This window comes from Saccharopolyspora shandongensis (assembly GCF_900106995.1).
GTDB classification, from domain to species: domain Bacteria; phylum Actinomycetota; class Actinomycetes; order Mycobacteriales; family Pseudonocardiaceae; genus Saccharopolyspora; species Saccharopolyspora shandongensis.
Map to the genome: position 1 here is coordinate 1 of NZ_FNOK01000053.1, position 56341 is coordinate 56341.

Consider the following 56341-nt stretch of genomic DNA (forward strand, 5'->3'; position numbering starts at 1 on the left):
GCTGGCGACTCTGGACGAGGGCCAGGCACCGTTGGTGCACTCCGACCAGGGATTTCAGTATCAGCATCGTTCCTGGCGGCACCTGCTGGCCGGAGTGGGCGCGACCCAGTCGATGTCCCGCACAGGCAACTGCCACGACAACGCCGTCATCGAGAGCTTCTTCGGCCACCTCAAAGAAGAAGTGTTCCACCACACCCGCTATCTCAGCGTTGAGGCGTTCACGACCGCGCTGGATGACTACATCACGTGGTTCAACACCGACCGGGGCCACACACACTGCAAGGGCCTGAGCCCGGTGCAATACCGAGCCCAGACCCTCGCTGCCTAGACTCTTACTTAACGAGTCCAACTCCCGGGGACCAGTTCAAACCAGGCGGCACCCCTCCATCGCTTCGTCCGCGTCAGGCCTGGACGTCGACCGTCTCGAACTTGACTTCCTTATTCGGGTGGCCGCCGCCCGGCGACGGCTCGAACGCTCCGTCGTGGCCCGCGCGGGCGATGCCGTCGATGACCTTCAGGCCGTCCTCCGAGATGGTGCCGAACACGGTGTAGTCCGGCGACAGCGGAGCCTCGCCGAAGACCATGAAGAACTGGCTCCCGTTGGTGTTCGGGCCGGCGTTGGCCATCGCGAGGTAGCCGCGCCCGTACTGCAGCTCCGGGAACGTCTCGTCGTCGAAGGTGTAGCCCGGGCCGCCGGAGCCCTTGCCGGTCGGGTCACCGCACTGCAGCATCTGCAGGCCCTCGGTGCCGATCCGGTGGCACGCGGTCCCGTTGTAGTAGCCCTGCTTGGACAGGTTGATGAAGCTGTTCACGGTGCACGGCGCCAGCGCGCGGTCGAGCGTCAGCGGGATCGCGCCCTGGCTGGTGTTGATGGTGGCCTGCACGGTGCCCTTGGAGGACACCTCGCCGTTGGCCGGCGGCTGCACCGCCTTGCTCGGGCCCTTGCTGTCCGGCCGGTACTGGCAGGACACCGGGTCCGCCAGCGGCGTCGGCCGGGCCGGCGGCGGCGCTAGCTCGGTCGGGATCTGGATCTCCGGCTGCGCCTGCTCCGGCTGCTGCTGGGCGGTGTCGTCGCCGCTGCGGGTGAAGTAGAAGACGCCCACCACGACCGCGATGACCACGACGATCGTCGCGCCGATGGTGATCATCCGGCGTCGCTTGGCCTGCTCCGCCCGGCGCTGCAGTTGGCGTTCGAGCTTCCGCTTGGCCGCCTGGCGACGTTGCTCGTTGCTGGGCACCTGCTCCCTCCCCGGATTCGGTGAACCTGATGTCGTTCCGGGGAGTTTATGGGGTCGGTCGCGGACCGTTCCTGAGAGCCTGCGCATCGTGCCTGCCGCGCGCGAAGGCGCACGTGGGCGGGACGATAACCTTGGGGGACCGACCCGCCCCATCGGGTGTCGCCGCAACGAAAGGTCGCGCTTCGTGCTTGTCCTCGGGTTCCCGGTAGGACCGCTGCAGGCGAACTGCTACGTGCTCGCGCGCGGGGAAGGCGAGCCCTGCGTCGTCGTGGATCCCGGCCAGGACGCCGTGGCGCCGCTGGACGAACAACTGCGCAAGCATCGCCTCGCGCCCGCCGCGGTGCTGCTCACCCACGGGCACTTCGACCACGTCCTCTCCGCCGGTGAGGTCTGCGCCGCGCACGACGTGCCCGCCTACGTCCACCCGGCCGACCGCTTCATGCTCGACGACCCGGGCGCCGCGCTCGGCCCGGCCGGGCGGCAGCTCTTCGGCGACGGCCCGGTGATGGACGCGCCCGCCGACGTCCGCGACCTCGCCGACGGCGACGTGCTGGAGCTCGCCGGGCTGCGCTTCGACGTCACGCACACCCCGGGCCATACCGGCGGATCGGTGCTGTTCGGCGTCGGGACCGACGAGGGCGGGCAGCTGCTGCTGTCCGGCGACACCCTCTTCGCCGGCGCCATCGGGCGCACCGATCTGCCCGGCGGCGACCACGGCCAGATGCTCGAGTCGCTGAGCACCAAGGTGCTGCCGCTGGACGACGAGATCGTCGTGCTGCCGGGCCACGGACCGACCACCACCATCGGGCGCGAGCGCGCGGGCAACCCGTTCCTGCAGGGCCTGCCGGCTTCCGACGCCATTTCCTGACGAGGACTGAACCACCACTCATGAGCACGTTCACCGCACCCAAGGGCATCCCCGAGTACTACCCGCCGGAGTCGGCGGGCTTCCTGGCGGTCCGCGACACCCTGTCCGACGCCGCGCGCCGCGCCGGCTACGGCTACATCGAGCTGCCGGTGTTCGAGGACACCACGCTGTTCGCCCGCGGCGTCGGGGAGTCCACCGACGTCGTCAGCAAGGAGATGTACACCTTCGCCGACCGCGGCGGCCGGTCCGTGACGCTGCGCCCGGAGGGCACGGCGGGCGTGATGCGCTCGGTCATCGAGCACGGCCTGGACCGCGGCCAGCTGCCGGTGAAGCTCTACTACAGCGGCGCGTTCTTCCGCTACGAGCGGCCGCAGGCCGGGCGGTACCGGCAGCTGCAGCAGGTCGGCGTGGAGGCGATCGGGGTCGACGACCCGGCGCTGGACGCCGAGGTCATCGCGATCGCCGACGAGGGCTACCGGCGGCTGGGGCTCAGCGGGCACCGCATCGAGATCACCTCCCTCGGCGACAACACCTGCCGCCCCGTCTACCGGGCGAAGCTGCAGGAGTTCCTGCGCGGGCTGCCGCTGGACGAGGAGACCCGGCGCCGCGCCGAGCTCAACCCGCTGCGGGTGCTCGACGACAAGCGGCCGGAGGTGCGGGAACTCGTCGCCGACGCCCCGCTGATGGTCGACCACCTCTCGGCGGAGTCGAAGGAGCACTACGAGCAGGTCAAGGCGCACCTGCTCGACCTCGGCGTGGCGTTCGTGGAGAACCCCCGCCTGGTGCGCGGCCTCGACTACTACACCAAGACCACCTTCGAGTTCGTCCACGATGGACTCGGCGCGCAGTCCGGCATCGGCGGCGGCGGCCGCTACGACGGCCTGATGGCCGAGCTCGGCGGCCAGGAGTACTCCGGCGTCGGCTTCGGGCTCGGTGTCGACCGCACCCTGCTGGCCTGCCAGGCCGAGGGGCTACAGGTCGGCGACCAGGCGCGCTGCGACGTGTACTGCGTGCCGATGGGCGAGACCGCCAAGCGCCGCCTGGTGGCGGCCGCGGGCGGACTGCGGGCGGCCGGGATCCGCGTCGACGTGGCCTACGGCGGCAAGGGCCTCAAGGGCGCCATGAAGGCCGCCGACCGCTCGGGCGCGCGGTTCGCGCTGGTCCTCGGCGAGCGGGACCTCGAAGCCGGCACCGCGCAGCTGAAGGAGCTGGCCAGCGGTGAGCAGCGCGCGGTGTCGCTGGAGTCGCTGGAAGCCGAGGTCCGGGACGCGGTCGCGGTGCCGAGATGACCGAAGCCGAGGCGGTTCCGCTGGATCTGCTGGATCGCAAGACGATCCGGACACGGGCTCGCAACGTCGCGATCGCCGCGCTGATCGTCGCCGCCGCGATGGGCGGCATCGTGAGCCTGTTCGCGGGGCCCACGGGCTTCGGGGTCACCGCGGCGATCGTGGGGATCCCGTTGCTGCTGCTGGCTTTCGCGGAGTCCCGCAAGACCATCGAGCTGCGCGGCGGCGAGCTGGTGGCCCGCGCGATGGGCACCCGCGTGGTCGAGGTGAAGAACGCGGAGCGGTTCGACCTGTTCGTCACCGACCTGCGCGGCGCCCGGACGGTCAACCTGCTGGTCGGCGGCCCGCCCAAGGGCAAGGCGATCAGCGTGTCGCTGGCGCTCTACGCGGGCACCGGCGGCCGGGAGCTCGGGATCTACGCGCTGCGCAGGCTGGCGGACACGCTGGCCGCCTCGGCCGACACCCGGGCGCTGGTGTTGTCGCAGCTGATCGTGGCCCAGCTGCGGGCGGAGGCGCGCGGCGACGCGGCCCCGGACCGCCCGCTGTACCGGCTGGCATCGGTCGCGCCGCCGGGCCGCATGGCGCAGCGGCTGCATCCCGACGCGGTCGCCAGGTTCGTCGCCGCACTGGGCTAGGAGCGCGGCCGACCATCGGGTCCGAAGGCCGACGGCTCAGCGGCCGGGCCTGAGGTGCGGCGGCCGTCGGCGCACCGTCGGGGTTTCCGCGCTGGTGGCGGCCGCCCGCCCCACGCGGTCCGCGACCGAGCCGCCGCTGCGGCCCGCGCTCTTCGCCGGTTCCCGGACCGCCACCGCGGCGGCGATCGCCGTGGTGATCGGCACCGCGGCGACCAGGCCGATGCTGCCGACCAGCGTCCGCACGACCTCCTGGGCCACCGCCTGCGAACTCACCACCTCGCCGAAGGTCCGGCCGGAGAGCGTGTACGCCAGCAGCAGCGGCAGGGCCGCACCCGCATAGGCCAGGACCAGCGTGTTCACCGCCGACGACACGTGGTCGCGGCCGATCCGCTGACCCGCCTTGTAGAGCTGGCGCCAGGACAACGACGGGTTGGCCTTGCGCAGCTCCCACACCGCGCTGGTCTGGGTGACGGTCACGTCGTCGAGCACGCCGAGCGCGCCGATCACGATTCCGGCCAGCAGCAGGCCGCGCGCGTCGATCGGCGTGCCGAGCACTCCCATCAGGCTCGACGTGTCCTCGTCCAGCCCGGTCAGGCTGGTGGCCGCCGAGAAGACCATGCTGAGCAGGCCGATCAGGGCGAGGCTCAACAGCGTGCCGAGCACCGCGGTCGAGGTCCGCGCGGAGAAGCCGTGCGTCAGGTAGAGCACCACGAACATGATCAGCCCGGCCCCGACGACGGCCACCAGCAGCGGGTCCTCGCCGGCGAGGATGGCGGGCAGCACGAAGCCGATCAGCACGACGAAGCTCAGCCCGAGCGCGACCAGCGCGGCGACGCCCTGCCAGCGGCCGAGCACGATCACCGCGGCGGCGAACACGAGGGCCAGGACCAGCAGCGGCATGCCGCGCTGGAAGTCGACGACCTGGTAGGACGTCGGATCGTCGGGGTTGGCCCCGGCGTAGCTGAGCACCACGTGGTCGCCGACGGCGAATCGCGGCGTGCCGGGGTCCGTCGGCACGGTCTGCTCGATCGTCTGGTCGGGACGCGGCCCGTCCTGCATCCGGATTCCGAGCACCACGCAGCCGCCCTCGTCGGGCGAGCCCTGGGTGCACGAGCCCGCGGCGGCGGAGACGACGACGGCGTTGACCGGGTACTGGCCGAAGCCGAGGTCGGCGCCGGTGCGCTGCTGGTGGTCGAACGGGTAGAGCAGCAGGAAACCGACGACGGCGGCCAGCGCGAAGGGCGCCAGCGCGATCGCGAGCACCCGCTTGACCTGCTTGGACGCCGGGTCGGTGGGGCCGTGACCGTGCCCATGGCCGTGACCGTGCCCATGGCCGTGACCGTGCCCATGGCCGTGACCGTGCCCGGTGGCAGGGCTGTCGTCCGGTCGAGGGCCGGGGTTGGCGCGGCGACCGCGCTGCGGCCGGTCCGCGGCCGGTTGGGCGGGCGGTGGCTGGACCTGATCGGTGGAGCGGCGGTGGCGAGCACGATGGCCGCCTCCGGGCTGGGGAGGCTCTCCGGCGGGGCGGCGGTCGGTCACCGGGCAATTATGCGGACCGCCTGCCGCGGCCCGAAGCGGGGCGTTTGGCCGGGCTCGCGCGCCTCCGCCACTCGAGAGTTCGAATCGAGCGATGGGAACCGCAGCGGGTCAAGCCGCCGGTGCCCGTTGTTGCCGTCGTTGCAGGGTTGGGGCTCATCGCATGGGCCGTGTCCCACTGGCAAGTTTGAGAGCTCAATGCGTGTTGGGGCGAGGCTCAGGATTGCGCGGTCCCTCGGGCCCGTCGGGTGTCGTGACTCGGTGGGGTGAACCGAGTCGACAAGGAATCGAAACTGTGTTCGAATTGGGTCATGCGTTGGGAAGAGCAGCGGGTTGGCGTTGGCCGGGTCGCCGAGTTGCCGCTTGGTCTGCCGGAGCCCGTTGAACGCGGGAGTGGTCGGGCGGGTCTGCGCCTGCCGGAGCCGGTGCCGATCGAGGCGGGCACCGAGGAGGCCTACGCGATCGAGATCCATGCGAAGTCGGTGCTGAATCGGGTGCCGGGTGAGTCGCAGGTGCCGTTTCGCTGGACGGTGAATCCTTACAGAGGTTGCACCCATGCCTGCATTTATTGTTTCGCGAGGCGCACGCACACGTACTTGGACCTGGACGCGGGGCACGACTTCGACAGCAAGGTCGTCGTCAAGGTCAACGCCGGCACCTTGCTGCGCAAGGAGCTGGCCAGCCCGCGCTGGACCGGCGAGCCGATTGCAATGGGCACGAACACGGATCCCTACCAGCGCGCCGAGGGACGCTACCGGCTGATGAGAGAGATCCTTGCGGCGCTACGGGATCACGCGAATCCGTTCTCGATCCTCACCAAGGGCACGCTGATCCTCCGAGACCTGGATCTGATTACGGAGGCTGCGCAGCGGACCAGGGTCTCGGTGGCGGTGTCGGTGGGGTCGGTCGACGAGGCTTTGTGGCGGGCAGTGGAACCGGGGACGCCATCGCCGCTGCGGCGTCTCGACGTTGTGCGCCGGTTTACCGAGGCGGGCATCGGGTGCTCGGTCTTGATGGCGCCGATCCTGCCCGGACTCAGCGACTCGCCGGCCGAGATCGATCGTACGGTGGCCGCGATCGCCGAGGCGGGTGCGACGAGCCTGACGCCGTTGATACTTCATCTGCGTCCGGGTGCACGCGAGTGGTACCACGAGTGGCTGCGCGGTCAGCGGCCCGAACTGCTCCCGTTGTACGAGCGGCTGTACCGCAACGGCGCGTACGCCCCGAAGTCGTATCAGCGTGAAGTCATGCATCTGGTGGAGCAGGCCAAGCGTCGTCACGGGTTGGCGCACCCGCAGCGACCGGAGAACTTCCGGACGCAGCAGCATGATCCCCCGCAGTCCGATGCAGACCGGGATCGGGCGCGTCAGCTCGCCCTGTTGTGACGCGGCGCAGAACGTGGCCTGTTGTGAGCCCGGTCGGCGACGATCGGGGAGTGAATCCCGGGAATGCACATCATTTTCGATTGGGATAGCACAATGTTAAGGAAAACGATTTCTGGCAAGTCCGGAAACTACGTCGTTCGTTTCGGGGTGGTAAAGATGTCGATGATGTTGATGATTCGGTCGCGCATCGGCGCGTCACCGATTCATGGTTACCTACCGTGCTGGAAGGCGATCGGCGCGTCCCTGGAACGGGTCAACGTGTCGTGGTGCGCGAAGAGGTGCTGGAGCCCAGCTGCTCCTCGGGCTGCCATCGGACGCCGAAGACGCCCATGCCGAAGTCCAGCGCCACCGCGTGCGTGCGGCCGAACCGGTCGACCGTCAGTGGCTTCGGGGGCTCGACCTCCTGCGTGGTGGAGTCGCCGACGTAGCTCTCGCACCGCGTCGGCGGGTGCGCCGGATCGAACTGCAGCTCCACCACGTACTGGCGCACGGGCAGCCGGAACAGCCGGCAGAAGCTGTGCTCGGCCTCGTTCGGGCCGGTCGGCGGGTCGATGATCTCGTACTCCAGCAGCAGCGTCTCGCCGCGCGCCAGGGCTCGGTCGAACAGCAGCTCCGCCACCACCAGGTCACGGGCGTGGTCGGTGAGGACCTGCCCCAGCCGGCAGGACCGGATCGGCCGGATGATCGGGGGCGTTTCGCCGGAGGAGGCGCCGTCGAACATGATCACCCAGCGGTCGACGCCGTTGGTCTCGGCCCGGACCAGCTTGCGGGTGCGGATCTTGCGCAGCTCGCCGCGCTGGTCGACGTGCACGACGTCGTGGTGGCTCAGCCGGGCGAGCTTGCTGTCGTGGCTGGTGTCGATCTTGGTGAGGAGCTCGGCGGCGGACTCGTTCTCCGACCAGAGCGCGCTCAGCGGCGGCGCCTCGGCGGGCGCCTGCCGGGTGCGGCCGCGCGGGCGCGGCGGGCCGAGCAGGGCCGACAGCGAGCTCTCCGGCACGCCGAGCACCTGCTCCAGCTGCTGCAGGGCGAGCAGCGAGTCGGGGCGCTCGGGGCGCCGGCGGCCGGACTGCCAGTAACTCAGCGCGGTGATGCTGACCGGGGTGCCGCGGGCGCGCAGCCGGTGCTGGATGCGTTCCAGGCTCAGCCGGCTGGCCCGGATCGCGGTGCGGAGGGCGGCCTCGAACGGACCGGTTCGGAGCAGTTCGGAGAGTTCGGCAGACAAAGCGTTCACTCCTTGCTGCGTGCCGCGGACGGCCGGGTAGGTGGCCGGGCGAGCCTCGGTTTTCGGGCCGGTCATCGTTACTCCTCGTGTCCGCCGAATTCCGAACTTACGCTAATCAGTGAGGTCTGCGTTGCGCAACGACCGAGTTCCGGTAGGCGCCTACGACTAAAGGAGGAACTCGGGTGCACTTAAGGCGGGAATCAACTCCTTCATCGCTTCGCGGACGCCTGGCAATGCCGCTGTGTGATCGTCGGGTGTGCCTCGAATCAGTTGAATTGTGGACCAGCTGTGGCAAAATTGGTATCGACCATTTGGCGCCGCTCGGGCGAACGGGGGAACCAAGGGGCGCGAGCAGGCGGCCGGGTGGGGGAGGCCGCGGCCGGGAGGTGTGGTCGTGCTCCGCGGGGGCGGCGGGACGCGCGGCACCTGCGCGCTGCGCTTCGAGGTTCGTTGGCTAGCCTTAATGCCTTGCGTCCCAGCTGCTGAACACCGTGATCGACAGATGTCCTGCCGATCGGGAGCGGCGAGGATCGCCGACAGCTACACCGTCCATGCCGTCAAGCGCTGAACAGCGGAAGAAGGAGCTCAGTACCCGTGATGCGCACGCACGAGGCCGGATCGCTTCGCTCCGGTCATGCCGGGCAGACCGTCACCCTCGCCGGGTGGGTGGCGCGCCGTCGCGATCACGGCGGGGTCATCTTCATCGATCTGCGCGACGCCTCGGGCGTCGCACAGGTCGTCTTCCGCGAAGGCGAGATGGCCGAGCGCGCCCACCGGCTGCGCGCCGAGTTCTGCGTCCGGGTCACCGGCGAGGTGACCCGCCGCCCGGCGGGCAACGAGAACGCGGAGATCGCGACCGGCGAGATCGAGGTGACCGCCACCGAGCTGGAGGTCCTGTCCGAGGCCGCGCCGCTGCCGTTCCCGCTGGACGAGCACCTGGAGGTCGGCGAGGAGGTCCGGCTCAAGCACCGCTACCTGGACCTGCGGCGCGCCGAGCCCGCCCGGATCATGCGGATGCGCAGCGAGCTCAACCGCATCGCCCGGGACGTGCTGCACGGCCGCAACTTCGTCGAGGTCGAGACGCCGACGATGACCCGCTCGACGCCGGAGGGTGCCCGGGACTTCCTCATCCCGGCCCGCCTGCAGCCCGGCAACTGGTACGCGCTGCCGCAGTCGCCGCAGCTGTTCAAGCAGCTGCTGATGGTCGGCGGCCTGGAGCGGTACTTCCAGATCGCGCGCTGCTACCGCGACGAGGACTTCCGCGCCGACCGGCAGCCGGAGTTCACGCAGCTCGACATCGAGATGAGCTTCGTCGAGCAGGACGACGTGATCGAGCTCGGCGAGGCGATCCTGACCGCGCTGTGGGGCAAGCTGGCGGGCCACGAGATTCCGCGCCCGATCCCGCGGATGACGTACGCCGACGCGATGGCCAAGTACGGCACGGACAAGCCGGACCTGCGCTTCGGCCTCGAACTCACCGAGATGACCGAGTACTTCAAGGACACCACGTTCCGGGTGTTCCAGGCGCCCTACGTCGGGGCGGTCGTGATGCCCGGCGGCGCCGACCAGCCGCGGCGGCAGCTCGACGCCTGGCAGGAGTGGGCCAAGCAGCGCGGGCACAAGGGCCTCGCGTACGTGCTCATCGGGTCCGACGGCACGCTGTCCGGCCCGGTTGCGAAGAACCTGTCCGACGCCGAGCGCGAAGGGCTCGCCAAGACGGTCGGGGCCTCCCCGGGCGACTGCGTGTTCTTCGCGGCCGGTCCGCGCTCCGCGGCACGCGGCCTGCTGGGCGCGGCGCGGCTGGAGATCGGTGAGCGCTGCGGCCTGATCGACCACGACGCCTGGTCGTTCGTCTGGGTCGTCGACGCCCCGATGTTCGAGCCGGTGGACGAGACCGACGACGTCGCGGTCGGCACCGGTCGGTGGACGGCGGTGCACCACCCGTTCACCTCGCCGAACGCCGACTGGATCGACAGCTTCGACCAGAATCCGGAGAACGCGCTGGCCTGGGCGTACGACATCGTCTGCAACGGCAACGAGATCGGCGGCGGCTCGATCCGTATCCACCGCTCCGAGATCCAGGAGCGGGTGTTCGAGCTGCTCGGCATCTCGCAGGACCAGGCGGAGGACAAGTTCGGCTTCCTGCTCGACGCGTTCAAGTTCGGCCCGCCGCCGCACGGCGGCATCGCCTTCGGCTGGGACCGGATCTGCATGCTGCTCGCCGGCGCCGACTCGCTGCGCGATGTCATCGCCTTCCCGAAGAGCGGTGGCGGGTTCGACCCGCTGACCGGCGCGCCGTCGCCGATCACCATCGAGCAGCGCAAGGAAGCCGGGATCGACGCCAAGCCTGCGGCGCAGGTCGGTGACCAGAGCATCTCGGTGTTCCCGCCCGGCGTGGTGGAGAAGCAGGGCTGACCGGAGCGCGGCGGGCACGAGGTGCTGCACCTGCGGATCATCTGTCCGGCCGAGCACACCGATCGGGTGCTCGCCGATGCCCGGTCGCACCCGGGCACGGCGCACCTGGTCGTCGTGCGTGGCGGCGCGCTCGATCCGGCGGGTGATCTCGTCGAGTTCGACGTGGCCCGCGAGGCCGCCGACGACGTGCTCGCCGCGATCGGCTCTTCCGAGCTGGCCGCGGTCGGCGCGGTGACCATCACCGAGGCGGGCACCACGCTGTCGCAGCGCGCCGAGCGGGCCGAGGAGGCGGCTCCCGGCGACGGCGACGACGCGGTGGTCTGGGACGAGCTGATCGCCCGCACCGGCGAGGAATGCCGGCTGAACGCCACGTTCCTGACGTTCCTGTCCATCGCGTGCGTGCTGGCGGCGGTCGGCGTGGTCACCGACTCGCCGGTGACGATCGTCGGCGCGATGGTGGTCGGCCCCGAGTTCGGGCCGCTGGCCGCCATCGCCGTCGGGCTGGTGTCCCGTCGCTGGCTGCTGGTGCGCCGCGCGTCGGTGGCGCTCGCGGTGGGCTTCCCGGCGGCCATGGTGGTGACCGCGGTGGCCGCGCTGCTCGGCGAGTGGACGGGCCTGATCGACCGGCTCAGCCTGCCCGCCGTCAGCCAGGTGGCGTTCGTGTACCAGGTCGGCTGGTCGTCGCTCATCGTGTCGTTGCTGGCCGGTGCGGCCGGGATGCTGTCGCTGACCTCGGCCAAGTCGGCGGTGCTGGTCGGCGTGTTCATCTCGGTCACGACGGTGCCCGCCGCCGGCTACGCGGTGGTGGCGGCGACGCTCGGCGACTGGGCGCAATGCTTCGGCTCGGTCGCGCAGCTCGTGGTCAACCTGGTGGGCATCGTCGTTTCGGCGGCCGCGGTGCTCGTGTTGCGGCGCAGGCGGGCCGGCCTGGCCGACCGGGTGCCGACGCGGGAGATGCGGTGAGGAAGCCCAATCTTCGCCGCCGTGCAACGCCGCCGCAGCTTCGTTCCGTCAGCGTCTAGGAGGCGACTGACGTTCGGCGGATCGTCGAGGGTGGGAGCGTGTTGAGCCCAGGTGAACACGCTGCGATTACGGGTGTTGACCGGTTGTGTGTCACTTGACCGGTAATGCCCTTTCAGGTTCATGTTGTGGGGGTAGTGTCTGGAGACGATGAGCGTGGAGATCACCACCGGTCCCCCAGAGGTTCGCGTCCCGGTCAGCGCCGAGGCGACCGATACCGTAGGGACCGCGGAAGCCGTGCTGAGCAAGCGGACTGGAGCAACCGTCCGGCTTGCTGATGCGGAGGATCTCGGTGGCAGCGACCGCTCCGTCGTGATGCGGGTCCGGATCGCCGAATCGCCGTTCGAGCTGCCTCGCACCGTCGTGGTCAAGCACTACGGCGAGTGTCCGGCGGAAGCCCGGTCTGACCCGTTCGCGCACGAGGCGGCGAGCTGCCAGCTCACCACCGCGCTGCCGCCCGAGGCCCGGATCGGCCCCGAACTCATCGCGCACGACGCCGCCGAACGTCTGCTGGTGCTGGAGGACCTGGGCCGCGGCTCCACCCTGGCCGACGTGCTGTTCGCCGACGATCCGCGGATGGCGGAGCGGGCGCTGCTGGCGTGGGCGAGGGCGCTGGGCCGCCTGCACAGCACCACGGCGGGGTGCGAGGCGGACTTCGACGCGCTGATGCGCCGGCTGGGCGCCAGGTCGTGGACGGATCCGGTCGCCGACGACATCACGCGATCGGTGGGCGAGCTGCCGGAGCTGCTGTCGCAGACCCTCGGCGTGGACACCCCGCCGCGCATGGTCGAGCGGCTGACCGGCGCCACCGAACTGCTGGAGTCGAGCCGGTACCGGTCGTTCAGCCCGTCGGACATCTGCCCGGACAACAGCCTCGTGACGGGCAGCGGCGTGCGGTTCATGGACTTCGAGTGGGGCTGCGTGCGTGACGTCGCGATGGATGCCGCCTACCTGCAGTACCCGTTCCCGTCGTCGTGGTGCTCGTACGCGCTGCCGGACAACCTGGCGGAGAGCATGTTGTCGACGTGGCGTTCGGAGATCGTCGAGGTCTGGCCGGAGCTGGACGACGACGAGGTGCTTATGCCCCGGCTGTTCAACGCCCAGCTGCTGTGGGTGTGGGTGTCGACCTGGTGGTTCCTGCCGCGGACCGGCGAGACCGACCGGCCGATCGACCTGCACATGCCTTCGCCGCGCCGCAGCACGGCGCTGGTGGACCGCTGGCGGCACCTGCGTTCGGACGCGGAGAAGGCCGACATGGCCGACGTCGCGGAGTTCGCGGACCGGGTGGTCGACGCGCTGGTGGACCGCTTCGGCGCCGGCGCGCTGCACCTGCAGCCGTACCCGGCGTTCCGCACCACGTAGACACACCCGCCCAAATCCGTTGATGGCCCGCCCCTCCCGTGGTTGTATGCATATACGAGTTGTTGCATGGTATGCATCGGGAGGTGCGGGTTGAGTTCCGTTGAGGCGGAGATCGAGCGGGCCGCCGTCGCCACCTGGCCCGCTTCGACGGTCGAGCACGCCGACGGCTGGGTGCTGCGGCACTGCGGGCTGCTGAACCGCAAACGCTCGAACTCGGCGCTGCCGCCGGCGGCCGTGCCCGATCCCGATGCCGCGGTCGAGCTCGTGGAGAAGTTCTACGCGGCGCGGGAGGCGGCGCCGATCGTGCAGGTCAGCCCGCTGGACCGGCACGCCGAGCTGGACGCGTTCCTGGCCGGCCGGGGCTATCGCGTGGTCGGCCGCACGTCGGCGATGTTCGCCGACTGCGATCGGGTGCTCGGCGCGCCGGAGGACTTCGAGGTGCGACTGGAGCCCGGCCCGCAGCCGTCCTGGCTCGTCGCCGCCGAGGCGGTCGGCCGCCAGCCGGAGCCGAGCCTGGATCGCATCCCGCAGCCGGTGCGGTTCGCCATCGCGCTGCGCGGCGGGGTCCCGGTCGGCGTCGGGACGTTCGTCGTCTCGTCGGGTTGGTGCGGGATCTACGGCATGGCCACGAGCCCCGACTGGCGGCGGCGCGGTGTCGCCAGCGCGGTGCTGCGCGCGGGCGCGCGGTGGGCCTCCGGCGCCGGGGCGAAGCGGCTGTTCCTCCAGGTGGAGGACGACAATCCCGGAGCGCGGTCGTGCTACGAAGCGTTGGGTTTCATCCCCTCGCACGGCTACCACTATCGGGTCCGCTAAGCTTTGCTGTTTCCGGCGCGTTGCGTGGGCGAATATGTTTCAGGTTTCAAGCTAACTCGATGCGGTAATCCTGGTCACATCTCGAATACTTTGCGTAGTGAACATCGTTTACGCAACGCAGTGACGGGCCTCCTGTCCACCCGGCATACGGGTGAATTACCAGGTCGAACCGAGTTGTATTAGAACGTCTTCATTTGTTTCCCGGTCGACTCCACCGGATCTGCGACTTGCGCGTGCACCGCCGTTGTCGGATATCTTGAGTTCAGCGTTTCGCTACTTCTCTCCGCTACCGTCGATGCCGCCGGATGGGGATCGGCTGCTCTATTACAGGAGGCATTCGTGCGCGGCAAGGCTTGGCAGATCACGAGGGCGGGCTTGTTCCTGCTCTTCGCGGTCCTGCTCGCCGTGCTGGGCCCGCTGAGTGCCGAAGCCGGCCCGCAATTGCGCACCGGACCTGCGGAAACGAAGTCCGAGACCGAGCACCGGGACAGCGAGAAGCTGCGCGAGCGGATGCCGGGAATCGCGCTGCACCGCCGCAGCGTCGAACGGCGGGAAGACCGCCGCCCGCTGTTGCCGCGCGGCCTGCAGGGCATCGCCCGCATCGAAAATCAGACCGAGGTGGAGGCGCTCCCGAATGCTGGGAGCAAGCCGCACCCCACATATGCCAAGCTCAAACATTCCCCCGCCACGCTCCAGGTCATCCGCCACTGATCGGCGGCTCGCTACGCATTCCGAGCCGACGACCAGGAGAGGCGACAATGAGCTTCGAACATTTCGTGCGACACGCCCGGCGACACCCGGGCATGCTTTCCGCTGACCGCCGCCAGCAGCTTGCCGCAGGTCAGAAACCGGCCGCGCTGTTCATCGGTTGCTCCGATTCGCGGGTGGTCCCATCGCAGATCACCGGCGCGGAACCGGGCAATCTGTTCGAACTGCGGACCGCGGGCAATGTGGTGCCGAAATACGCGCCGGATTCGGCGTCCAGCGAAATGGCCACCATCGAGTACGCGGTGCTCCAGCTGCGCGTGCCGGAGATCATCGTCTGCGGGCACTCGCACTGCGGTGCCGTGACGGCGTTGACCCTGGCCGGGCGCGGCCTGGAAGAACTGCCTGCGCTGCGGGGCTGGCTCGGCACCGACGGCCAGGACGGCGTCGAGCCGGACGATCCCAGCGTGCGCGCCGAGAGCAAGCGGCACATCCACGCGCAGCTGCAGACCCTGCGCGAGTACCCGTTCATCCAGGCCCGGATCGCCGCCGGCGAGCTGCGACTGCACGGCTGGTTCTACGAGATCGACACCGGCCTCGTCTTCGCCTGCCCGCAGAAGCCGGAAGCCACCGACTTCCTGCCGCTCTAACGACAGTTTCCAAACTCGGCCTACAAGAGCTGGCCCTAACACCTCCCGCCGGGTCGACGCCCGCACCGCCAGGTGCGCGGCGCGATACCCGTTTCCCGCATTTCGACCTGCCCAGGAGGGCATCGTGATAACTCGACTCGAAACGCCTCGCCCGGCGCGCCGGAGGCTCGGCGCGCCGCGCTGGCCGAAGGCCACCTTCGGCGCCGACCTGGGGGCCTCGCTGGTGGTGTTCCTGGTGGCGGTGCCGCTGTGCGTCGGCGTTGCCGTCGCCTCTGGCGTTCCCGCCGAACTGGGCATCGTCACCGGCATCATCGGTGGGCTCGTGGTCGGCCTGCTGCCCGGCAGCACGATGCAGGTGAGCGGCCCCGCCGCGGGCCTGACGGTGCTGGTGGCCTCGGCGGTGGACCAGCACGGGCTGGCCGCGCTCGGCGTGATCGTGCTCGGCGCCGGCGTGGTGCAGATCGTGCTCGGCCTGAGCAGGCTCGGCACCTGGTTCCGCGCCATCTCGCCGTCGGTGGTGCAGGGGATGCTCGCCGGCATCGGGCTGGTGCTCATCCTCGGCCAGATCTACCCGGTGGGCGGGCTCGCGCAGCCCGAGTCCACCTGGGCGAAGTTCGCCGAGATCCCGGACCTGCTGATCGCGGGGGCGACCACCGCGGAGGGCATCAGCGGCCTCGTGCTCGCCGCGCTGGCCCTGGGGATCATGAGCGGCTGGAAGAAGATGCCCGCGCGGCTGCGGCTCGTGCCCGGCGCGCTGATCGCCGTCGTGGCCACCAGCGCGCTGGCGGTGATCTTCGCGATGCCGGTGCACAAGGTCGAGGTCGGCTCGCTGCTCGCGGCGCTGAACGTGCCGACCGCCGAGGCCTGGGGCGGGCTCATGACGCCCGCCGTGCTCGGCTCGATCCTGACGTTCGCGCTGATCGCTTCGGCGGAAAGCCTGTTCAGCGCCGCGGCCGTGGACCGCATGCACGACGGCCCGAAGACCCAGTACAACAAGGAGCTCGTCGCGCAGGGCGCGGGCAACGCGCTCTGCGGCCTGCTCGGGGCGTTGCCGATGACCGCGGTGATCGTGCGCAGCGCCGCGAACGTGCAGGCCGGCGCGAAGACCAGGCTCTCCCGCGTGATGCACGGGTTCTGGCTGCTGCTGTTCGTGGTTCTGCTGCCCGGTGTGCTGGCCTTCATCCCGACGGCGGTGCTCGCGGCGCTGCTGATCCAGGCCGGCTGGAAGCTGCTGGAGCTGCGGCAGGTCGTCGCGCTGGTTCGGGAGCACCGCTCCGAGGCGTTCGTGCTGGTGCTGACAGCGGGCATGATCGTGGCCACGGACCTGCTGATCGGCACGCTGGCCGGACTCGCGGTCGCCATCGTCAAGACCGCGATCGAGGTGTCCCGGCTGTCGGTGCGCGCCGAGCACGGCGACGAGCAGGTGCGGGTCGAACTGGGGGGCAACGCGACGTTCCTGCGGCTACCGCGACTGCTGGACCACCTCGAACAGCTGCCGACCGGCAAGCACGTGCACCTGGACCTGACGATGGTCCGGCACCTCGACCGCGCTTGCCACCAGGCCGTCGAGCACTGGGCGGCGCAACGCCGCCGCGGCGACAGCACCGTCGAGGTCGCGATGCCGGCCCGCGTGGGCTGAGCGCGGCCGGCGCCGGGAATCGCGCCGCACCTCCTGGCCGGTGGGACGGTCGGTGGTGCCCGGTAGCGTCGAGGTGTGAGCGAGGGCTTGTTCGACGAAGGGCTGTTCGGCGCCGACACCGAGATGCGCGCGGGCGAGAAGTTGGCCGAGAACGCGCCGTTGGCGGTGCGGATGCGGCCCCGCTCGCTGGACGAGGTCGTGGGCCAGCAGCACCTGCTGGGGGCCGGGGCCCCGTTGCGTCGCCTGGTCGAAGGCGCGGCACCGGCATCGGTGCTGCTCTACGGCCCGCCGGGCACCGGCAAGACCACGCTCGCCAACCTCGTTTCGCTGGCCACCGGCCGCCGGTTCGCCGCGCTTTCCGCGCTGTCCTCCGGCGTCAAGGAGGTGCGCGCGGTCATCGAGGAGGCGCGTCGTCGGCTCGGCCGCTCGGGCGAGGCGACGGTGCTCTTCATCGACGAGGTGCACCGGTTTTCCAAGACCCAACAGGACGCGCTGCTGGGCGCGGTCGAGGACCGCACCGTGCTGCTGGTGGCGGCCACCACGGAGAATCCCCACTTCTCCGTGGTGGCCCCGCTGCTGTCGCGGTCGTTGGTGCTGCAGCTGCGCAGCCTGGAGGAAGACGACATCCGCACGCTGCTGCGCCGAGCGGTCGGCGAGGAACGCGGCCTGGGCGGTGCTTTGCGCCTGGCCGAGGACGCCGAGGCGCACCTGGTCGCGCTCGCCGGTGGCGACGCGCGGCGCGCGCTGACCGCGCTGGAAGTGGCGGCGGAGTCGGCGAGTTCGACCGGCGCGGACGCGATCGACCTGGCGACGGTCGAGGCCACCGTGAACCGCGCCGCGGTGCTCTACGACCGGGGCGGCGACCAGCACTACGACGTGGCGAGCGCGTTCATCAAGTCGATCCGCGGGTCCGATGTGGACGCCGCGCTGCACTACCTGGCCCGGATGGTGGAGGCGGGGGAGGACCCGCGGTTCATCGCCCGCCGGCTCGTCGTGCACGCCAGCGAGGACATCGGCATGGCCGACCCGACCGCGCTGCAGACCGCCGTCGCGGCGGCGCACGCGGTGCAGTTCATCGGGATGCCGGAGGGGCGGATCGCGTTGGCGCAGGCCACGATCCACCTTGCCACCGCGCCGAAGTCGAATGCGGTGATCATGGCGATCGACGAGGCGCTGGGCGACGTCCGGGCGGGCAAGGCCGGCCCGGTACCGCCGCACCTGCGCGACGGGCATTACGCCGGGGCGGAGAAGCTCGGCAACGCCAAGGGCTACCAGTACCCGCACAGCAAGCCGGAAGGCGTGCTCGCCCAGCAGTACCCGCCCCGCGAGCTGGTGGGCCGCGACTACTACCAGCCGACCGGCCGCGGCGCGGAGCGCACGCTCAGCGACCGGGTCCCGAAGCTCCGCGGCATCATCCGCGGCGAGGACTGAGCGCCCGCTGGACACCTGGCCCACGCCGTGGAGTCCGCAGTTTCAATTGAGGTTTTTCCAACCTCGATTTGCGTGGCGGTGCGGGTGGCGGAACCTCAGAGGCTCCCTGGTCTGTGGGTGCCCCTCCTGATGTATGTCCGATACACGGCGTCAGGGCCGTCCTCGCCAGGAAGCCTCTGAGAACCCGCGGCGGTGCAGGTGTCGTAGGTGGGTTATGCGCCTGCGGCGCATGCGGCACCCCATCGACGTGCAGCTTTGCGACCTGCGGCTGCGGGCCGACCAGGATGAAAAACGCTCATTGAAACTGCGAGCGGGGACCGTGGGGATGGTGGCGGTCGACCGGTGATGCCGGGGTGGGGCGGCAGGTAGATTCCGGCGGGGTTCTCGTCTCGAGGAGGTCGTTGTGGACAAGCGGATCGTGGTCAGCCGGGTGGTTCCGGAGTCCGCGCTGGACGTGCTGCGCGAGGTCGGCGACGTGCACGTCTGCCCGCAGGACCGGCCGCTGACCGCGCCCGAGCTGCGCGAGGCGGTGCGCGGCGCGCACGCGATCGTCACGATGCTGCACGACCGGGTCGACGCCGAGCTCGTCGAGGCCGCCGGCCCGCAGCTGGAGGTGGTCGCGAACGTGGCGGTCGGTTACGACAACGTCGACGTCCCGGCCGTGACCGGGCGCGGCGTCACCGTCACCAACACGCCCGGCGTGCTCGTCGACGCGACCGCCGACCTGACCATCGGGTTGCTGCTGATGGCGACCCGGCGGCTCGGCGAGGGCGAACGGCTGCTGCGGTCGCGCCGGCCGTGGACCTTCCACCTCGGCTTCATGCTCGGCGCCGGGTTGCAGGGCAAGACGCTCGGCATCGTCGGGCTCGGCGACATCGGGCAGGCCGTGGCCCGGCGGGCCCGCGCGTTCGGGATGGACATCGCCTACACCGGCCGCCGCCGCGTCGCCGCGGACGTGGAGGCCGAACTCGACGCCCGCTTCCTGACCAAGGACGAGCTGCTGCGCACCGCCGACGTGGTGTCCCTGCACTGCCCGCTGACCGAGCAGACCCGGCACCTCATCGACGAGGCGGCGCTCGCGGCCATGAAGCCGACCGCGTTCCTGATCAACACCAGTCGCGGCCCCGTGGTCGACGAGGGCGCGCTGGCCAAGGCCCTCCACGAGCACCGGATCGGCGGCGCGGCCCTCGACGTCTTCGAGCGCGAGCCCGAGGTGGAGCCCGCGCTGCTCGACCTCGACAACGTCGTGGTGGTGCCGCACCTGGGATCGGCGACCACCGAGACGCGAACCGCGATGGCCGAGCTCGCCGCCCGCAACGCCGCCGCGGTCCTCAGCGGCCGGGAACCGCTTAACCCGGTCCGCTCGTAACACGATCGGTTCGAGATGCGCGGGTCGACCGGCTCGTCCGCATGCGGTGCGGGACTCGGCTTGCGCCGCCGCGGGTCGGCTCTCGGCGAGGGCGGCGCGAGTCGGGCCGCCCTCGCCCAGGCGGCTTCCGGGGTTCCGCCAGCCACGCCGCCGCGTTCTCGTTCGTCAAATTGTTTGTCGAAGGGCGCCGCTCGTTCGCGGATCGGCGCCCAGGTCGGATGGGCGCGCCGCCCGGCGGTGCCCTCCCGCGGGCGTGGCCGACCGGGTGCGAGAGTGAGGATCGGGGCCGGTAACCTGACGCACGATCAACGGACCGGGCCGCGAGCTCGGTCCTACCGAATGACGTGGACATACGGGAGGGCACGTGACGCCCACGCAGATCGCCGCGCTGATCGCCGCCGGAGCGTTCGTGCTGCTGGTCGTGCTGCTGGCGATCCCGCTGATCAAGCTCGGCCGCACGCTGGACGAGGCGACCATCGCGATCCGCAAGGCGCACGAGAACTCCGATCCGCTGTTCACCGGGGCGAACTCGACCATCACGCACGTCAACACCCAGCTGGAGCGCGTCGACGGGATCACCGCCAACGCCAAGACGATCAGCGGCAACGTCTCGGCGTTGTCCTCGCTGTTCACGGCTACACTGGGTGGCCCGTTGGTGAAGACGGCGGCGTTCTCCTACGGGGTCAGCAAGGCCCTGCGGGCCCGCCGGAAGCGGCGGCAGGAGCCTGCTGGCCGGCACTTCCGCCGCAAGGGCAAAGGGGGGCGCAAGTGAGGCGCCTGTTCTGGTTCGGCGCCGGTGTCGCGGCCGGTGTCGCGGTGGCGCGCAAGCTCAACGAGACCGCCCGCAAGGCGACTCCGAGCGGCATGGCCGAGCAGCTGGGCGGCGCGGTCCGGGAGCTGGCCGGCGCGGTCGGCTCCTTCGGTGCCGAGGTGCGCGCGGGAATGCAGGAGCGGGAGCAGGAGCTGCACGACGTCGTCGAGCGCGGCAGCGCCGCGGACACGGTGCAGTTCCGCCGGATCGACGCCCCGATCGCCGACGAGGGCGCGGCCGGCAGTCGGCGAGCTCGCCGGGCGGGCCGCTGACGCCGGCGCCTTGGCGCCACCAGCCGTCCGCCGGTACCCCAAGCCGTCTCCGTCACCCGAGTTCCGAGGACCCACCGTGCAGACCCACGAGATCAACACCCGGTTCACCGAGCACTTCCGCGGCCGCGGCCACACCGTGGTGCCCAGCGCGTCGCTGATCCTGGACGACCCGACGCTGCTGTTCGTCAACGCCGGGATGGTTCAGTTCAAGCCCTACTTCCTGGGCGAGGCGCCGGCCCCGTACCCGCGGGCCACCAGCATCCAGAAGTGCGTGCGCACCGGCGACATCGACGAGGTCGGCAAGACGACCCGGCACAACACGTTCTTCCAGATGGCGGGCAACTTCTCCTTCGGCGATTACTTCAAAGAAGGCGCCATGGGGTTCGCCTGGGAGCTGCTCACCAAGTCCCAGGCCGACGGCGGCTACGGCTTCGACCCGGAGCGGCTGTGGGTGACCGTCTACGAGAAGGACGACGAGGCAGCCCAGCTGTGGCAGCGGGTCGCCGGCGTGCCCACCGAGCGGATCCAGGCCCGCGACGGCAAGGACAACTACTGGGACATGGGCGTGCCCGGTCCCGGCGGCCCGTGCTCGGAGATCTACTACGACCGCGGCCCGAAGTACGGCCGCGAGGGCGGCCCGATCGCCGACGAGGACCGCTACATCGAGATCTGGAACCTGGTGTTCATGCAGGACATCAGGGGTGAGCAGTCGCCGAAGCTGGGACACCCGCCGATCGGCACGCTGCCGACCAAGAACATCGACACCGGCATGGGCGTCGAGCGGGTGGCGTGCCTGCTGCAGGGCGTGGAGAACGTCTACGAGACCGACCTGGTCCGCCCGGTGATCGCCAAGGCCGAGGAGCTCTCCGGCCGCCGCTACGGCGCGAACCACGAGGACGACGTGCGGTTCCGCGTCATCGCCGACCACGCCCGCTCCGGCGTGATGCTGGTCGGCGACGGCGTCACCCCCGGCAACGAGGCCCGCGGCTACGTGCTGCGGCGGTTGCTGCGCCGGATCATCCGCTCCACCCGCCTGCTGGGCGTGCAGGAGCCGGTGCTCGGCGAGTTCAGCAAGGTCGTGCGCGACGCGATGGCGCCGAGCTACCCGGAGCTGGTCACCGAGTTCGACCGCATCGACTCGGTGATGCGCAACGAGGAAGAGGCCTTCCTGACCACCCTGACGGCGGGCTCGAAGATCTTCGACGTCGCGGTGGCCGAGACGAAGAAGGCCGGCGGCAAGCAGCTGGGCGGTGAGCAGGCCTTCCAGCTGCACGACACCTACGGCTTCCCGATCGACCTGACGCTGGAGATGGCCTCCGAGCAGGGCCTGACCGTCGACGAGCAGGGCTTCCGGAACCTGATGGCCGAGCAGCGCCGCCGGGCCAAGGAGGACGCCAAGGCCCGCAAGACCGGCCACGGTGACCTGTCGACCTACCGGACGCTGCTGGACCAGCACGGCACCACCGAGTTCATCGGCTACACCGACCTGCAGTCGCACAGCCGGGTGCTGGGCCTGCTGGTCGACGGCCAGCCGGTGAAGTCCGCCGCCGCGGGCACCGAGATCGAGCTGGTCCTGGACCGCACCCCGTTCTACGCCGAGGGCGGTGGCCAGATCGCCGACACCGGCCGGCTGGTCGGTCCCGGGGTGGCCGTCGAGGTGCACGACGTGCAGCGCGCGGTCCCGGGCCTGTTCGTGCACCGCGCCAAGGTCGTCGAGGGCGAGCTCGGCGTGGACACCACGCTGGAGGCCGCCGTCGACGTCGCGCGGCGCCACGCGATCGAGCGGTCGCACTCCGCCACCCACCTCGTGCACGCGGCGGTGCGCAGCGCCTACGGCAAGCGCGCCGCGCAGGCCGGTTCGCTGAACTCGCCCGGCCGGATGCGCTTCGACTTCACCGCCCCGTCCGCGGTGTCGACCGCCGTCCTCACCGGGGTCGAGGAAGAGGTCAACGACTACCTGCAGAGCGACATCGAGGTGCAGGCCTACACCACGACGATGGACCGGGCCATGGAGCTCGGCGCCGTCGCGCTGTTCGGCGAGAAGTACGGCGACCAGGTGCGCGTCGTCGACATGGGCGACTACTCCCGCGAGCTGTGCGGCGGCACCCACGTGCCGCGCATCGGCCGCCTAGGCGTGGTCAAGCTGGTCGCGGACTCCTCCGTGGGTTCCGGCGTGCACCGCGTCGAAGCGCTGGTCGGCATGGACGCGATGCGCCACATCAGCAAGGAGCACCTGCTGGTCAGCCAGCTCGCCGAGCAGTTCAAGGTGCCGTCCGACGAGCTTCCGGAGCGCATCCAGGGCGTGGTGTCCCGGCTGCGCAGCGCGGAGAAGGAGCTGCACCAGCTGCGCATCGCGCAGGTCCTGCAGTCCGCGGGCGAGCTCGCCGACAAGGGCACCGACGTGCACGGCGTGACGCTGGTGGCCGAGCAGGTGCCGGACGGCGTGGACGGCAACGCGCTGCGCGCGCTGGCCGGGGAGATCCGCGGCCGGCTCGGCTCCCGCCCGTCCGTGGTGGCGCTGTTCTCCGCCGAAGAGGGCAAGGTCAGCTTCGTGGTCGGCGCCAACGACGCCGCGCGGGACAAGGGCATCGCGGCGGGCAAGCTGGTGCCCGGCTTCGCGGCCGAGGTCGGCGGGCGCGGCGGCGGCAAGCCGGACATGGCGCAGGGCGGCGGCACGAACCCCGCGGGTATCACCGCGGCGATCGCGGCGCTGCGCACGGCCCTGGATCAGGTGGTGGCTGGCGGGTGACCGAACACCGGCAGGCGGAACCCGGACCGGGACGTCGGCTCGGCGTCGACGTGGGTGCGGTCCGGGTCGGTGTCGCGCTCAGCGACCCCGCCCCGATGCTGGCGACCCCGCTGGTCACCCTGCGGCGGGATGCCGACGGCGACACCGATCTCGCGCAGCTGGCCGAGCTCGTCGCCGAACACGAGGTGGTGGAAGTCGTGGTCGGCCTGCCCAAGACGTTGGCAGGCCGGCACGGAACCGCGGCGGAGACGGCGCAGTCCTACGGGGCGGCGCTCGCGGAGCGGATCGCGCCGGTGCCGGTGCGGTTCGCCGACGAGCGGCTGACCACCGTGACGGCCAGCCGGATGCTGTCGCAACGCGGAGTACGGGGGAAGAAGCAGCGAGCCGTGGTCGACCAGGCGGCCGCGGTGGAGATATTGCAGGCGTTCCTGGACAGTCGGGGGAAGACACGAGAGGACCTTTCGTGACCGACGATCTCGGATTGTTCGCGGACGAGCCCGACGAGCGGCAACGACGCGCCCCCGACCCAGAGCGGTTCCGCCGCCGCAAGCGGCGCCGCCTGGTGACCGCGTTGGCCAGCCTGTTCGTGCTGGTGCTGGTCGGTTGCGGCGTGCTGTACGCCACCAGCCAGCTGATGCAGATCGGTTCCTACGAGGACTACCAGGGCGAAGGTGCCGGTGACGTCGTCATCGAGATCAAGTCCGGGGAGACCGTCAGCGCCATCGGGCGCAACCTCGCCGAACAGGACGTGGTGGCCAGCACCAAGGCGTTCACCAAGGCCGCCGAGGGCAACCGGCAGATCAACAGCATCCAGCCGGGCTACTACCTGATGCGCAACAAGATGTCCGGCGACGCCGCCGTGACGCACATCCTGTCGGCGGCCGCGAAGGTCGGCCGGGTGGACATCCGCGCGGGCATGCGGCTGGAGGACCAGCTGGCGCCCGACAACGGGCACACCCCGGGCATCCTGACCAAGCTCGCGGAGGCCACCTGCGCCGGCGAGAACCCCACCTGCGTCACCTCCGAGGAGATGCACCGGGTCGCCGCGACCGCCGACCTGGCCTCGCTCGGCGTGCCGCAGTGGGCGCTCGCCGACGCCTCCAAGGCCGAGCCGAAGCGCCGGCTGGAGGGCCTGATCATGCCCGGCCTCTACGACGTGAAGCCCGGCGAGACCGCGGAGAACGTGCTCCGCGACGTGGTCACCCGGTCCGCGGCGGCGCTCGAGGTCGCCGGATTGCCGAAGGCCGCCGAGGGCAGTCGCTACAGCCCGTACGAGCTGCTCAAGATCGCGTCGCTGGTGCAGAGCGAAGGCATCACCAAGGACTTCGGGCAGATCTCGCGGGTGATCCACAACCGGCTCGCGCCGCCCGCGATGCACCTCGGGCTGGACTCCACGATCAACTACCCGCTGGACAAGCCGTCGCTGCTGACCAGGCCGGAGGATCGCGGGATAGACGGGCTGTACAACACGTACAAGAACTACGGCCTGCCGCCCACGCCGATCTCGGCGGTCAGCAAGGAAGCCGTGCAGGCGGCGGAGAAGCCGACCGACGGAACCTGGAAGTTCTTCGTGAAGTGCTACCCGGACGGCACCTCGTGCTTCGCCGACAACCAGGCGCAGCACGACGCCTACATCGACGAGGCACGGGCCCGTGGCGCGTTCTGAGCCGCGGCGGGCAGCGGTGCTCGGTTCACCGATCGAGCACTCGCTGTCCCCGGTGCTGCACGGCGCCGCCTACGCCGCGCTCGGCCTGGACGACTGGACCTACGAGCGGGTGGAGGCCGACGCCGACCGGCTCGTCGAGTTCGTCGCCGGGCTCGGCCCCGAGTGGGCCGGGCTGTCGGTGACCATGCCCGGCAAGCGAGCGGCGCTGGGCGTCGCGAGCGAGGTCAGCGAGCGGGCGGCGGCGGTCGGAGCGGCGAACACCCTGGTGCACCGGCCCGACGGCAGCTGGGCCGCGGACTGCACCGACGTCGACGGAGTCGTCGGAGCGTTGCGCAGCGCGGGCGGATTCACCACCGGCCACAGCGCGTTGGTCCTGGGAGCCGGCGGCACCGCCGCCGCGGCCCTGGCCGCGCTCGCGGAGCTCGGGCTGAGCGAAGCCACGCTCGCGGTGCGCGAGCCCGCGCGAGCGCGCGACGCGGCCGAGACCGCGGAGCGGGTCGGGCTGCGGGTGCGCGTGGAGCGGCTGGACCGCGTCGCGCTCGCGGACGCCGCGGCAGCGGCGGACGTCGTGGTGTCGACGCTCCCGGCAGGGGCGTTGGACGCGCAAGCGGCGGAGCTGGGGAAGGCCGCGTGCGTGCTGGACGTGGTCTACCACCCGTGGCCGACGCCGCTGGCCGCCGCGGTCACCGCGGCCGGCGGGCGGATCGCCACCGGGCTGGACATGCTGCTGCACCAGGCCTTCGGGCAGGTCGAGCAGTTCACCGGGCTTTCGGCGCCCCGCGAGGCCATGCGCGATGCCCTCGCCGCCGCCACCGGCGGCGAACTCCCGCTCCCGCTCTGACCGCGGTTGACCAGCAGCGTCGTGGGACGCCACCCGAACGGCTCGTGAGCAAGGCGACGTGTGAAGAGCCGGACAGGTGATCACCGGCGGGGTAAACAAACGTCGCCCGGATTCTCGAGTCTCGGGCGCAACCGCGGTCTGCGGGGGCCGGTGATCGTCCGGTGGTGTTTGGCCTGTCAGGCGCGGTCGTGGAGAGTGACCTGGTAGCCGTCGGGGTCGGCGAAGGTGAATGTCCGACCGAAGGGGCCGTCGATCGGTGCGGAGACGATGGTGTGACCGTCGGCGACGAGAGCATCGTGAATGGCCTGGACGTCGGTGGCGTGGAGCCAGATCGCGACACCGATGCCGGGCCGAGCAACGGATGCGAGATCGGTGCCGGGAACGACGTCGCGGAGTGCGAACGCGATCGGCTTCGTCTCGAAGACGACGGCGTGCGGAGGTCCGGCCTGCGAGCGGACGAGGCCGAGGTACTGCTCGTAGAACGCCTGTGAAGCGTTGAGGTCGCGCGCTTGGAGCGAGATGAAGTCGGGGCCGGTGGCGGGCATGATGATGCTCCTTCTTTCGTGTCAGTCTTCTGACACGGGGCAATCTATGTCAGAATACTGACATGAGTCAAGACGGTGTCGACCTGAAGACGTCACTGGGCTACCTGCTGAAAGAGGCGTCGAGCGCGCTCCGCGTAGCCATGGAGGAGGTGCTGCGGCCGCTAGGGATGAGCGTGACGCACTACTCCTGCCTCGAGCTGCTGGCTCAACGACCGGGCTTGTCGAACTCCGAGCTCGCGCGGGGCGCATTCGTGACCCGGCAGACGATGAACGTGCTGCTCCAGGCCCTGGAACGAGAGGGCCACGTGACCAGGCCTGCGGAGGCACCCGTCGGGAAGGTTCTTCCCGCGCGGCTCACGCCTCGCGGCCGGCGGAGCCTGGAGAAGGCGACCGTAGCGGTCCGGTCCGTCGAGGTCAGAATGCTGGCCGGCATGACCGAGACCGAGCAGTCAAACGCGTTCCGGATCCTGCAGAGCATGATCCATTCCCTGCGCGATGGCAACGACGGCGCATAGCTCGTCCCCCGGCGCACGTCTCGCCGCGCCCGGATAGGAGTGCAGCCGAGCGTGAAAATCCGTGCGGGCGACCTCGAAAACCGACAGACCCCGACTACACCCTCTTCTGCGATGAGCCGAAAAACGCTCAACGGAAATCGAGTCTCCGATTTCCACTGAGCGTTTTTCATCTTGGCTGGTGACCGCAGCCGCGACGGCTAGCGGACCGTATCCCGGAAGCGGTCGCATGCGCCGCAGGCGCATGGCCCACCTCTGCAGCTTGCACCGCCGCGGGTTCTCAGCGTTCGCCTGGCGAGGACGGCCCAACCGCCGTGTATTGGACATACATCAGGTTGGGCACCCACAGTCCAGGCGGACGCTGAGGTTCCGCCACCCGCACCGCTACGCAAAACGAGGATGAAAAACGCTCACTGGAATCGCGTGAGTTGTCCACATATGGCGAACGGCCCCTCCTCGGGATGGAGGGGCCGTTCGTGCTTCTCGGGGTCAGTTGTTGTCGAGGTCCGAGGCGACCAGCTGGGCGAGGTGGTCCAGCGCCGCTTCCGCGCCTTCGCCCTCGGCCGAGAGCACGACCTCGTCGCCGTGGCCCGCGCCCAGCGTCATCAGGCCCAGGATGCTGCCCGCCTCCACCGGCTCCGTGTCGTCCTTGCGGATCGTGATCTTCACGGACTGCGCTGCGGCGGCCTTGGCGACCAGTGCCGCCGGCCGCGCGTGCAGCCCGACCTTGCTTGCCACGGTGACCCGTCGCTCGAACATGGCTCTCCGTTCGTCGGGGGAATGGGGAACGCTGGCCGGGGATCAGCTCTTGTCGGGGCCCGACTTGACTCCCTCACCGGCATTATCCGTGCTCGCCTCGGCGTTTTCCGTGTCGTCCTCCTCACGGCCCGGGGTGCGCAGGTTCCACTTCGTGATCACGAACCGGAACACGAAGTAGTAGATGACCGCGTAGCCCAGGCCGATCGGGATCAGCCACAGCGAGTTCTGCGAGATGCCGAAGTTGAGCAGGTAGTCGATGGCGCCCGCGGAGAACCCGAACCCGGAGTGGATGTCCAGGGCGTTGACCAGCGCCATCGAGGTGCCGGTGAGCACCGCGTGGACCAGCAGCAGCGGCCAGGCCACGAAGATGAACGAGAACTCCAGCGGCTCGGTGATGCCGGTCAGGAACGAGGTCAGAGCGACCGAGATCATGATTCCGCCGACGACCTTGCGCTGCGACGGCTTCGCGGACTGCCAGATGGCCAGCGCCGCGGCGGGCAGGGCGAACATGAAGATCGGGAAGAAGCCGGTCATGAAGGTGCCCGCGGTCGGGTCACCGGCGAAGAACCGGGCGATGTCGCCCTTCTCACCGTGGTAGTCGCCGAAGAGGAACCAGACGACGTTGTTCGGGATGTGGTGCAGGCCGAACGGCAGCAGCAGCCGGTTGATCACGCCGTAGATGCCGCCGCCGATCACCGCGTTCTGGGTGACCGCGTCGCTGAAGGCGGTCAGCGCGGTGTCGAAGATCGGGAACAGCAGGCCCATGATCACGCCGGCGATCACCATGGCGAACGCCGTGATGATGGGCACGAACCGCCGCCCGCCGAAGAAGCCCAGGTAGGCGGGCAGCTTGATGCGGTGGTAGCGCTGCCACAGCCAGGCCGCGGTCAACCCGGCGACGATGCCGCCGAGGACGCCGTACGGGCCCTTGTTGAAGGCCTTGTCCGCATCGGTGCCGGTGATCTCCCAGAGCACGCCCGAGAGCACCAGGTAGCCGACCGCACCGGCCAGCGCCGTGGAACCGTCGGCCTTCTTCGCGAAGCCGATCGCCACACCGATCGCGAACAGCAGCGGCAGGTAGTTGAACAGCGAGTTGCCCGCCGCGCCGATCACACCGGCCACGGGCTGCATCCAGGGCAGCAGCGCCCCGAGGCCCTCCTTGCCGAGCAGGTCGTCCTGGCCGAGGCGGTTCAGCAGCGCGGCTGCGGGCAGGACCGCGATCGGCAGCATCAGGCTCCGGCCGAGCCGTTGCAGCAGGGCGAATCCCTTTCTGTCGCCCTTCGCCGCGGTGGCGTTGGCACTCATCGGTTACCTCCTGTGTCGTGGACACCGGGTCGTCTGGCGGGATGTTCGCGTCCGGTCGGCCCGGTGGGCCGCCTGGACGGGCGGTGGTGGCCGGCGCCGCTCGGGGTGCGGTCCAGCTGCATCGTCACCTGGTACAGGTCGCCGCGGTACCAGGAAGTCATGTCCTCGATCGGGCGCCCCTGGGCCGTGGAGATCCGGCGGAAAACCAGGACCGGGCTGCCGGCGCGGACGCCGAGCAGCCGCGCGGTTTCGGCGTCGGCGCCCTCGGCGAGCACGGTCTGCGTGCCGTTTTCCAGCTGCACCTCGTAGTCGCGGGCGAGCAGGGTGTACAGCGAGTCGGACAGGTCGCGGTCGAGCAGGCCGGGCAGCAGCCCGGCGTGGTACCAGCCGCGTTCCACCGCCATCGGCGCGCCGTCGGCCTTGCGCAGCCGGTACAGCCAGTACGCGGGCTGGTCGGGCCGGAGGCCGAGCGCCTCGGCGGTGGTCGGCGGCGGGATCGCCTCGGTCGCGTCGAGCAGCACCGTCTCCGGTCGCATGCCGCGGCGGCGCATGTCCTCGGTGAACGAGGCGAGGTGCAGTTGGGAATCCACCCGGGGCCGGGTGGTGAAGGTGCCCTTGCCGCGGACCCGCACCAGCAGGCCCTCGGCGACGAGCTGCCCGACCGCCTCGCGGACGGTGAGCCGGGAGACGCCGTAGCGCACCGCGAGGTCGCGCTCCGACGGCACCGGCGAACCGGGCAGCAGTTCTTCGCTCGCCAGCTCGCGCAGGATTTCCCGCAGCTGGGCGTGCTTCGGCGTCGGGCCGTCGCGCAGCACGTCAGTCACGCCCTCGGGGCGGGAACTGCCGTCCGCGGTTCGCCGTGCGGCCACGATGCCTCCATCGGTCTTGCTGGACATCGACGTCCGGTGTCTCAATGGACACCTGGCGCCGGTCGATCTCGAACGGATCGGATCCGGTGCTGTTCACCGGTCCGACCGAGTTGGTACTGTCCGGTCTAAACCAGTCGGTTGCGAACAATGCGCTTTCATGCAATCGAGTGTCAAGACGGCTCGCGATTCGTTGCCGCATCGACACCGAGTGGCGCAAGATCGTCGCGACGCGGTGCGCAACGCCCGCGTCGTCGGAGGACGAAGGGAGCACGGGGTGGCTCAGGACAAGGCCGCGGCAATCCTGGCCGCACTTGGCGGCGGCGACAACGTGGTGGAGATCGAGCCGTGCATCACGCGGCTCCGCTGCGAGGTCGAAGACGGTTCGAAGATCGACGAAGCGGCCCTGAAGGCCGCCGGGGCGCACGGCGTGATGATGCAGGGCTCCGTCGTGCAGGTCGTCGTCGGCCCGGAGGCGGACACGCTGGCCGAGGACATCGAGGACCTGCGGTGAGCACGGAGGTCGGCAGCCCGGTCGCGGGCCTGGCCACCGCCCTCAGCGAGGTGCCCGACCCGGTCTTCTCGCAGGCCATGGTGGGCCCGGGAGTGGCGGTGCAGCCGTCCGGCGGGCGCGCCGACGCGGTCGCGCCGGTGGCCGGCACGATCGCGACGCTGCACCCGCACGCCTTCGTGGTCGCCTCGCCCGGCGGCGCCGCGGTGCTGGTGCACCTGGGCATCGACACGGTGAAGCTGAAGGGCGAGGGCTTCGAGCTGCACGTCGCCAAGGGCGACGTCGTCGAGGCCGGTCAGCGCATCGTCACCTGGGACCCGTCCGAGGTGGAGTCGCACGGCTACTCGTCGATCTGCCCGGTCATCGCGCTGGACATCGCGCCGGAGGCCCTGGTCGACGTCCGGGAGGACGGCCAGGTAGTCACGGGCGACACCCTGTTCACGGTGGACGCCTGAGCCTCGCGCGGGGCGCGTCAGGTTTTTGGAGCGAACGGCCTGTTCGCCTCGCTAGGTGAGGCGAACAGGCCGTTCGCTCGTTCGCAGCGGGGTTCCCGACACGCGCGGTTTCGCGGATCGGGTGCGCGGGGTTCCGGGGCGGCGCATCGATGCTGGTGCGATGGTCGTGTTGATCGGGATCGCCGGTGGCGCAGCGGGTTTCGGCGCGGGCCGGCTCGGGCGGCTCTTGTTGTGCTCGGCGCGCCGGGGTGTCCGGCCGCCTCGGATGTGGTGCGAGGTGGCGGTGGGTCTGCTGTGGACGGTGGTGGCCGTGCGTGCGGCGACCGGGATGCCGCTGTGGTGGGTGGCGGTGCCGCTGTTGCTCGGCTGGCTCGCGGTGTTGCTGACGGCGTGCGATGTGCTCGCCTCGCGGCTGCCGGATGTGCTGACCCTGCCCGCGTATCCGGTCGCCGCGGTGTTGCTGGCCGTTGCGGCGGTGCACCGGCCGGATGTGCTGCTCGGTGGCGCCGCCGGTGCGGTGGTGTTCGCCGGGACGTATCTGCTGGTGCGCGTGGTGTCGCCGGGGGCGATGGGGCCGGGTGATGTGAAGCTGGCGGGCAGCCTCGGCGCCGTGGTGGGCGCGGTCTCGTTGCCCGCGGTGCTGTTCGTGATGGCGGCTGCGGCGGCGTTGACGCTGGTCGCGGCCTTCTGGGCGAGGATCGGCGGCGTCCCGCACGGCCCCGCCATGCTCGCCCCGGCCTGGCTCGTGACGGCCTTCGCACCGTGGCCGTGAGCGGGCGGAACTCCTGGGCCGGGTCGCCGCTGCTCACCACGGTTGTGCGCCTCCCAGGCTGCTTGGGGCGTGGTGGAGTCTGGAAACGAGCTTCCGCAGGACCCCGGGCGGGTTCAGTCTGGACTGAACGTGGCAGGATCTATGTGTGCTGCGTTGGATGACCGCTGGAGAATCGCATGGCCCCGCCCTGGTGGCGGTGCTGGAAGGCATGGTGGCCGGTGTCGAGGTGACCTCCACCGACATCGCGACCCAGTTGGAGCGGCGCAAACTCGGGTTTGGCCGCAGCCCCCGGATGAACTTCGAGGCCGATGAGCTCGAGCTGATCGGCGGCATCCGGCACGGGCGGACCCAGGGCGGCCCGGTCGCGATCCGCATCGGCAACACCGAGTGGCCCAAGTGGGAGCAGGTGATGGCCGCCGACCCGGTCGACGAGGACGTGCTGTCGTCGCTGGCCCGCAACGCGCCGCTGACCCGCCCCCGGCCCGGGCACGCCGACCTCGCCGGGATGCAGAAGTACGGCTTCGAAGAGGCCCGGCCGGTCCTGGAGCGCGCGAGCGCCCGCGAGACCGCCGCCCGCGTCGCCGTCGGCACCGTCGCCCGGCAGTTCCTGCGGCAGCTGCTCGGCGTGGAGATCGTCAGCCACGTCATCAGCCTCGGCGGCGTCGACGCCACGCACGACGTGCTGCCCGGCCCGGACGACCTGGACGCCATCGACGACAACCCGGTGCGCGCCTTCGGCGACGACGCCACCGAGAAGATGATGGCCGAGGTCGACGCGGCGAAGAAGGACGGCGACACCCTCGGCGGCGTCGTCGAGGTCATCGCCTACGGGCTGCCCCCGGGCATCGGCTCCCACGTGCACTGGGACCGCAAGCTCGACGCGCGGCTGGCCGGCGCGCTGATGAGCATCCAGGCGATCAAGGGTGTCGAGATCGGCGAGGGCTTCGCCAACGCGCACCGGCGCGGCAGCGCGGCGCACGACGAGATCTACCCCGACCAGGGCGCCAAGTGGGTCCGGCGGGACAGCAACCGGGCCGGCGGCCTGGAGGGCGGTATCACCAACGGCGAGCCGCTGATCGTCCGCGCCGCCAAGAAGCCGATCTCCAGCCTGCCGCGGGCACTGGCCACTGTGGACATGGTGACCGGCGAGCCGGCGCAGGCGATGCACCAGCGCTCCGACATCACGGCGGTGCCGCGCGCCGCGGTCGTCGCCGAGACCATGGTCGCGCTGGTCCTCGCGGAGGCCGTGCTGGAGAAGTTCGGCGGCGACTCGCTGCCGGAGACCCGCCGCAACGTCGAGGGCTACCTGGCCTCGCTGCGCGAGCGCGCCGAGAAGCGGCAGGTGCGGTGATGGCCCCGCGCGCCGTGGTGATCGGCCCGCCGGGCGCGGGCAAGACGACGATCGGCCGGCTGCTGGCGCAGCACCTGGACGTGGCGTTCCGGGACACCGACGACGACATCGTGCGGACCGCGGGCCAGCCCATCTCCGACATCTTCGCCAACGACGGCGAGCCCGTTTTCCGCGCCATGGAAGAGGAAGCGGTCGCCACGGCGCTGCGCGAGCACGACGGCGTGCTGGCGCTCGGCGGCGGCTCGGTGCTGTCCGAGCTCACCCGCGAGCGGCTGGCCGGGCACCCGGTCGTCTTCCTGTCGGTGGGTCTGGCCGAGGGCGCCAAGCGCGTCGGGCTGTCCACCGCGCGACCGCTGCTGGCCGGCGTGAACCCGCGCGCCACCTTCAAGGCGCTGCTGGACGCGCGGCTGCCCATCTACCGCTCGGTGGCGTCCGTCGAGATCGCCACCGACCACGTGACGACCGGCGAGATCGTGGAGCAGGTCGTCGCCGCGCTCGCCGCGAGCAGCACTCGATCGAGTTGATCATGCGGTGGTGCCTGCGTCGGGGACCCCGGACCGAGACGGAATCCGAGGTCCGGCGACCGGCACCACCGAGCCATACGTTCTCCGAGAAGGGACGATGATGACCGAGCCGGTGCGGATCAGGGTGGCCAGCCAGCAGCCCTACGACGTGGTGGTCGGCCGGGGACTGCTCGGCGAGCTCGTCGACTTCCTGCGCGACGCATCGGTGGTGGCGCTGGTGCACCAGCCCACCATCACCAACACCGTGGAAGCCGTGCGTGACGAGCTGGCCGCGGCCGGCGTGGACGCGCACCGCGTGGAGATCCCGGACGCCGAAGACGGCAAGAGCCTGCAGGTGGCCGGGTTCTGCTGGGAGGTCCTCGGCAAGGTCGGCATGGACCGCAACGGCGTCGTGGTGTCCTTCGGCGGCGGTGCGGTCACCGACCTCGCCGGGTTCGTCGCCGGGACCTGGATGCGCGGGGTGCGCGTGGTGCACGTGCCGACGACGCTGCTGGGCATGGTGGACGCCGCGGTCGGCGGCAAGGCCGGCATCAACACCGACGCGGGCAAGAACCTCGTCGGCTTGTTCCACGAGCCGAGCCTGGTGCTGGCCGACCTGGCGACGCTGGAGGGCCTGCCGCGCAACGAGCTCGTCGCCGGCATGGCCGAGATCGTCAAGGCGGGCTTCATCGCCGACCCGGAGATCCTGCGCCTCATCGAGGCCGACCCGGCGACGGCGACCGACCCGGCCGGCGATGTGCTGGGCGAGCTGGTGCGCCGGTCGATCCAGGTCAAGGCCGACGTGGTCGCCGCGGACCTGAAGGAATCGCACCTGCGCGAGGTGCTCAACTACGGCCACACCCTGGCCCACGCCATCGAGCGCCGCGAGCGCTACCGCTGGCGGCACGGCGCGGCGGTCAGCGTCGGGCTGGTGTTCGCCGCGGAGCTGGCGCGGCTCGCCGGACGGCTGGACGACGAGACCGCCGACCGGCACAAGCGGGTCCTCGACCTGCTCGGCCTGCCCACCAGCTACGACCCGGACGCGCTCGGCCAGCTGCTGGAGGGGATGCGGGTGGACAAGAAGACCCGGTCCGGGGTGCTGCGGTTCGTCGTCCTGGACGGCCTCGCCAAGCCCGGCCGCCTGGAGGGCCCGGACCCGTCGCTGATCGCCGCCGCGTACTCGGCGGTCACCGGCGGCGAGGCCAAGTCGGGCTCGGAGGTGCTGCTGTGAAGGTGCTCGTCCTCAACGGGCCGAACCTCGGTCGGCTGGGCAAGCGGGAGCCGTCGGTCTACGGCAGCACGACCTACGCCGACCTGGTCGGGATGTGCGAGCGCGCGGGCGCGGAGCTGGGCGTCGAGGTGGAGGTCCGGCAGACCGACCACGAGGGCGAGATGGTCCAGTGGTTGCACGAGGCCGCCGACGAGCAGTGGCCGGTGGTGCTCAACGCGGGCGCGTGGACCCACTACTCGATCGCGGTGCGCGATGCCGCGGCGCAGCTCGCCGCCGACCTGATCGAGCTGCACATCTCCAACGTGCACAAGCGCGAGGAGTTCCGGCACGTCAGCTACCTGTCGGCGGTCTCCACCGCCGTCATCGCGGGGCTCGGTGTCGAGGGCTACCCGCTGGCCATCCGCTGGCTGGCCGACAAGGCGCGCAGCTAGTTCGCCTGGTCCGGGTCGTGAGTGCTTTGGGCTGCCACAGCGATCCAGAACACTCGCGAACCGGACGCGCCTCGGCCCGTTCGGGATCTAAGTTGGGTGCAGGTGCCCTTCACCTCGGTGTTGGCGCGGGTCTGGGGGGAGCGTCGGTGCGGATTCGGATCGGGCTGCGCTGGTCGGGCGCGTTGGCCGCGGTTGCGCTGCTGGCGGGCTGCACGCAGGTCGAGGGCGCGCCCGGGCCGTCGCCGCAGGTGGAGAAGCGGGCCGAGGCGCCGGAGGCGCCGGTCGAGCTGGCGGTCGGCGGCGAGCGCGGCAGCGCCGGGGTGGTGGCGGCGGGCGGGATGCCCGCGCCGTACAACTACGGCCCGACCGTGCTGGTGGAGGGCGGGAAGTACCGCACCTGGTGGTGCAGCCAGCTGCCCGGGGTCGGCCCGCCCGGTGACGACATCCTGACGGCCGAGTCGGGCAGCCCCGACGGCCCGTTCCTCGCCGCCGGCGGCGCGCCCGCGGTGCCGGTCTTCACCGGCCAGCCCGGCGCGTTCGACGGCATGCACACCTGCGATCCGTCGGTGCTGCGCGTCGACGGCCGCTACTACCTGTACTACACCGGCGCGGCGGGGGATCACGCGCACGGCAACGCCATCGGCGTGGCCAGCAGCGAGGACGGCCTGGCCTGGCGGCGGGAGGCCGGTGGCAGGCCGATCGTCCTGGCTTCCCGCGAGGTGAACCGGGAGAACGTCTACGGCGCGGGCCAGCCGTCCGCGCTGTACCTGGACGGCTGGTTCTACCTGATGTTCACCGACACCACGGCGTCCGGCGCGGGCTGGAACGGCGCGGGCCAGTTCGTGCTCCGCGCGCGCAATCCCGAGTTCACCGACCAGCTGCAGGCGTTGACGGAGCAGGGTTTCCAGCCGGCGGGCGCGCAGCGTTCGCGTTCGGTGGTGGACGCCTTCAGCGCGGACTGGATGTGGGTTCCGGCGCTGGACGCGTTCGCGATCGCCCACCAGACCTCGGCGGGCACCACGATCACCTTCTGGGACCGGGATTTCACCCGCCACCCCTACGAACCGGTGGTCGTGCCCGGACCCTGGCGGGAGGGCCCGGGCCTGGTCCGCAGCCCCGACGGGCACGCTCCCACGTCCACAGCGGATCCGTGCGGCACGGTGCCGGTGGACGTTCTCCGCGCCACCGCGGAGTTTCCGTCGCCGACCGATATCCGCCACTTCGGCATCGACGTCTCCGGCGCCGACGGGTGCCGGTCGACCGCGCGGGCCGCGACGGTCCTCGACGGGTTCGCGGTGCCGTCCCCGGCCCGCACCGTGGACGTGGTGCGGGGCGGCCAGCGGGTCCGCGTCGAGCGCCGCTCCGTCGCCGAGCAGCTGGTCACGAGGGTTCTCGACGAGCGGGTGCCCGCGCTGGACGAGCTCCCGGTGGCAGGCACCATCCGTTCCGCGGCGCCCGCCCTGCGGTCCCCGCAGGGCGCTGTCGGCCTGCTCGACGACAAGGGTCGACTGTGGACGGTGACCGCGGAGGTGGCGGCCGCCAACGGCTCGTCGATCACCGACGTCTCCCAGCAGGAGTGGGACGCGCGCGCCCCGGCCGGCGACCTCCGCCGCTGATCAGCGCCCGGCGGCCAGGTCCGCGACCCGCAGGTCGGTCAGGAACATGCATCCGGGCGCGTGCGTGATCGCCAGCTCCGGGCGCACCTCGGCGAGCACCGCCTGCGGGGTGACACCGCAGGCCCAGAACACCGGGAGCTCGTCGGCTTCGAGCGGCATCGGGTCGCCCCAGTCCGGTGTGGACGGATCGGCGATGCCGATCTCCGCCGGGTCGCCGACGTGCAGCGGCGCGCCGTGCGCGAACGGCAGCTCGGCCGTCACGGCGACGGCGCGATCGACCTCGGAGCGCCTGATCGCCCGCATGGACACCACCACCGGCCCGTGGAACCGGCCGACCGGCCGGCAGCGCAGCGACGTGCGGAACATCGGCACGTTGCCGCCCGTTTCCAGGTGGCGCAACCGAACCCCGGCCGCGAGCAGCCGTTCTTCCGCGCTGAAGCTGCAACCGAGCAGGAAGGCGACGAAATCGTCGCGCCAGAGCTCGCGCACGGAGTCCACTTCGGACTCGACGATGCCGTGCCGGTGCACCCGGTACTTCGGCAGGTCCGTGCGGAGGTCGGCGTGCGGCGCCACCCGCAGCCGGTCCGCGACCCCGGGCTCGGTGGCCTCCAGCAGTGGCAGCGGCTGCGGGTTCTGCCTACAGAACTCCGCGAACTCGTCCGCGAGCTCGCCAGGGAGAACGGCCAGGTTCGCCTGCACGTAGCCGGCGCACAGGCCGGTCGTGACGGCGCTCCAGGCTCCGGCCCGGATGCTCTCCCGCGCTGCCGCCGGCGTGGATTCCGCTGTGATGGAAGGCATTTCGGCACCCTTCAGTCGAGGTCGGCGTCGCGGGTTTCCGGGCCGCGCAGCGCGCCGATCGCGGTCAGCACCCCGCCCAGCACGATCAGCACGATCGGCGTGTACTCGTACGGCATGAGGCGAGTCAGGCCGAGCATGTAGAAGGCGTAGAACCCGGGGATGATCACGGCGAGGCTGTAGCCGATCCCGTAGCCGGAGGCGCGGACGCCGGTGGCGAAGCGCTCGATGATGTAGGTCGAGACGATTCCCCACGGCGACACGGTGAGCACCAGCGCGGCCGTCGCGTAGACCATCACCAGCAGCGTGCTCCCGTCACCTGCGGCCGCGCCGATGGCCTCGCGGACCATCGCGACGAACGCGAGCGGTGCCAGCAGCACCGTCCAGATCCCGGAGAGGACGAGCATGCGGCGCCGTCCGAAGCGCTGGCCCAGCTGCGCCATCACCAGGTAGCCCACGGCGACGAAGACGTTCGCGACGAGCAGGCCGGTGTTCACCTCGGTGCTCGGCAGCCCGATGACCGCGGACAGCAGCGCGGGTGTCGCCGACAGCGTGGCCTGGACGGTGAACCACATGCCGGTCATCAGCAACAGCACCTGCAGCAGCTTGCGCCGGTGCTCGCCGGTGAGCAGTTCTCGCAGCGGCGACTTCGGCTTCTCCGCCCCCTGGACCCGCTTGAACGCGGCGGATTCCTCGACCTTCCGGTAGTAGAGCAGGAACCAGGCGGACAGCGCCGCGCCGACGAAGAACGGGATGCGCCAACCCCATTGCACGTAAGGGGAATCCGGGCTGCCGGCCGGGGCGAACTGGAAGGTGATCGCGACGACGATCGAGATCGCGATGTAGCCCAGCGGGTAGGAGGCCGCGATCATGCCGCCGACCAGGCCGCGCAGGCGCTTCGGGCTGGCCTCCATCGCGAGCGGGTTCGCGCTGGAGTACTCGCCGCCCATGAACACGCCGCCGACGAACCGCAGCAGCAGCACCAGGATGATCGACAGCCAGCCGATCGTGGCGTAGCCGGGCAGCAGGCCCATCAGCAGGGTGCAGGCGCCGGCGCCGGCGACCGCGATCAGGGTGGCCCGGCGGCGGCCGGTGATGTCCGCGATCCGGCCGAAGATGATGGCCCCGACGGGCCGGCCGATCAGGGTGAGCGCGAGCGTCACGTAGGACAGCGTGGCCGCGACGGAGGCCGGGGTGTGCTGGGCCTGGAAGTAGGCGATGGCGGGGGTCAAGGCCACTACCGGCAGGTAGATGTCGAAGTAGTCGACGAAGAATCCGAAGCAGGCACCCTTCACGGCGCGCTTCGCCGGTGGGCTCAGCCGTTGCTGCTCGGGATCGTTCGTGCGGTCGGAGAGATCAGTGGGCATGGGGGAGCGCTCCTTGGCTCGGGCGAGCGAGGCGTGGCGCTTGCGCCGGTGTCGCGGACCGAGTTGGTCCGGTGTGGACAGTCGACGCTCCGGTGTGCTCGCGGGGCGGCCGCGAGTGGCCCGACTTTAAGAGTTCGTCAGACGATAATCAAGGCGTGCCGCGTCATCGGCCCGCTGTTCGTCAGTCGATGAAGTGGTTCTGCAGCGCTTCTTCGGCGTCGACGAGGTAGGCGTCCAGCAGTGTCGCCGCGCCCTCCACGTCGCCGGAGCGCAGCGCGTCGGCGATCTCCTCGTTGCGCTTGAGGAACGCCGAGTGGAACACCTGGGTGTCCTTCATGTGCGCGTAGGCGAGCCGGAACTCGGCGAGGATCTCGCCGACCACCGCGTCCAGCCGCGCGCTGCCGGCCAGCGCGACGAGCGCCTCGTGGAACCTGATGCTGGCCGCCGCGACGTCGTCCCAGCGGCCCTTCTCGGCGGCCTCGCGGCCGTCGGAGATCGCGGCGGAAAGCCGGCGCAGCCCGGCGGGTTCGAGGCTGCGGATGTGCCGTAGGGCAGCACATTCGATGACCCGGCGCACCTCGTAGAGGTCGGTGACGTCCTGTCGCGAGAGCTGCCGGACGAAGACGCCGCGGCTGAGCTCGTGGACCAGCAGCCGCTCCCGGATCAGCAGCCGGAACGCCTCGCGCAGCGTGCTGCGGGAGACGCCGTGCGCCTGCTTGACGCGCTCTTCGGACAGCCGCATGCCGGGCACGAGCTCGCCGGCGGCGATCTCGGCGCGCAGCGCGTCGGCGACCCGGCTCGCGGCGCCGCTCGTGTCGCTCACGTCGGTCTCCTCTGTCCGGCCGCGGCGGGCGCGCGCGGTTCGTGCAGTTTACCCGGCGGGCCTCGCGATACCCGCACGGATCGTCTGACGATCCGTTGCCAGATCGTCAGACGATCCGTACTGTCCCGGGTTGCGCTCCCCGTCGAACCGGAGGGTTCCAATGGCAGATTCACGCGCGCTGCGGGTCGGGGTGGACATCGGCGGCACCTTCACCGACCTGGCGGTCCTCGACGACAGCGGGATCGTCGCCGTGGGCAAGGCGCTGACCACCCACCACGAGCCCGCGGCGGCGGTCGAAGCGGTGCTGCGGCAGGCGATCGCGGATCACCGGCTCGACCCGGCCGACATCGCGACCGTCGTGCACGGCACGACCCTGGTGACCAACGCGCTGATCGAGCGCCGCGGCGCCCGCACCGCGCTGCTCACCACCGAAGGCTTCCGCGACGTGGTCGAGATGGGCCGCGAACACCGGTACGAGCTCTACGACCTCGGGCTCGAACTGCCGCGCCCGCTCGTGCCCCGGCACCTGCGGTTCGGCGTGCGGGAACGGGTGCGCGCCGACGGCGCGGTGGTGACGTCGCTGGACGCGGCCGCCGTCAAGCAGCTCGGCGTCGAACTCGCCGCCGCCGGCGTCGAAGCCGTCGCCGTCTGCTTCCTGCACAGCCACACCAACGGCGAGCACGAGCGGCAGGCCAGGGAGATCCTCGAAGCCGCCGCGCCGGAGCTGCGGGTGGCGCTGTCCAGCGAGGTGAACCCGGAGATCCGGGAGTACGAGCGGAGCTCCACCACCCTCGCGAACGTCTACGTGCAGCAACTCGTCGAGGACTACCTCGCGGACCTGCGCGCCCGGCTCGGCGGGCTCGGGGTGCGCACCGATCCGCTGATCATGCTGTCCAACGGCGGCGTCGCGGCGATCGAGGTGGCGCGGCGGTTCCCCATCCGGATGCTGGAGTCGGGACCGGCGGGCGGTGCGCTGGGCGCCGTCGCGTTCGGCCGGACCGCGCGGCGGCCGGACCAGCTGGCCTTCGACATGGGCGGCACCACCGCGAAGCTCTGCATGATCGAGCAGGACCGCCCGCTGATCACTCACACCTTCGAGGTGGACCGGGTGTACCGGCTGCGCGCCGGTTCCGGGCTGCCGGTGCGGGCGCCGGTGATCGACATGATCGAGATCGGCACCGGCGGCGGCTCGATCGCCCGCGTCGACCCGCTCGGCCTGATCACCGTCGGCCCCGACTCGGCGGGCTCGGAACCCGGGCCGGTGAGCTACGGGCGCGGCGGCACGCGGTGCACCGTCACCGATGCGGACGTCGTGCTCGGCTACCTCGACCCGGCCCGGTTCCTGGGCGGCGACATGCCGCTGGACGCGGCGGCCGCCGCGTCGGCGATCCGGGAACAGGTCGCGGACCGGCTGGGCGTGTCCGTCCCGGAGGCGGCGTGGGGCATCCACACCACGGCGAACGAGAACATGGCCAACGCCGCCCGGGTGCACGCCATCGAGCGCGGGCAGGATCCAGGGCGGCTGCCGCTGTTCGTCTCGGGCGGCAACGGGCCGCTGCACGGCCCGGGCGTGGCGCGGGCGCTCGGGTCGCCCTCGATGGTCGCGCCGCCGGCCGCCGGGGTGCTCAGCGCGCTGGGCTTCCTGTCCGCGCCGATGTCGATCGACATCGTCCGGTCCCGGCACGCGCTGCTCGGCGAGATCGGGCTCGACGAGGCGCGGGCGCTGTTCGCGGAGATGGAAAGCGAGGGCGCCGAGGTGCTGACCGCGTCCGGGGTCGCGGCCGCCGACGTCGTCCACGAGCGGACGCTGGAGATGCGGTTCGTCGGGCAGGGCAGCGAGATCGAGGTGCCGGTCCCGCCGGTCGGCGACGGCTGGCGCGACGAGGTGCTGGCGAGCTTCCGGCGGCAGTACGCGCAGCGCTTCGGCACGGTCGCCCCGGCCGGCGTCGAGCCGGAACTGCTCACCTGGCGGGTCACCGCGCGCGGCCCGGAACCGGCCGCCCGGCTCGGCTTCGAGTCCACTTCGGACGGACGAGACGCGTTGATCGGGCACCGCGACGCCTACTTCTCGCCGGACGGCTACGCGCCGACGCCGGTCTACGACCGCTACCGGTTGCGCCCCGGCGCGGTGCTGACCGGGCCCGCGCTCGTGGAGGAGCGGGAAGCGACGCTGCTCGTCCCGCCCGGTGCGCGCTGCACCGTCGAGGCCGACAGCAGCATCTTCGTCGAGTTCGCCGTGGGAGGTTCCCGATGAGCCGCGTCGATCCGGTGCTGGTCGGCCTGGTCGCCAACCGGCTGCACTCGCTGCTCGACGAGCAGCAGGCCGCCCTGGTGCACACCGCGTTCAGCCCGGTGGTGCGCGAATCCCTGGACCTGGCCTGCGCCGTGTTCAACTCGGCGGGGGAGATGGTGGGGCAGTCCAGCGGCGGCACTCCCGGGCACATCAACGCGATGGCCACCGGGATGCGGCACATCGTCGCCGAGCACCCGCCCGAGGTCCTGGCTGACGGCGACGTGCTGATCACCAACGACCCGTGGATGACCTCGGGGCAGATCAACGACATCACCATCGCCACGCCGGTGTTCCGGGGCGGGGCGCTGGTCGCGTGGTTCGCCAGCTGCTGCCACTCGCCGGACATCGGCGGCCGGATCCTGTCCGCGGCGGCCACCGAGGTCTTCGAGGAGGGGCTGCGGCTGCCGATCCTGAAGCTGCGGACCGCGGAGGGTCCTAATAGGACGCTGGAGCGGTTGATCCGGGCGAACGTGCGGACGCCGAACGAGACGATGGGCGACATCTACGCGCAGGTTTCGGCCAACCAGGTCGCCATCCGCAGCCTCGACCGGATGCTGGACGAATTCGGCCTCGACGGCATCGACGAGGTCGCCGCCGAGATCATGCTGCGCTCCGAGCAGGCGCTGCGCGCGGCGCTGCGGGAGATCCCGGACGGCAGGTACTCGGCGAGCATGGACTCGGACGGCTTCGACGGCGACGCGATCCACCTGGCCGTCGAGGTGACCGTCGACGGCGACGCCGTCCGCGTCGACTACGCGGGCTCCTCGCCGCAGTCCCCGCACGGCGTCAACGTGGTGCTCAACTACACCCGGGCGTACACGTCGTTCGCGATCAAGGCGGCGCTGGCGCCGGAGGTGCCGCACAACGCCGGGTCGTTCCGGCCGGTGGAGGTCGTCGCGCCGCGCGGTTCGGTGCTCAACTGCGTCGAACCCGCGCCCGTCGCCTCCCGCCACCTCGTCGGGCACTTCCTGCCCAGCCTGCTCTTCGAGGCGCTCCGCCCGGCCGTGACCGGCGGTCTTCCGGCGGTGAGCGCGGACGCACTGTGGATGACGGTGTGGCGCGGCGCGGGCATCGACGAGCCGCAGCCGTTCACGCTGACGGTCTTCGGCGCGGGCGGGACCGGCGCGCGGCCGGACAAGGACGGGCTGAACACCACGGGTTTCCCGACCGGGGTGCGCGCCGCGCCGACCGAGGTGCTGGAAACCCTGACGCCGCTGGTGCAGTGGCGCCGGGAGCTGCGGCCGGATTCCGGTGGCGCGGGGCGGTTCCGCGGCGGCCTGGGGCAATCGGTGGAGGTGTCGCGGCACGGGCCGCACGGCTGGACCGTGAACGCGAACATCGACCGCGTCGACTTCCCGGCCGTCGGCGCCGAGTCCGGATCTTCTGGCGCGCCAGGGGAATTCGTCGACGCGAGCACCGACCGGGAGCTGCCGCGCAAGCAGCTGGTCCGGCTCGGCGCCGACTCCCGGGTGCGGCTGCGCTTCCCGGGCGGGGGCGGCTACGGCCATCCGGAGGCCCGGCCGGTCGACCGCGTGCTCGACGACGTCGTCAACGGCTACGTGAGCATCGACGCCGCGCGCGAGCTCTACGGCGTGGAGATCGAGTACACCGGCGACCCGGACGCGCTGGTGCGGCCGCCCGACTCCTACCGCGTCCGCAGCTCGACGCCGCGCCGTTGAGGGTGGGGCGTCTTTGGGAAGGCGCCCCACCACGGGCGGATCACCGCTCGCCGGTACCCGCCTCGATGCTCCGCACGGTGAGCTGGTTGCCGGGCAGCTTGTCGTTCGCGCAGCCGGATTCGGAGTAGTCGAACTCGATGAACATCGACGCCGTTTCCTGCGGCGGGTAGATCCGCAGGCCCTTGGCCGGTTCCGGGCGGCAGACGGCGGTCTCGTAGTTCTCGACGGTCGCGAATCCGATCACGGCGGAGGCCTTCTCGCCGGGCCGGAGGGTGATCGCCGGCCCCTTCTCGTCGACCCGGGCGGCGGGCGCGCCGATCTGGTGCCCGTCGTTGCCGCCGACGTAGGACACGCCCGGGAAGCCCTGGATCACGCACTGGTCGCCGCTGGTGTTGGTGAAGATCAGCGGGCGGTAGGCGGTGCCGGCCGCCGCGCCGCCCTTGCCGAACGACAGCTGGAGATCCGTGGCCTTGCAGAGCCCGTTGTCGGGCTTCTGCTCCGGCCGGGAGCTCGCAGAGCCGGCGGCCGGGACCGTGGTTCCCGTCGAGCCGGACTCGGGCGACTCGGCGGGAGCCGAGTTCGCGGGCGGGTCCTGGATGACGGATCCCGGAGCCTGCGCGTCCGATCCGCCGGGGCTGCAGGCCGTCAGCCCGACGGTCAGCGCAGCCGCCGCGACCGCGAGAATCCTCGCTCGGATCATCGATTTCGCCTCTCCGTGCACCAATGTCGGCCGTAGGACGCGTGGTCGCAGGTGAGGTTGCCGGAGTTGTTCGATCTGTGATCAACGGCCGCCGAGGAGCCCGGCGACCAGCCCGCGGGCGTAGGCGGCGTCGAGATCGTTGGGGCGGAACAGGATGCGGTACATCATGGGGGCGACGACGTGGTCGATGACCGCCTCCGTGCCGGGCACGCCCTCGCCGCGTTCGGCCGCGCGGGCGAGGATGACGTCGACCTGCTCGGCCGCGTAGGCCGAGCACTGACCGGCGTTGCTGCCGTCCGGGTCGCCGAGCAGCGCGTCGCGGATGTAGGCGCGGCCCGGGGGAGAGGTCATCTCCTCCAGGAACTGCTCGGCCCAGCCCGTCAGGTCGGCGGCCAGGGCGCCCCGGTCCTCCGGCGGAGCCTCGGGGCGCAGCCGCTCGACCGCCACGTCCGACAGCAACTCCTGCAGATCGCCCCAGCGGCGGTAGATCGTCGACGGCGTGACCCCGGCGCGGGTTGCCACCAGCGGAACAGTCAGCGCGTCCCGGCCCGCCTCGGTCTCGAGCTCGCGCACGGCGTTGTGCACCGCTTCCTGGACCCGGGCGCTGCGTCCGCCCGGACGCACCATCGGCTTCCTGCTCATGGCCCAACCTTAAGAGACGATTTCAGATTGGATTTGCGTGGCGGTGCGGGAAGCGGAACCTCAGACGCCGTCTGGACTGTGGGATCCCCGACTTACGTATGACCAATACGCGGCTTCGGGGCTGTCCTCGCCAAGAGCCCAGGGGCGGGCCGCTGTCTGAGAACCCGCGGCGGTGCAAGCTGAGTCCCACACCGCATGCGGCTGACGCCGCATGCTGAAAAGCCCTTAAAACAAGATCGTTGCTTCTAGCGGCGTCTAGGCCACCGGCGCGAGCTCGCGGGCGGGCTCGGTCTGCTCGTACGCGTGCCCGACCCGGAGGAGCAGGGCCTCCGCGAAGGGCTTCCCGAGCAGCTGCATGCCGATCGGCATGCCCGCCCCATCGCGCCCGACCGGCACGGACAGCGAGGGCGCCCCGGTGACGTTGGCGGGAGCGGACAGGCGCACGTAGGCGTCGGAGGCGGTCTCGCTCGTGCCATCGGGCCAGGTGATCGACCCCGCATCGGCGCGCACGGCGGTCACCGGCACCGTCGGCGCGGCGATCACGTCCACCTCCTCCATCATGCGCGCCCATTCCTGGCGCATCAGCGTCTGCGCGCGCTGGGCGCGCAGGTAGTCGGCGGCGGGCATCAGGGCGCCGGCTTCGAGGAGGATGCGCACATCGGGCCCGTAGGCGTCCGGGGCCGTCCGCAGGGTCTGCTCGTGGTACGCGGCGGCCTCGGGGACCATCAGGCCCCAGTGCGTCGCCTGGATGTAGCGCGTCATCGGGATCTCGACCTCGACGGGCCGGGCGCCGAGGCTCGCGAGGCGGTCGATGGCCTGCCGGACCGCGGCCTCGACCTCCGGGGCGACCCGGTCGAAGTAGTGGTTGCGCGGCACGCCGACGCGCAGGCCGGTCAGGTCGGTTCCGGCGAGCTCGCCGGGGTCGCGCCCGGCGAGGGTGGCCAGTACCAGGGCCGCGTCCTCGACGGTGCGGGTGATGGGGCCGACGTGGTCCAGGGACCAGGACAGCGACGTGACGCCGCGCCGGGGCACGAGGCCGTACGTCGGCTTGAGGCCGACCACCCCGTTCAGCGCGGCCGGCACCCGGATCGATCCGCCGGTGTCGGTGCCCAGGGCGAACGTCGCCGCGCCCGCCGCGACCGCGACGGCCGACCCGCCGCTGGAACCCCCGGCGATCCGCTCCTGGTCCCAGGCGTTGTTCGTCTGCGGCGTGATCAGCCCGTAGGCGAACTCGTGGGTGTGGGTCTTGCCGAGCAGGACGGCGCCTGCCGCCGCCAGGCGTGCGGCGACGGTGCTGTCGGCGTCCGCGCGGTGACCGGCCCGCGCCCGGGAACTCGCGGTGGTCGCCGTGCCCGCGACGTCGATGAGGTCCTTGAGCCCCATGGGAATTCCGCGCAGCGGACCCTGGAATCGGTCGGCCGCGCGCGCCTCCTGGCGCGCTCGATCCGCCAGCACCGAGACGTAGGCTTGCAGGCGAGGCTCGACCTGCTCGATGCGGCCGAGCACCGAGTCCACCAGTTCGACGGGCGACAGCCGCCCGGCCCGCATCTCCGCGGCGGCGGCCGCGACGGTCAGCTCATACGGCTGCATCGTGCGGCTCCTCGTCTGCGTGGTGGGCGGGCGCGGTGTCCCCGAAGTCCAGCTCCCGCAGGATCGAGACCACGGAGTGGATGTGTTCGGCCGTGGCCGCGACCGCGGCGTGGCGGTCGGCCGCCAGCGGGAGCCCGGAGCGGTCGGCCCAACGGGCGGCCTCCGGCGGCGTGAGTCCAGCGGTGGACATGGGGGGTGTCCTCCTGTCGAATAAAAGCTAACCGTTTGCGTTAGCTGACTGTAGGGCCTATCGTGACTTAAAGCAAACAGATAGCTTTTAGTCGACGGCCCGCGATCGGGCCGACGGAGGAAACGACGCACCATGAACGAATCCGCCGCGACGTGGACCGTGGGCGACACGACCGTCCGCCGCATCGACGAGGTCCTCCTGCCGCCGGAGACCGGGCCGTGGCTGCTGCCCGACGCCACCGCGGACGTGGTCGCGCGGCAGGACTGGCTGCGCCCGGACTTCGCGGACCGCGAGGGCGTCCTGCGCCTCGACAGCCACAGCTTCGCGCTGGTCGTGGGCGGACTGCGCGTCCTCGTCGACACCGGCATCGGCAACGGCAAGACCCGGGCGAACCCGGCGTGGCACGACCTGCGGACGGACTACCCGGAGCGCCTCGCCGCCGCCGGATTCGCCCCGGAATCCATTGATCTGGTCGTCCTCACCCACCTGCACACCGACCACGTCGGCTGGAACACGCGCGACGCGGGCGGCGAATGGGTTCCCACCTTCCCCCGCGCCCGCTACGTCGTCTCCCGCGCCGAGCGGGAGTTCTGGGCCGGCTACGACATGGACGAGCCGCGGCGGCAGATGTTCCGGGACTCCGTGCACCCCGTCGAGGACGCGGGCCTGCTCGACCTGGTCGACGTCCCGGCCGAGGGCACCGAGGTCGCGCCGGGCCTGCGCCTGCTGCCCACCCCCGGGCACACGCCCGGCCACGTCGCCGTCCAGGTGCGCAGCGGCGGCGAGACGGCGCTGATCACCGGCGACTGCGTCCACCACCCCGTCCAGCTCGCCCACCCGGCCATCGGCAGCTGCGTCGACATCGACCCGGAACGGGCCGGGGCCACGCGCCGATCGCTGCTCGCCGCCCTCGCCGACACGGGAACCTTGTTGCTGGGCACGCACTTCCCGCCGCCGACGGCGGGCCGGGTGATCACCGACGGCGACGCCTACCGCCTCGTGCCGGTCCCCGGAGGCCGCTAGACGCCGGCGGTGCGGTTCTAGGCGCCGCGGCGAAACGTGCGGCGGTAGGCCGCGGGGCTGGTGCCGAGGCGCAGCCGCAGGTGCTTGCGCAGTGATGCCGCGGTGTTCAGGCCGGACTGCTCGGCCACCGCGTCGATCGGCAGATCCGTGGCCTCCAGCAGGTGGCGGGCGTGCTCGATGCGCTGCTGCAGCAGCCAGTCCAGCGGGCTGGTGCCGGTCTCCTCCCGGAACCGGCGGGTGAAGGTCCGCACGCTCATCCCGGCGTGCGCCGCCGCGTCGTCCAGGGTGAGCGGCTCGGTGAGCCGTTCCAGCAGCCACGCCCGCGTCGGCGCGGTGCCGGAGCCGCTGGTCTCCGGAAGCGGCCGCTCGATGAACTGGGACTGGCCGCCGTCCCGCCACGGCGGCACGACGCAGGACCGGGCCGCGCGGTTGGCCACCTCGCTGCCGTGGTCGCGGCGGAGCACGTGCAGGCACAGGTCGATCCCGGCGGCCACGCCTGCCGAGGTCAGCACGTCGCCGTCGTCCACGAAGAGCACGTCCGGATGCAGCTCCACCTGCGGGTACAGCAGCCGGAAGCGCGCCACGTGCTCCCAGTGCGTGGTGGCCGGGCGGCCGTCGAGCAGGCCCGCCGCCGCGAGCACGAACGCGCCGGTGCAGATCGACATGATCCGCGTGGTTCCGGGCAATCCGGCCAGGTAGCCGGCGAGTTCGGGGGACAGGCTGCCGTCCGTGCGCGGCCCTTCGGCGTAGGTGCCCGGGATGATCAGCGTGTCCGGCGCGGCCAGGAAGTCCGGGCTGGCCCCGGGCAGGATCGAGAAGCCCTTGGTGGTCTGGATCGGGCCGCCGTCGAGGCTGCAGACCTGGACGTCGTAGAGCGGCTCCCCGTGCTCGTCGCGGGCGCCGGAGAAGACCTGCGGGGGGATCACCAGGTCGAAGCCGACGACGTCGGAGAGCCCCAGGACGGCGATCCGGTGCGGGTTGGCCATGGCCGGATCATCTCACATATTGTCCCTCCGGCCACTGGTTCCGGGCCACCGGTTCGGCGAGGCTTTCGATGTGATCAGTACTGGGACCGCGCGACGCGTCCACCCCGCCTGGTGGGTGGCGGTCGTCGCCTTCATCGCCTTGCTCGGATCTGCCGCCTTCCGGTCGATGCCCGGCGTGTTCATGAATCCGCTGCACGACGAGTTCGGCTGGCCGCACAGCGTCATCTCGGCCGCCGTGTCGCTGAACCTCCTCCTCTACGGCCTGACCGCGCCGTTCGCCGCGGCGCTGATGGCGCGCTTCGGCATCCGCCGGGTCACCGTCGCGGCGCTGCTGCTCATCGCGGCCGGCAGCGGTCTGACGGTGTTCATGACCGCAAGCTGGCAGCTGATCGTGTGCTGGGGCCTCCTCGTGGGCCTGGGCACCGGGTCGATGGCACTGGCCTTCGTGTCCACAGTGGTCGATCGGTGGTTCGTGCAGCGGCGCGGGCTCGTCAGCGGCGTGCTGACCGCGGGCAGCGCGACCGGCCAGCTGATCTTCCTGCCGCTGGCGGCCGTGCTCGTCGAGAGCGACGGCTGGCGCTTCACCTCGCTGGTCATCGCCGGCACCGCACTGCTGGTCGGCCTTCTGGTGCGGCTGGTGATGCGCGATCACCCCCGCGACGCCGGCGTCACCGCCTACGGCGCGACGGGCGACGAGCCGGAGCCGGAGCGCGACCGCGGCAACCCGGCCGCGGTCGCGCTCCGCGCCCTTCGCGACGCGGCCCGCAAGCCCGCTTTCTGGCTGCTGGCGGGCGGATTCGCGATCTGCGGGGCGAGCACCAACGGACTGGTGAACACGCACTTCGTGCCCGCCGCGCACGACCACGGCATGCCGACCACGACCGCCGCCGGGCTGCTCGCGGTGATCGGCGTCTTCGACGTCCTCGGCACCGTGCTCTCCGGCTGGCTGACCGACAAGGTCAACCCGCGCCTGCTGCTCGCCGCCTACTACACGCTGCGCGGCCTGTCGCTGTTCGTGCTGCCGCAGCTGCTCGGCCCCTCGGTGGAAGCGAGCATGGTGCTGTTCGTGGTGTTCTACGGGCTGGACTGGGTGGCCACCGTGCCGCCGACCATGGCGCTGTGCCGCGAGCACTTCGGGCCCCGCGCCTCGGTGGTGTTCGGCTGGGTGTTCGCCTCGCACCAGATCGGCGCGGCGGCCATCGCCAGCATCGCGGGCGTGGTGCGCGACCAGTTCGGCGACTACGCCGCCGCCTGGTACGGCGCGGGCCTGCTCTGCCTGCTGGCGACGGCGTTCTCGGTGTCGATCCGGGTCGCCGGGCCGCGGTCGAAGCCGGCGCCGGTCACCACGGGGTCAGCGTCACGGTGATCGACTTCGGCGCGCCGTCCTGGACGTAGGAGGCGAAACCGGCCACGTCGTCGAAGGCGAACCCGTAGGCCTTGCCGTCCTCGGTGTTGGCGTGCATCACCTTGGCGAAGTGGTTGGTGACCTGGTGCTGGTAGAACGCGGCCGGATCGGTGCCGGGCTGGTCGGCCAGGTCCAGCAGGATGGAGCGGTTGAAGCCGGCGCCCAGGATGGCCGCCACCGGACCGGTGATGCCGTCGTTCGGGGCGGCCAGCGCGCCGTCGCAGAACAGCACGTCCCGTGTGGATGGTCGGCCGATCGGCTGCACGCCACCGTCGAAGTTGAAGGTGTCGCCGGAGATCTGGCCGGTGAAGATCCGGCCGTCGCCGGTGTTCACCTTCAGCCGGCTGCCCTGGTACTTGGCCCAGACCTCGTCGATGTAGGAGTCGTAGTAGGTGCCGGAGAACGCGCCGAGGTCGAGCCCGTGGCCCGGCGCGATCACCCGCAGGTCCTGCTGCCGCAGCCCGGCGAAGTCCGCGTTCTCGGTGACACCGCTGAGGATCTTCTCGCGGCCCCCGGCGGGCACCGTGCCCGTGGTCTGGTCCTGCGCGCCCTGCAGCCGGATCGACAGCGGCACGCTGAACATGTCGACCATCGTCGTGTTGCAGTACATCCCGTCGGGCTTGAGGGTGAATTCGACGGTGTCGTGCAGGATCGAGTGGTTCGGGTCGGTGTCGACCCAGCCCGCCGGATACTGCAGCGCGGGCTTGCCGTCGCCGCCCGAGACGACCTTGAACTTCAGCTTCTCGCCGAGCGCGAAGTAGATCCGGCCGGACATGCTCGGCAGGTTCAGGGTCGTGTCGCCGCTGCCCTGCAGCGGGATGGCGTAGTCGGCGAAGCCGTCGGAACCGTTGTCGGACGGCGAAACCGGCACCAGCTGCCCGTCCGGCGCGACCCGGCACTGCTCGCCGGAGTCGAGGTTCACGCCGACGACGTAGACCCAGATGGAGGCGTTGTCGAACTGGCCGCTGCGGTTGACGATCGTCAGCGGTAGCGGGACGTCGGGAGCGCGGCGGCCGGCGAAGGCCGGGGCGGCGGCGAGGCCGCCGATGGCGGGGACGGCGAGGGCGGCGGCCGAGACGCCGCCGAGGAAGGATCGTCTGCTGAGCACGGCGCTTCCCTTCGGGGTGGGGAATAAGTTTTGGGTCACAACAATTGTGGGAGCGCTCTCATCGGCCGCCAATACCCCGAAGCGCCGCCGCCGACTACCCGAACCGGCTCACCCGACCGGCCAAAACCGGACAACGGCCGGCCAGGTGGTTCGGCCGCCCCGCCGCCGGGTTGGCTAACTTTGGTGGCGATGACGGAACAAGTCGCGCGCAACGATTCCGAACGCGGGGAACTCGTGCTGCTCCGCCGGGAAGGCGTCCTGGAGCTCCGGGTCAACGGCGTTTTCGTGATGGACACCGTGCACACCGAGACCGAACGGCTGCTCGCCGGCGCCACCCTGCGGGCCGCCGCCCGGACCGACCGGGTGCTGGTCGGCGGCCTGGGACTGGGGTTCACGCTGCGGGAGGTGCTGGCGGATCCGCGGGTCCGCGAAGCGCACGTCGTCGAGATCGAGCCGGACCTGATCGACTGGCACCGCCGCGGGCTCGTCCCCGAAACCGCCGACGCGATCCGGGACGACCGCGTGGTGTTCCGCGTCGGCGACGTCGCCGAGGTGCTCGACGCGCAACCACCCGGCAGCTTCGACGTCCTGCTGCTCGATGTGGACAACGGGCCGGACTTCCTCGTCTACGACGGCAATTCCGCTCTCTACCGGGCCGATTTCCTGGTCCGCTGCAGGGAAAAGCTCACCCCGGCAGGCATCGTGGCGATCTGGTCGGCCGACGCCTCCCCGGACCTGAGCGCCGCCATGCACGAGGTCTTCGGCAACTGCGAGGAGATCCCGATCCCGGTGACCCTGGGGCAGCAGGAGACGACCTACCACCTGTTCCTGGGCCGCCGCGCTCGGGAGTGAAAATTCCGGTTCTTGCCAGAACTTTCACTCACGAGAGCAGGTCGAGCTCCAGCAGGCTGGGCTCCAAGACGCCCTCCAGCACCAGCAGCCGCCGCTTGGCCTCCAGGCCGGGGCCGAACCCGCCGAGGCCGCCGCCGCTGGCCAGCACCCGGTGGCACGGCACCAGCAGCGGCACCGGATTGCTGCCCATGATCGTGCCGACCGCCCGCGAGGCCTCCGGCCGCCCGGACAGCTCCGCCAGCCGCTTGTAGCTCACCGTCTCGCCGAAGGGCACCAGCTCGTGCAGCGTGCGCAACACGTGCAGCCGCAGGCCCTCCATCGGTGCCCACGCGATCGGCACGTCGAATTCCCGGCGCCCGCGCGAGAAGTACTCGCCGAGCTGCCGCGCGGCCTCGGCCGCCACACCGGTGTCCCGGCTCGGCTCGACGCCGTCGAACTCGCCGAGCGCCCGGTCCGGCGCGGCGAAGGCGACCCGGCACACCTCGCCGGCGGCCGCGACGACCGTCAGCTCTCCGACGGGACTGTCCAACGCGCTCCACGTCAGCGACATGCCGGGAGGGTAGCGCCCTGCACCGACGCGCCGGGCCGCGCAAGCTCGTGGCGGCTTCCCGCCGACGTTGGCGTGACCAGGCCCGTTCGCCACGGCGCGAGCTAGGCTCCGAAACATGCCCGAAACGCACGCCCACCGGCGCCACGCCCTCCGCGACCAGCTGCGCGAGCGGGAACTGGACGCGATGTTGGTGACCGGTCTGCTCAACATCCGCTACCTGACCGGCTTCACCGGATCCAACGCGGCGCTGGTGGTGCACGCCGCCGACGAGCCGGGGACCGAGTCGCGGACGGTGTTCTGCACCGACGGCCGGTACCTGATCCAGGCCGAGGCGCAGGTGCCGGACCTGGAGCGGGTCATCGACCGGCCGAGCGATCTGGCGCTGGCCGAGCGGATCGGGGCCGACGCCGCCGGGCACCGCCGCGTCGGCTTCGAAAGCCAGCACGTCACCGTCGATGGCCGCGACCTGCTGGCCGCCGCGGTGAGCGAGGCGGAGCTGGTGCGCGCGCCCGGCCTCGTCGAGCAGCTGCGGCTGATCAAGGACGAGACCGAGATCGACGCGCTGCGGATGGCGTGCGCGGCCGCCGACCGGGCGCTGGCCGACCTCATCGCGCACGGCGGGCTGCGCCCCGGCCGCACCGAGCTGGAGGTCGCCCGCGAGCTGGAGACCCGGATGCTCGACCACGGCGCGGCCGGACCGTCGTTCGAGACGATCATCGCCGCCGGGGCGAACTCCGCGGTGCCGCACCACCGGCCCACCGACGCGGTGCTGGCGGCCGGCGACCTCGTGAAGATGGATTTCGGCGCGCTCGTCGACGGCTACCACTCGGACATGACCCGGACCGTGGTGCTCGGCAAGGCGGCGGATTGGCAGCGCGAGATCTACGAGCTGGTGCGCGCCTCGCAGGCCGCCGGCCGGGCCGCCCTCGCCGTCGACGCCGACGTGAAGGCGGTGGACACCGCGGCCCGCAAGGTGATCGAGGACGCTGGCTACGGCGAGCAGTTCCTGCACGGCCTAGGACACGGCGTCGGCCTGGAGATCCACGAGGCACCGGCGTTGTCGCAGCGGGGGGACGGTAGAATCGGCGCCGGGATGGCGGTCACCGTCGAGCCTGGTGTCTACCTGGCAGGGCAGGGCGGGGTCCGCATCGAGGACACGCTGGTCGTGCGTCCCAGCACGCCGGAGCTCCTCACCTTGACGACGAAGGAGCTCGTCGAAGTCTGACGCGCCGAGGTGCGCCGGTACGCCGGAATCCGGTTCGCGTCGGCAACACGCCCAAGCCATCACCACAGGAGAGACCCCTACCGTGGCATCCACGAACGACCTGAAGAACGGACTGGTGCTCAACATCGACGGCCAGTTGTGGACCGTCGTGAACTTCCAGCACGTCAAGCCCGGCAAGGGCGGCGCCTTCGTTCGCACCACCCTGAAGAACGTCCTCTCCGGCAAGGTCGTGGACAAGACCTTCAACGCCGGCGTCAAGGTGGACACCGCGAACGTCGACCGCCGCGAGATGACCTACCTCTACAACGACGGCACCGACTACGTGTTCATGGACCCCGACACCTACGACCAGGTCAACATCTCGGCCGACGTCGTCGGGGACGCCGCGAACTACATGCTGGAGAACAGCGCCGTCGTCGTGGCCCGCCACGACGAGGCCCCGCTGTACGTCGAACTGCCCGCCTCGGTCGAGCTCGTCGTCTCGCACACCGACCCGGGCCTGCAGGGCGACCGCTCCACCGGCGGCACCAAGCCCGCCACGCTGGAGACCGGTGCGGAGATCCAGGTCCCGCTGTTCCTCAACACCGGTGACAAGGTGAAGGTCGACCCGCGCGACGGCCGGTACCTCAGCCGCGTCAGCAGCAAATGATCGCCTGCCCGTCGGCCGCGGCATTCGGTCCGGCCGGAAAGAGGGTGTGAGGTGGGTTCTCGGAGCAAGGCACGCAAGCGTGCCGTGGATTTCCTCTACGAGGCCGATCAGCGCGGCGTCGACGCCGTGACCCTGCTGGCCGACCGCGTCGGCTCACCGGAGGTCCCGCCGGTCGGCGACTACACGATCGCCCTGGTCGAGGGCGTGACGGCGAACCGGGAGCGGATCGACGAGGTGCTCACGCAGCACGCCGAGGGCTGGTCGCTGGGGCGGATGCCCGCGGTCGACCGCTCGGTGCTGCGGCTGGGCCTGTACGAGCTGCTGTGGAGCGACGACGTGCCGCCGGCGGTGGCCATCGACGAGGCCGTGGAGCTGGTCAAGGCGCTGTCCACGGACGACTCGCCGCGCTTCGTCAACGGCGTGCTGGGCCGCATCGCGGGCATCGGCGACCGGCTCCGCAAGTCGGTCCGCCCGGAGCAGACTGCGGCGGAGTAGTCCGAACGAGTTACAGATGAGGGGCACCCCGGGCCGGGAGACCGGCCAGGGGTGCCCCTCATCGCGTCGTACCCCCGATCGGGTGACTGGGCCGCGGATCGGGCGCGGGCCGTGGTCGGCTGACCGGGCAAAACGAAGGGGCACCCGTTGCGGCCGATGGTCGCGGTGGGTGCCCCGTCACGTGCCCGGCCCACACGAACGGGTGGGCCGGGTGTTGTGTCACTCCTCCCGGGCTGGGCGGGCCTCCGGGGGAAGCACGCCCCAGTCGATGAGCTGCTCGGTGAGCTCGCCTGGCGTCATGTCGTAGATGATGGCCAGGGATCGCAGGTCCTCGGTGCGGATGGACAGCACCTTGCCGTTGTAGTCACCGCGCTGGCTCTGGATGGTGGCCGCGTAGCGGGCCAGCGGGCCCACCTTCTCCGCAGGTAGCTGCTGCAGCCGCTCCAGGTTGATCACAACCTTGGTGGCAGGTTCGGCGCCGGAGGGCACCCGGCCTTCGGGAAGCAGTTCCGCGACCGGAACACCGTAGAAGTCGGCCAGTTCGGCCAGCTTCTGCACGGTCACCGCACGGTCGCCTCGCTCATAGGACCCGACGACCACGGCCTTCCACCGCCCGCCAGACTTCTGCTCGACGCCGTGCAGCGACAGACCCTGCTGCTGGCGGATAGCGCGGAGCTTGCTGCCCAGCGCCTTGGCGTAGTCGCCCATGTGGCGTTTCTCCGTTCGTTCGCCCCGTTAGCCGATAACGGCGACCGGGGAGCAAAGCTCAGATCGATACGGAGAGTAATGTTCGCTCGCGAGCGTCACCAGGTCAAGTTGGTCTTTGCTGGCAATGCGGCGAACACCACCACACCACCCGGTCGATTGACCTCGCGGCGCTGATAGCGTACAAGGCAGCCCGGTGGTCGGCACTGGTTTCCGAACCAGAGACTGCGGGGCAGCTCACACACCATCCTTTAAGGACCCGTCCCGTGAGGCGGGGAAGGAGGTCGCACCGTGGCGTCACGCCAACCGGCGGACGCGACGGATCCGGTCGGGCAGCGGGAGCTGCTCTCGGCCGGTGACGTTGCGCGCACGATAGCCCGGATCGCCCACCAGATCATCGAGAAGACCGCGCTGGACACCGGAAGCGACGATGTGGTGCTGCTGGGCATCCCGACGAGGGGAACTTCGCTGGCCCAGCGGCTGGCCGCGAAGAT

The 56341-nt window shown here is 71.2% G+C and carries 57 protein-coding genes (1 of these 57 cut by a window edge); 39 read left to right on the top strand and 18 right to left on the bottom strand.

The features are described from left to right. A partial coding sequence (locus BLW84_RS36415; protein ID WP_218157615.1) for an IS3 family transposase occupies window positions 1-328 on the top strand: 328 nt, incomplete at its 5' end. Window positions 329-401: 73 nt separating this feature from the next. On the opposite strand, the gene BLW84_RS36420 is transcribed toward BLW84_RS36415, so the two are convergent. Beyond that, a complete protein-coding gene (locus BLW84_RS36420) occupies window positions 402-1238 on the bottom strand; it encodes a peptidylprolyl isomerase (protein WP_093275206.1) in 837 nt (278 codons plus the stop codon). 184 nt (window positions 1239-1422) lie between these two features. Between BLW84_RS36420 and BLW84_RS36425 the strand changes: the two genes are divergently transcribed. From BLW84_RS36425 to BLW84_RS36435, 3 genes are read left to right on the top strand one after another with little or no spacing between them, the layout of a single operon-like run. Beyond that, a complete protein-coding gene (locus BLW84_RS36425; protein WP_093275209.1) occupies window positions 1423-2106 on the top strand; it encodes an MBL fold metallo-hydrolase in 684 nt (227 codons plus the stop codon). Between the two features lie 20 nt (window positions 2107-2126). Continuing rightward, complete coding sequence (gene hisS / locus BLW84_RS36430; RefSeq protein ID WP_093275212.1) at window positions 2127-3395, top strand: histidine--tRNA ligase; 1269 nt, start codon at window positions 2127-2129, stop codon at window positions 3393-3395. Further along, on the top strand, window positions 3392-4027 hold the full coding sequence (locus tag BLW84_RS36435) for a hypothetical protein (protein WP_093275215.1): 636 nt from the start codon (window positions 3392-3394) through the stop codon (window positions 4025-4027). Before hisS ends, BLW84_RS36435 begins: the two co-directional genes overlap by 4 nt. Window positions 4028-4063: 36 nt before the next feature. Here BLW84_RS36435 and BLW84_RS36440 read toward each other — a convergent pair whose 3' ends face one another. Continuing rightward, the gene (locus tag BLW84_RS36440) at window positions 4064-5566 is read right to left on the bottom strand and encodes a YibE/F family protein (RefSeq protein WP_245761637.1); all 1503 of its coding nucleotides are present in this window, start codon (window positions 5564-5566) and stop codon (window positions 4064-4066) included. Between the two features lie 308 nt (window positions 5567-5874). On the opposite strand from BLW84_RS36440, the gene BLW84_RS36445 reads away from it, so the two are divergent. Next, a complete protein-coding gene (locus tag BLW84_RS36445; RefSeq protein WP_093275220.1) occupies window positions 5875-6948 on the top strand; it encodes an Rv2578c family radical SAM protein in 1074 nt (357 codons plus the stop codon). Between the two features lie 253 nt (window positions 6949-7201). Here BLW84_RS36445 and BLW84_RS36450 read toward each other — a convergent pair whose 3' ends face one another. Continuing rightward, a complete protein-coding gene (locus BLW84_RS36450) occupies window positions 7202-8245 on the bottom strand; it encodes a hypothetical protein (protein ID WP_093275222.1) in 1044 nt (347 codons plus the stop codon). Between the two features lie 519 nt (window positions 8246-8764). Between BLW84_RS36450 and aspS the strand changes: the two genes are divergently transcribed. The 16 genes from aspS (at window position 8765) to BLW84_RS36525 (ending at window position 25913) form a co-directional block, all read left to right on the top strand. Further along, complete coding sequence (gene aspS / locus BLW84_RS36455) at window positions 8765-10585, top strand: aspartate--tRNA ligase (RefSeq protein ID WP_093275225.1); 1821 nt, start codon at window positions 8765-8767, stop codon at window positions 10583-10585. Window positions 10586-10606: 21 nt separating this feature from the next. Then, window positions 10607-11548: a DUF389 domain-containing protein gene (locus BLW84_RS36460; RefSeq protein WP_093275227.1), complete on the top strand. Its 942-nt coding sequence runs from the start codon at window positions 10607-10609 to the stop codon at window positions 11546-11548. A gap of 207 nt (window positions 11549-11755) precedes the next feature. Further along, the gene (locus BLW84_RS36465; RefSeq protein ID WP_093275230.1) at window positions 11756-12967 is read left to right on the top strand and encodes a hypothetical protein; all 1212 of its coding nucleotides are present in this window, start codon (window positions 11756-11758) and stop codon (window positions 12965-12967) included. A 90-nt stretch (window positions 12968-13057) separates the two neighbouring features. Next, window positions 13058-13780, top strand: a complete 723-nt coding sequence (locus tag BLW84_RS36470) for a GNAT family N-acetyltransferase (protein WP_245761638.1) — start codon at window positions 13058-13060, stop codon at window positions 13778-13780. Window positions 13781-14119: 339 nt separating this feature from the next. Beyond that, on the top strand, window positions 14120-14491 hold the full coding sequence (locus BLW84_RS36475) for a hypothetical protein (protein ID WP_093275235.1): 372 nt from the start codon (window positions 14120-14122) through the stop codon (window positions 14489-14491). Between the two features lie 47 nt (window positions 14492-14538). Then, window positions 14539-15135, top strand: coding sequence for a carbonic anhydrase (locus BLW84_RS36480; protein WP_093275238.1), 597 nt, complete (start codon window positions 14539-14541; stop codon window positions 15133-15135). A gap of 124 nt (window positions 15136-15259) precedes the next feature. Next, window positions 15260-16774 (top strand): SulP family inorganic anion transporter, encoded by a 1515-nt coding sequence (locus tag BLW84_RS36485; protein WP_177226884.1) that lies wholly within the window; start codon window positions 15260-15262, stop codon window positions 16772-16774. 75 nt (window positions 16775-16849) lie between these two features. Beyond that, window positions 16850-18205, top strand: coding sequence for a replication-associated recombination protein A (locus BLW84_RS36490; protein ID WP_093275240.1), 1356 nt, complete (start codon window positions 16850-16852; stop codon window positions 18203-18205). 214 nt (window positions 18206-18419) lie between these two features. Then, window positions 18420-18551, top strand: coding sequence for a hypothetical protein (locus BLW84_RS50035; RefSeq protein WP_281247485.1), 132 nt, complete (start codon window positions 18420-18422; stop codon window positions 18549-18551). Between the two features lie 57 nt (window positions 18552-18608). Next, a complete protein-coding gene (locus BLW84_RS36495) occupies window positions 18609-19574 on the top strand; it encodes a 2-hydroxyacid dehydrogenase (protein ID WP_093275243.1) in 966 nt (321 codons plus the stop codon). Window positions 19575-19938: 364 nt separating this feature from the next. Then, a complete protein-coding gene (locus BLW84_RS36500; RefSeq protein WP_010311092.1) occupies window positions 19939-20346 on the top strand; it encodes a DUF948 domain-containing protein in 408 nt (135 codons plus the stop codon). Beyond that, a complete protein-coding gene (locus BLW84_RS36505) occupies window positions 20343-20657 on the top strand; it encodes a hypothetical protein (protein ID WP_093275245.1) in 315 nt (104 codons plus the stop codon). Before BLW84_RS36500 ends, BLW84_RS36505 begins: the two co-directional genes overlap by 4 nt. A 76-nt stretch (window positions 20658-20733) precedes the next feature. Beyond that, a complete protein-coding gene (gene alaS / locus BLW84_RS36510; RefSeq protein WP_093275248.1) occupies window positions 20734-23406 on the top strand; it encodes an alanine--tRNA ligase in 2673 nt (890 codons plus the stop codon). Next, a complete protein-coding gene (gene ruvX, locus BLW84_RS36515; protein ID WP_093275250.1) occupies window positions 23403-23873 on the top strand; it encodes a Holliday junction resolvase RuvX in 471 nt (156 codons plus the stop codon). The genes alaS and ruvX overlap by 4 nt, the downstream gene beginning before the upstream one ends. Beyond that, window positions 23870-25072, top strand: a complete 1203-nt coding sequence (gene mltG / locus BLW84_RS36520) for an endolytic transglycosylase MltG (protein ID WP_177226885.1) — start codon at window positions 23870-23872, stop codon at window positions 25070-25072. The genes ruvX and mltG overlap by 4 nt, the downstream gene beginning before the upstream one ends. Beyond that, a complete protein-coding gene (locus BLW84_RS36525; protein ID WP_093275253.1) occupies window positions 25059-25913 on the top strand; it encodes a shikimate dehydrogenase in 855 nt (284 codons plus the stop codon). The genes mltG and BLW84_RS36525 overlap by 14 nt, the downstream gene beginning before the upstream one ends. A 176-nt stretch (window positions 25914-26089) precedes the next feature. On the opposite strand, the gene BLW84_RS36530 is transcribed toward BLW84_RS36525, so the two are convergent. Beyond that, window positions 26090-26458, bottom strand: a complete 369-nt coding sequence (locus BLW84_RS36530; RefSeq protein ID WP_093275257.1) for a VOC family protein — start codon at window positions 26456-26458, stop codon at window positions 26090-26092. 62 nt (window positions 26459-26520) lie between these two features. Here BLW84_RS36530 and BLW84_RS36535 point away from each other — a divergent pair, with 62 nt between their 5' ends. Then, on the top strand, window positions 26521-26973 hold the full coding sequence (locus BLW84_RS36535) for a MarR family winged helix-turn-helix transcriptional regulator (RefSeq protein ID WP_093275259.1): 453 nt from the start codon (window positions 26521-26523) through the stop codon (window positions 26971-26973). Window positions 26974-27459: 486 nt separating this feature from the next. Here the strand turns inward: BLW84_RS36535 and BLW84_RS36540 are convergent, their stop codons facing one another. The 3 genes from BLW84_RS36540 to BLW84_RS36550 are packed head-to-tail and all read right to left on the bottom strand — an operon-like array spanning window position 27460 to window position 29903. Next, window positions 27460-27729 (bottom strand): HPr family phosphocarrier protein, encoded by a 270-nt coding sequence (locus BLW84_RS36540; protein ID WP_093275263.1) that lies wholly within the window; start codon window positions 27727-27729, stop codon window positions 27460-27462. Window positions 27730-27771: 42 nt separating this feature from the next. Next, on the bottom strand, window positions 27772-29034 hold the full coding sequence (locus BLW84_RS36545; RefSeq protein WP_093275265.1) for a PTS transporter subunit EIIC: 1263 nt from the start codon (window positions 29032-29034) through the stop codon (window positions 27772-27774). Further along, window positions 29031-29903 (bottom strand): GntR family transcriptional regulator, encoded by an 873-nt coding sequence (locus BLW84_RS36550; RefSeq protein WP_245761639.1) that lies wholly within the window; start codon window positions 29901-29903, stop codon window positions 29031-29033. The genes BLW84_RS36545 and BLW84_RS36550 overlap by 4 nt, the downstream gene beginning before the upstream one ends. A 274-nt stretch (window positions 29904-30177) precedes the next feature. On the opposite strand from BLW84_RS36550, the gene BLW84_RS36555 reads away from it, so the two are divergent. The 8 genes from BLW84_RS36555 (at window position 30178) to BLW84_RS36590 (ending at window position 36770) form a co-directional block, all read left to right on the top strand. After that, the gene (locus BLW84_RS36555) at window positions 30178-30414 is read left to right on the top strand and encodes a PTS sugar transporter subunit IIB (protein ID WP_093275268.1); all 237 of its coding nucleotides are present in this window, start codon (window positions 30178-30180) and stop codon (window positions 30412-30414) included. Next, entirely contained in the window at window positions 30411-30866 is a 456-nt protein-coding gene (locus tag BLW84_RS36560) for a PTS sugar transporter subunit IIA (RefSeq protein ID WP_093275269.1), read from the top strand. The genes BLW84_RS36555 and BLW84_RS36560 overlap by 4 nt, the downstream gene beginning before the upstream one ends. Window positions 30867-31026: 160 nt before the next feature. Continuing rightward, a complete protein-coding gene (locus tag BLW84_RS36565) occupies window positions 31027-31638 on the top strand; it encodes a prepilin peptidase (RefSeq protein ID WP_093275272.1) in 612 nt (203 codons plus the stop codon). Window positions 31639-31783: 145 nt separating this feature from the next. Further along, window positions 31784-32989 (top strand): chorismate synthase, encoded by a 1206-nt coding sequence (aroC, locus tag BLW84_RS36570; protein WP_093275274.1) that lies wholly within the window; start codon window positions 31784-31786, stop codon window positions 32987-32989. Beyond that, window positions 32989-33513: a shikimate kinase gene (locus tag BLW84_RS36575; protein ID WP_093275276.1), complete on the top strand. Its 525-nt coding sequence runs from the start codon at window positions 32989-32991 to the stop codon at window positions 33511-33513. Before aroC ends, BLW84_RS36575 begins: the two co-directional genes overlap by 1 nt. A gap of 100 nt (window positions 33514-33613) precedes the next feature. After that, entirely contained in the window at window positions 33614-34723 is a 1110-nt protein-coding gene (gene aroB, locus BLW84_RS36580; RefSeq protein ID WP_093275279.1) for a 3-dehydroquinate synthase, read from the top strand. Then, entirely contained in the window at window positions 34720-35154 is a 435-nt protein-coding gene (gene aroQ, locus BLW84_RS36585; RefSeq protein WP_093275281.1) for a type II 3-dehydroquinate dehydratase, read from the top strand. The genes aroB and aroQ overlap by 4 nt, the downstream gene beginning before the upstream one ends. Before the next feature lie 338 nt (window positions 35155-35492). Then, complete coding sequence (locus BLW84_RS36590) at window positions 35493-36770, top strand: glycoside hydrolase family protein (protein ID WP_425441809.1); 1278 nt, start codon at window positions 35493-35495, stop codon at window positions 36768-36770. Here the strand turns inward: BLW84_RS36590 and BLW84_RS36595 are convergent, their stop codons facing one another. From BLW84_RS36595 to BLW84_RS36605, 3 genes are all read right to left on the bottom strand, one after another. Beyond that, window positions 36771-37568 carry a putative hydro-lyase gene (locus BLW84_RS36595; RefSeq protein ID WP_093275283.1) on the bottom strand — a complete coding sequence of 266 codons (798 nt, stop codon included), beginning with the start codon at window positions 37566-37568 and terminating at the stop codon, window positions 36771-36773. A gap of 11 nt (window positions 37569-37579) precedes the next feature. Next, window positions 37580-38932: an MFS transporter gene (locus BLW84_RS36600; RefSeq protein ID WP_093275285.1), complete on the bottom strand. Its 1353-nt coding sequence runs from the start codon at window positions 38930-38932 to the stop codon at window positions 37580-37582. A 181-nt stretch (window positions 38933-39113) separates the two neighbouring features. Continuing rightward, the gene (locus tag BLW84_RS36605) at window positions 39114-39755 is read right to left on the bottom strand and encodes a GntR family transcriptional regulator (RefSeq protein WP_218157616.1); all 642 of its coding nucleotides are present in this window, start codon (window positions 39753-39755) and stop codon (window positions 39114-39116) included. Between the two features lie 160 nt (window positions 39756-39915). On the opposite strand from BLW84_RS36605, the gene BLW84_RS36610 reads away from it, so the two are divergent. Both BLW84_RS36610 and BLW84_RS36615 read left to right on the top strand, forming a co-directional pair. Beyond that, the gene (locus BLW84_RS36610; protein ID WP_093275287.1) at window positions 39916-42009 is read left to right on the top strand and encodes a hydantoinase/oxoprolinase family protein; all 2094 of its coding nucleotides are present in this window, start codon (window positions 39916-39918) and stop codon (window positions 42007-42009) included. Further along, window positions 42006-43727, top strand: coding sequence for a hydantoinase B/oxoprolinase family protein (locus BLW84_RS36615; RefSeq protein WP_093275289.1), 1722 nt, complete (start codon window positions 42006-42008; stop codon window positions 43725-43727). The genes BLW84_RS36610 and BLW84_RS36615 overlap by 4 nt, the downstream gene beginning before the upstream one ends. 40 nt (window positions 43728-43767) lie before the next feature. Here the strand turns inward: BLW84_RS36615 and BLW84_RS36620 are convergent, their stop codons facing one another. From BLW84_RS36620 to BLW84_RS36635, 4 genes are all read right to left on the bottom strand, one after another. Further along, the gene (locus tag BLW84_RS36620) at window positions 43768-44427 is read right to left on the bottom strand and encodes a DUF4232 domain-containing protein (protein WP_093275292.1); all 660 of its coding nucleotides are present in this window, start codon (window positions 44425-44427) and stop codon (window positions 43768-43770) included. 81 nt (window positions 44428-44508) lie between these two features. Continuing rightward, window positions 44509-45069, bottom strand: coding sequence for a TetR/AcrR family transcriptional regulator (locus BLW84_RS36625; RefSeq protein WP_093275294.1), 561 nt, complete (start codon window positions 45067-45069; stop codon window positions 44509-44511). Window positions 45070-45324: 255 nt separating this feature from the next. Next, window positions 45325-46659 carry an amidase gene (locus BLW84_RS36630; RefSeq protein ID WP_093275297.1) on the bottom strand — a complete coding sequence of 445 codons (1335 nt, stop codon included), beginning with the start codon at window positions 46657-46659 and terminating at the stop codon, window positions 45325-45327. Continuing rightward, window positions 46646-46849, bottom strand: a complete 204-nt coding sequence (locus tag BLW84_RS36635) for a hypothetical protein (RefSeq protein ID WP_093275298.1) — start codon at window positions 46847-46849, stop codon at window positions 46646-46648. Before BLW84_RS36635 ends, BLW84_RS36630 begins: the two co-directional genes overlap by 14 nt. A 132-nt stretch (window positions 46850-46981) precedes the next feature. On the opposite strand from BLW84_RS36635, the gene BLW84_RS36640 reads away from it, so the two are divergent. After that, window positions 46982-47872 (top strand): MBL fold metallo-hydrolase, encoded by an 891-nt coding sequence (locus BLW84_RS36640; protein WP_093275301.1) that lies wholly within the window; start codon window positions 46982-46984, stop codon window positions 47870-47872. 17 nt (window positions 47873-47889) lie between these two features. Here the strand turns inward: BLW84_RS36640 and BLW84_RS36645 are convergent, their stop codons facing one another. Beyond that, window positions 47890-48858: a GlxA family transcriptional regulator gene (locus BLW84_RS36645; protein ID WP_093275302.1), complete on the bottom strand. Its 969-nt coding sequence runs from the start codon at window positions 48856-48858 to the stop codon at window positions 47890-47892. Here BLW84_RS36645 and BLW84_RS36650 point away from each other — a divergent pair. Further along, window positions 48857-50224, top strand: a complete 1368-nt coding sequence (locus tag BLW84_RS36650) for an MFS transporter (RefSeq protein ID WP_093275305.1) — start codon at window positions 48857-48859, stop codon at window positions 50222-50224. The two genes, BLW84_RS36645 and BLW84_RS36650, sit on opposite strands and share 2 nt — an antisense overlap. Here BLW84_RS36650 and BLW84_RS36655 read toward each other — a convergent pair. Continuing rightward, a complete protein-coding gene (locus tag BLW84_RS36655; protein ID WP_093275307.1) occupies window positions 50199-51371 on the bottom strand; it encodes a glycoside hydrolase family 64 protein in 1173 nt (390 codons plus the stop codon). The two genes, BLW84_RS36650 and BLW84_RS36655, sit on opposite strands and share 26 nt — an antisense overlap. Before the next feature lie 189 nt (window positions 51372-51560). Here BLW84_RS36655 and BLW84_RS36660 point away from each other — a divergent pair, with 189 nt between their 5' ends. Next, window positions 51561-52223: a spermidine synthase gene (locus BLW84_RS36660; RefSeq protein ID WP_093275310.1), complete on the top strand. Its 663-nt coding sequence runs from the start codon at window positions 51561-51563 to the stop codon at window positions 52221-52223. A gap of 28 nt (window positions 52224-52251) precedes the next feature. On the opposite strand, the gene BLW84_RS36665 is transcribed toward BLW84_RS36660, so the two are convergent. Next, entirely contained in the window at window positions 52252-52773 is a 522-nt protein-coding gene (locus BLW84_RS36665; RefSeq protein ID WP_093275312.1) for a methylated-DNA--[protein]-cysteine S-methyltransferase, read from the bottom strand. Between the two features lie 115 nt (window positions 52774-52888). Between BLW84_RS36665 and BLW84_RS36670 the strand changes: the two genes are divergently transcribed. The 3 genes from BLW84_RS36670 (at window position 52889) to nusB (ending at window position 55142) form a co-directional block, all read left to right on the top strand. Beyond that, window positions 52889-53998 (top strand): M24 family metallopeptidase, encoded by a 1110-nt coding sequence (locus BLW84_RS36670; RefSeq protein ID WP_093275315.1) that lies wholly within the window; start codon window positions 52889-52891, stop codon window positions 53996-53998. A gap of 82 nt (window positions 53999-54080) precedes the next feature. Beyond that, the gene (efp, locus tag BLW84_RS36675; protein WP_093275318.1) at window positions 54081-54647 is read left to right on the top strand and encodes an elongation factor P; all 567 of its coding nucleotides are present in this window, start codon (window positions 54081-54083) and stop codon (window positions 54645-54647) included. A gap of 51 nt (window positions 54648-54698) precedes the next feature. Further along, complete coding sequence (gene nusB, locus BLW84_RS36680) at window positions 54699-55142, top strand: transcription antitermination factor NusB (protein ID WP_093275321.1); 444 nt, start codon at window positions 54699-54701, stop codon at window positions 55140-55142. Window positions 55143-55361: 219 nt separating this feature from the next. On the opposite strand, the gene bldD is transcribed toward nusB, so the two are convergent. Next, on the bottom strand, window positions 55362-55850 hold the full coding sequence (gene bldD, locus BLW84_RS36685; protein WP_010311046.1) for a transcriptional regulator BldD: 489 nt from the start codon (window positions 55848-55850) through the stop codon (window positions 55362-55364). Window positions 55851-56138: 288 nt separating this feature from the next. Here bldD and pyrR point away from each other — a divergent pair, with 288 nt between their 5' ends. After that, window positions 56139-56341: the start of a bifunctional pyr operon transcriptional regulator/uracil phosphoribosyltransferase PyrR gene (pyrR, locus tag BLW84_RS36690; RefSeq protein WP_093275323.1), read on the top strand. The gene runs 403 nt beyond the window's last position; the window shows 203 of its 606 coding nt (coding positions 1-203); the start codon lies at window positions 56139-56141; its stop codon lies beyond the right edge, outside the window.

Coding starts and splice junctions, on each gene's coding strand:
- BLW84_RS36640 (WP_093275301.1), top strand. CDS start 46,982: ATGAACGAATCCGCCGCGACGTGGACCGTGGGCGACACGACCGTCCGC.
- BLW84_RS36575 (WP_093275276.1), top strand. CDS start 32,989: ATGGCCCCGCGCGCCGTGGTGATCGGCCCGCCGGGCGCGGGCAAGACG.
- BLW84_RS36600 (WP_093275285.1), bottom strand. CDS start 38,932: ATGCCCACTGATCTCTCCGACCGCACGAACGATCCCGAGCAGCAACGG.
- BLW84_RS36665 (WP_093275312.1), bottom strand. CDS start 52,773: ATGTCGCTGACGTGGAGCGCGTTGGACAGTCCCGTCGGAGAGCTGACG.
- BLW84_RS36545 (WP_093275265.1), bottom strand. CDS start 29,034: ATGAGTGCCAACGCCACCGCGGCGAAGGGCGACAGAAAGGGATTCGCC.
- BLW84_RS36480 (WP_093275238.1), top strand. CDS start 14,539: ATGAGCTTCGAACATTTCGTGCGACACGCCCGGCGACACCCGGGCATG.
- BLW84_RS36445 (WP_093275220.1), top strand. CDS start 5,875: ATGCGTTGGGAAGAGCAGCGGGTTGGCGTTGGCCGGGTCGCCGAGTTG.
- BLW84_RS36590 (WP_425441809.1), top strand. CDS start 35,493: ATGCCCGCGCCGTACAACTACGGCCCGACCGTGCTGGTGGAGGGCGGG.
- BLW84_RS36465 (WP_093275230.1), top strand. CDS start 11,756: ATGAGCGTGGAGATCACCACCGGTCCCCCAGAGGTTCGCGTCCCGGTC.
- BLW84_RS36635 (WP_093275298.1), bottom strand. CDS start 46,849: ATGTCCACCGCTGGACTCACGCCGCCGGAGGCCGCCCGTTGGGCCGAC.
- BLW84_RS36535 (WP_093275259.1), top strand. CDS start 26,521: ATGAGTCAAGACGGTGTCGACCTGAAGACGTCACTGGGCTACCTGCTG.
- BLW84_RS36630 (WP_093275297.1), bottom strand. CDS start 46,659: ATGCAGCCGTATGAGCTGACCGTCGCGGCCGCCGCCGCGGAGATGCGG.
- BLW84_RS36530 (WP_093275257.1), bottom strand. CDS start 26,458: ATGCCCGCCACCGGCCCCGACTTCATCTCGCTCCAAGCGCGCGACCTC.
- BLW84_RS36540 (WP_093275263.1), bottom strand. CDS start 27,729: ATGTTCGAGCGACGGGTCACCGTGGCAAGCAAGGTCGGGCTGCACGCG.
- BLW84_RS36610 (WP_093275287.1), top strand. CDS start 39,916: ATGGCAGATTCACGCGCGCTGCGGGTCGGGGTGGACATCGGCGGCACC.
- BLW84_RS36615 (WP_093275289.1), top strand. CDS start 42,006: ATGAGCCGCGTCGATCCGGTGCTGGTCGGCCTGGTCGCCAACCGGCTG.
- BLW84_RS36435 (WP_093275215.1), top strand. CDS start 3,392: ATGACCGAAGCCGAGGCGGTTCCGCTGGATCTGCTGGATCGCAAGACG.
- BLW84_RS36450 (WP_093275222.1), bottom strand. CDS start 8,245: ATGACCGGCCCGAAAACCGAGGCTCGCCCGGCCACCTACCCGGCCGTC.
- BLW84_RS36650 (WP_093275305.1), top strand. CDS start 48,857: ATGGCCGGATCATCTCACATATTGTCCCTCCGGCCACTGGTTCCGGGC.
- BLW84_RS36660 (WP_093275310.1), top strand. CDS start 51,561: ATGACGGAACAAGTCGCGCGCAACGATTCCGAACGCGGGGAACTCGTG.
- BLW84_RS36620 (WP_093275292.1), bottom strand. CDS start 44,427: ATGATCCGAGCGAGGATTCTCGCGGTCGCGGCGGCTGCGCTGACCGTC.
- hisS (WP_093275212.1), top strand. CDS start 2,127: ATGAGCACGTTCACCGCACCCAAGGGCATCCCCGAGTACTACCCGCCG.
- bldD (WP_010311046.1), bottom strand. CDS start 55,850: ATGGGCGACTACGCCAAGGCGCTGGGCAGCAAGCTCCGCGCTATCCGC.
- BLW84_RS36645 (WP_093275302.1), bottom strand. CDS start 48,858: ATGGCCAACCCGCACCGGATCGCCGTCCTGGGGCTCTCCGACGTCGTC.
- BLW84_RS36670 (WP_093275315.1), top strand. CDS start 52,889: ATGCCCGAAACGCACGCCCACCGGCGCCACGCCCTCCGCGACCAGCTG.
- BLW84_RS36595 (WP_093275283.1), bottom strand. CDS start 37,568: ATGCCTTCCATCACAGCGGAATCCACGCCGGCGGCAGCGCGGGAGAGC.
- BLW84_RS36565 (WP_093275272.1), top strand. CDS start 31,027: ATGGTCGTGTTGATCGGGATCGCCGGTGGCGCAGCGGGTTTCGGCGCG.
- BLW84_RS50035 (WP_281247485.1), top strand. CDS start 18,420: ATGCGCCTGCGGCGCATGCGGCACCCCATCGACGTGCAGCTTTGCGAC.
- BLW84_RS36625 (WP_093275294.1), bottom strand. CDS start 45,069: ATGAGCAGGAAGCCGATGGTGCGTCCGGGCGGACGCAGCGCCCGGGTC.
- aroB (WP_093275279.1), top strand. CDS start 33,614: ATGACCGAGCCGGTGCGGATCAGGGTGGCCAGCCAGCAGCCCTACGAC.